Origin of the sequence: Streptomyces sp. FXJ1.172 (assembly GCF_001636945.3) — a bacterium.
GTDB lineage: Bacteria > Actinomycetota > Actinomycetes > Streptomycetales > Streptomycetaceae > Streptomyces.
On sequence record NZ_CP119133.2, the window covers coordinates 7,846,155 to 7,902,276 of the forward strand.

Annotated in this window: 53 protein-coding genes and 3 pseudogenes (2 of these 56 only partly in view); 34 read left to right on the forward strand and 22 right to left on the reverse strand. The window is 71.4% G+C overall.

Translation table 11 applies throughout. The features are described 5' to 3' along the window. From A6P39_RS35400 to A6P39_RS35430, 6 genes and pseudogenes are all read left to right on the forward strand, one after another. On the forward strand, positions 1–940 hold the 3' portion of the coding sequence (locus tag A6P39_RS35400) for a sensor histidine kinase (RefSeq protein WP_199840945.1). 1,646 nt of this gene lie to the left of the window's left edge; the window shows 940 of its 2,586 coding nt (coding positions 1,647–2,586); its start codon lies off the left edge, out of view; its stop codon occupies positions 938–940. After that, positions 937–1,374, forward strand: coding sequence for a roadblock/LC7 domain-containing protein (locus A6P39_RS35405; protein WP_067052461.1), 438 nt, complete (start codon positions 937–939; stop codon positions 1,372–1,374). Before A6P39_RS35400 ends, A6P39_RS35405 begins: the two co-directional genes overlap by 4 nt. A gap of 19 nt (positions 1,375–1,393) precedes the next feature. Beyond that, entirely contained in the window at positions 1,394–1,807 is a 414-nt protein-coding gene (locus A6P39_RS35410; RefSeq protein WP_067052462.1) for a DUF742 domain-containing protein, read from the forward strand. A 200-nt stretch (positions 1,808–2,007) separates the two neighbouring features. Then, positions 2,008–2,610, forward strand: coding sequence for a GTP-binding protein (locus A6P39_RS35415; RefSeq protein WP_067052648.1), 603 nt, complete (start codon positions 2,008–2,010; stop codon positions 2,608–2,610). A gap of 276 nt (positions 2,611–2,886) precedes the next feature. Beyond that, a complete protein-coding gene (locus A6P39_RS35425) occupies positions 2,887–3,300 on the forward strand; it encodes a roadblock/LC7 domain-containing protein (RefSeq protein WP_067052463.1) in 414 nt (137 codons plus the stop codon). Positions 3,301–3,426: 126 nt separating this feature from the next. Next, positions 3,427–4,263: pseudogene (locus tag A6P39_RS35430) on the forward strand (DUF6397 family protein); the annotation flags it as partial. A 488-nt stretch (positions 4,264–4,751) separates the two neighbouring features. Here A6P39_RS35430 and A6P39_RS35435 read toward each other — a convergent pair. Both A6P39_RS35435 and A6P39_RS35440 read right to left on the reverse strand, forming a co-directional pair. Further along, positions 4,752–5,618 carry an acyl-CoA thioesterase gene (locus A6P39_RS35435; RefSeq protein WP_067052465.1) on the reverse strand — a complete coding sequence of 289 codons (867 nt, stop codon included), beginning with the start codon at positions 5,616–5,618 and terminating at the stop codon, positions 4,752–4,754. Between the two features lie 61 nt (positions 5,619–5,679). After that, positions 5,680–8,193 (reverse strand): DEAD/DEAH box helicase, encoded by a 2,514-nt coding sequence (locus A6P39_RS35440; RefSeq protein WP_067052467.1) that lies wholly within the window; start codon positions 8,191–8,193, stop codon positions 5,680–5,682. A 145-nt stretch (positions 8,194–8,338) separates the two neighbouring features. On the opposite strand from A6P39_RS35440, the gene A6P39_RS35445 reads away from it, so the two are divergent. After that, entirely contained in the window at positions 8,339–9,133 is a 795-nt protein-coding gene (locus tag A6P39_RS35445) for a metal-dependent hydrolase (protein ID WP_067052469.1), read from the forward strand. A gap of 80 nt (positions 9,134–9,213) precedes the next feature. On the opposite strand, the gene A6P39_RS35450 is transcribed toward A6P39_RS35445, so the two are convergent. The 4 genes from A6P39_RS35450 to A6P39_RS35465 all read right to left on the reverse strand — a co-directional run bounded on the left by A6P39_RS35450 (position 9,214) and on the right by A6P39_RS35465 (position 14,189). Continuing rightward, positions 9,214–9,477 (reverse strand): type B 50S ribosomal protein L31, encoded by a 264-nt coding sequence (locus tag A6P39_RS35450; RefSeq protein WP_067052472.1) that lies wholly within the window; start codon positions 9,475–9,477, stop codon positions 9,214–9,216. Positions 9,478–9,519: 42 nt separating this feature from the next. Next, entirely contained in the window at positions 9,520–9,987 is a 468-nt protein-coding gene (locus A6P39_RS35455; RefSeq protein WP_067052474.1) for a DUF5709 domain-containing protein, read from the reverse strand. A gap of 618 nt (positions 9,988–10,605) precedes the next feature. Beyond that, on the reverse strand, positions 10,606–12,387 hold the full coding sequence (locus A6P39_RS35460; RefSeq protein WP_067052476.1) for an ABC transporter ATP-binding protein: 1,782 nt from the start codon (positions 12,385–12,387) through the stop codon (positions 10,606–10,608). Continuing rightward, complete coding sequence (locus A6P39_RS35465) at positions 12,384–14,189, reverse strand: ABC transporter ATP-binding protein (protein ID WP_067052477.1); 1,806 nt, start codon at positions 14,187–14,189, stop codon at positions 12,384–12,386. The genes A6P39_RS35460 and A6P39_RS35465 overlap by 4 nt, the downstream gene beginning before the upstream one ends. Positions 14,190–14,520: 331 nt before the next feature. Here A6P39_RS35465 and A6P39_RS35470 point away from each other — a divergent pair, with 331 nt between their 5' ends. Next, positions 14,521–15,240 (forward strand): hypothetical protein, encoded by a 720-nt coding sequence (locus A6P39_RS35470; protein WP_067052652.1) that lies wholly within the window; start codon positions 14,521–14,523, stop codon positions 15,238–15,240. Positions 15,241–15,292: 52 nt separating this feature from the next. Then, complete coding sequence (locus tag A6P39_RS35475) at positions 15,293–16,903, forward strand: peptide-N4-asparagine amidase (protein ID WP_199840940.1); 1,611 nt, start codon at positions 15,293–15,295, stop codon at positions 16,901–16,903. Between the two features lie 171 nt (positions 16,904–17,074). On the opposite strand, the gene A6P39_RS35480 is transcribed toward A6P39_RS35475, so the two are convergent. Continuing rightward, positions 17,075–17,548 (reverse strand): MarR family winged helix-turn-helix transcriptional regulator, encoded by a 474-nt coding sequence (locus A6P39_RS35480; RefSeq protein ID WP_067052481.1) that lies wholly within the window; start codon positions 17,546–17,548, stop codon positions 17,075–17,077. 113 nt (positions 17,549–17,661) lie between these two features. On the opposite strand from A6P39_RS35480, the gene A6P39_RS35485 reads away from it, so the two are divergent. Further along, positions 17,662–19,470: an ABC transporter ATP-binding protein gene (locus A6P39_RS35485; RefSeq protein ID WP_067052483.1), complete on the forward strand. Its 1,809-nt coding sequence runs from the start codon at positions 17,662–17,664 to the stop codon at positions 19,468–19,470. A 96-nt stretch (positions 19,471–19,566) separates the two neighbouring features. After that, positions 19,567–20,457: an endolytic transglycosylase MltG gene (gene mltG, locus A6P39_RS35490; protein WP_067052485.1), complete on the forward strand. Its 891-nt coding sequence runs from the start codon at positions 19,567–19,569 to the stop codon at positions 20,455–20,457. Between the two features lie 12 nt (positions 20,458–20,469). On the opposite strand, the gene A6P39_RS35495 is transcribed toward mltG, so the two are convergent. Next, on the reverse strand, positions 20,470–21,549 hold the full coding sequence (locus A6P39_RS35495) for an NAD(P)-binding domain-containing protein (RefSeq protein WP_067052487.1): 1,080 nt from the start codon (positions 21,547–21,549) through the stop codon (positions 20,470–20,472). Positions 21,550–21,698: 149 nt separating this feature from the next. Next, entirely contained in the window at positions 21,699–22,589 is an 891-nt protein-coding gene (locus A6P39_RS35500; RefSeq protein WP_067052489.1) for a helix-turn-helix transcriptional regulator, read from the reverse strand. Between the two features lie 269 nt (positions 22,590–22,858). Between A6P39_RS35500 and A6P39_RS35505 the strand changes: the two genes are divergently transcribed. After that, the gene (locus tag A6P39_RS35505) at positions 22,859–23,875 is read left to right on the forward strand and encodes a zinc-dependent alcohol dehydrogenase family protein (RefSeq protein ID WP_067052491.1); all 1,017 of its coding nucleotides are present in this window, start codon (positions 22,859–22,861) and stop codon (positions 23,873–23,875) included. A 186-nt stretch (positions 23,876–24,061) separates the two neighbouring features. Here the strand turns inward: A6P39_RS35505 and A6P39_RS35510 are convergent, their stop codons facing one another. From A6P39_RS35510 to A6P39_RS45625, 4 genes are all read right to left on the reverse strand, one after another. Next, entirely contained in the window at positions 24,062–25,075 is a 1,014-nt protein-coding gene (locus A6P39_RS35510) for an ABC transporter substrate-binding protein (RefSeq protein ID WP_199840941.1), read from the reverse strand. Positions 25,076–25,183: 108 nt separating this feature from the next. Then, positions 25,184–25,963: an ABC transporter ATP-binding protein gene (locus tag A6P39_RS35515; protein ID WP_067052495.1), complete on the reverse strand. Its 780-nt coding sequence runs from the start codon at positions 25,961–25,963 to the stop codon at positions 25,184–25,186. Continuing rightward, positions 25,936–26,835, reverse strand: a complete 900-nt coding sequence (locus A6P39_RS35520; protein WP_067052497.1) for an ABC transporter permease — start codon at positions 26,833–26,835, stop codon at positions 25,936–25,938. The genes A6P39_RS35515 and A6P39_RS35520 overlap by 28 nt, the downstream gene beginning before the upstream one ends. Before the next feature lie 244 nt (positions 26,836–27,079). Continuing rightward, the gene (locus A6P39_RS45625; RefSeq protein WP_349817350.1) at positions 27,080–27,163 is read right to left on the reverse strand and encodes a putative leader peptide; all 84 of its coding nucleotides are present in this window, start codon (positions 27,161–27,163) and stop codon (positions 27,080–27,082) included. Positions 27,164–27,284: 121 nt separating this feature from the next. On the opposite strand from A6P39_RS45625, the gene A6P39_RS35525 reads away from it, so the two are divergent. The 8 genes from A6P39_RS35525 to A6P39_RS35560 all read left to right on the forward strand — a co-directional run bounded on the left by A6P39_RS35525 (position 27,285) and on the right by A6P39_RS35560 (position 35,997). Next, positions 27,285–27,707: a secondary thiamine-phosphate synthase enzyme YjbQ gene (locus A6P39_RS35525; RefSeq protein ID WP_067052499.1), complete on the forward strand. Its 423-nt coding sequence runs from the start codon at positions 27,285–27,287 to the stop codon at positions 27,705–27,707. Positions 27,708–27,956: 249 nt separating this feature from the next. After that, positions 27,957–29,663 carry an ABC transporter substrate-binding protein gene (locus A6P39_RS35530; protein WP_159396156.1) on the forward strand — a complete coding sequence of 569 codons (1,707 nt, stop codon included), beginning with the start codon at positions 27,957–27,959 and terminating at the stop codon, positions 29,661–29,663. Beyond that, entirely contained in the window at positions 29,660–30,604 is a 945-nt protein-coding gene (locus A6P39_RS35535) for an ABC transporter permease (RefSeq protein WP_079133665.1), read from the forward strand. Before A6P39_RS35530 ends, A6P39_RS35535 begins: the two co-directional genes overlap by 4 nt. Beyond that, positions 30,601–31,593: an ABC transporter permease gene (locus A6P39_RS35540; RefSeq protein ID WP_067052503.1), complete on the forward strand. Its 993-nt coding sequence runs from the start codon at positions 30,601–30,603 to the stop codon at positions 31,591–31,593. Before A6P39_RS35535 ends, A6P39_RS35540 begins: the two co-directional genes overlap by 4 nt. Beyond that, positions 31,590–32,411, forward strand: a complete 822-nt coding sequence (locus A6P39_RS35545) for an ABC transporter ATP-binding protein (RefSeq protein WP_067052505.1) — start codon at positions 31,590–31,592, stop codon at positions 32,409–32,411. The genes A6P39_RS35540 and A6P39_RS35545 overlap by 4 nt, the downstream gene beginning before the upstream one ends. Then, entirely contained in the window at positions 32,408–33,433 is a 1,026-nt protein-coding gene (locus A6P39_RS35550) for an ABC transporter ATP-binding protein (RefSeq protein WP_067052507.1), read from the forward strand. The genes A6P39_RS35545 and A6P39_RS35550 overlap by 4 nt, the downstream gene beginning before the upstream one ends. Beyond that, entirely contained in the window at positions 33,430–34,710 is a 1,281-nt protein-coding gene (locus tag A6P39_RS35555) for an alpha/beta fold hydrolase (RefSeq protein WP_067052509.1), read from the forward strand. The genes A6P39_RS35550 and A6P39_RS35555 overlap by 4 nt, the downstream gene beginning before the upstream one ends. An 84-nt stretch (positions 34,711–34,794) precedes the next feature. Beyond that, on the forward strand, positions 34,795–35,997 hold the full coding sequence (locus tag A6P39_RS35560; RefSeq protein WP_067052511.1) for a M6 family metalloprotease domain-containing protein: 1,203 nt from the start codon (positions 34,795–34,797) through the stop codon (positions 35,995–35,997). On the opposite strand, the gene A6P39_RS35565 is transcribed toward A6P39_RS35560, so the two are convergent. Continuing rightward, a complete protein-coding gene (locus tag A6P39_RS35565) occupies positions 35,902–36,984 on the reverse strand; it encodes a LysR family transcriptional regulator (protein WP_079133666.1) in 1,083 nt (360 codons plus the stop codon). The genes A6P39_RS35560 and A6P39_RS35565 overlap by 96 nt on opposite strands. 138 nt (positions 36,985–37,122) lie before the next feature. Here A6P39_RS35565 and A6P39_RS35570 point away from each other — a divergent pair, with 138 nt between their 5' ends. The 7 genes from A6P39_RS35570 to A6P39_RS35600 all read left to right on the forward strand — a co-directional run bounded on the left by A6P39_RS35570 (position 37,123) and on the right by A6P39_RS35600 (position 44,366). Then, entirely contained in the window at positions 37,123–38,271 is a 1,149-nt protein-coding gene (locus A6P39_RS35570) for an NAD(P)/FAD-dependent oxidoreductase (protein WP_067052513.1), read from the forward strand. Between the two features lie 27 nt (positions 38,272–38,298). Then, entirely contained in the window at positions 38,299–38,613 is a 315-nt protein-coding gene (locus A6P39_RS35575; protein WP_067052519.1) for a (2Fe-2S)-binding protein, read from the forward strand. Then, on the forward strand, positions 38,594–40,072 hold the full coding sequence (locus A6P39_RS35580) for an FAD/NAD(P)-dependent oxidoreductase (RefSeq protein WP_067052521.1): 1,479 nt from the start codon (positions 38,594–38,596) through the stop codon (positions 40,070–40,072). The genes A6P39_RS35575 and A6P39_RS35580 overlap by 20 nt, the downstream gene beginning before the upstream one ends. Positions 40,073–40,147: 75 nt before the next feature. Then, a complete protein-coding gene (locus tag A6P39_RS35585) occupies positions 40,148–41,056 on the forward strand; it encodes a dihydrodipicolinate synthase family protein (RefSeq protein ID WP_067052523.1) in 909 nt (302 codons plus the stop codon). Between the two features lie 20 nt (positions 41,057–41,076). Further along, complete coding sequence (locus A6P39_RS35590; RefSeq protein WP_067052524.1) at positions 41,077–42,081, forward strand: proline racemase family protein; 1,005 nt, start codon at positions 41,077–41,079, stop codon at positions 42,079–42,081. A 152-nt stretch (positions 42,082–42,233) separates the two neighbouring features. Next, complete coding sequence (locus A6P39_RS35595) at positions 42,234–42,920, forward strand: GntR family transcriptional regulator (RefSeq protein ID WP_067052527.1); 687 nt, start codon at positions 42,234–42,236, stop codon at positions 42,918–42,920. A 258-nt stretch (positions 42,921–43,178) separates the two neighbouring features. After that, entirely contained in the window at positions 43,179–44,366 is a 1,188-nt protein-coding gene (locus A6P39_RS35600) for a GH25 family lysozyme (protein ID WP_079133667.1), read from the forward strand. A 143-nt stretch (positions 44,367–44,509) separates the two neighbouring features. Here the strand turns inward: A6P39_RS35600 and A6P39_RS35605 are convergent. Then, positions 44,510–45,115: pseudogene (locus tag A6P39_RS35605) on the reverse strand (DUF4132 domain-containing protein); the annotation flags it as partial. 127 nt (positions 45,116–45,242) lie between these two features. Beyond that, complete coding sequence (locus tag A6P39_RS35610) at positions 45,243–45,671, reverse strand: DUF5997 family protein (protein ID WP_067052529.1); 429 nt, start codon at positions 45,669–45,671, stop codon at positions 45,243–45,245. A 58-nt stretch (positions 45,672–45,729) separates the two neighbouring features. On the opposite strand from A6P39_RS35610, the gene A6P39_RS35615 reads away from it, so the two are divergent. Beyond that, on the forward strand, positions 45,730–46,503 hold the full coding sequence (locus A6P39_RS35615) for a LysR family substrate-binding domain-containing protein (RefSeq protein WP_107304462.1): 774 nt from the start codon (positions 45,730–45,732) through the stop codon (positions 46,501–46,503). Positions 46,504–46,637: 134 nt separating this feature from the next. Here A6P39_RS35615 and A6P39_RS35620 read toward each other — a convergent pair whose 3' ends face one another. The 3 genes from A6P39_RS35620 to A6P39_RS35630 all read right to left on the reverse strand — a co-directional run bounded on the left by A6P39_RS35620 (position 46,638) and on the right by A6P39_RS35630 (position 49,438). Continuing rightward, complete coding sequence (locus tag A6P39_RS35620; protein WP_067052534.1) at positions 46,638–48,101, reverse strand: MFS transporter; 1,464 nt, start codon at positions 48,099–48,101, stop codon at positions 46,638–46,640. A gap of 141 nt (positions 48,102–48,242) precedes the next feature. Beyond that, complete coding sequence (locus A6P39_RS35625; RefSeq protein ID WP_067052656.1) at positions 48,243–48,941, reverse strand: HAD family hydrolase; 699 nt, start codon at positions 48,939–48,941, stop codon at positions 48,243–48,245. Positions 48,942–48,961: 20 nt separating this feature from the next. Further along, positions 48,962–49,438, reverse strand: a complete 477-nt coding sequence (locus A6P39_RS35630; protein WP_067052536.1) for an Lrp/AsnC family transcriptional regulator — start codon at positions 49,436–49,438, stop codon at positions 48,962–48,964. Positions 49,439–50,028: 590 nt separating this feature from the next. Between A6P39_RS35630 and A6P39_RS35635 the strand changes: the two genes are divergently transcribed. Then, positions 50,029–50,754 (forward strand): peptidylprolyl isomerase, encoded by a 726-nt coding sequence (locus A6P39_RS35635; protein WP_067052538.1) that lies wholly within the window; start codon positions 50,029–50,031, stop codon positions 50,752–50,754. An 86-nt stretch (positions 50,755–50,840) separates the two neighbouring features. Here the strand turns inward: A6P39_RS35635 and A6P39_RS35640 are convergent, their stop codons facing one another. Then, positions 50,841–52,211, reverse strand: a complete 1,371-nt coding sequence (locus A6P39_RS35640; RefSeq protein ID WP_079133669.1) for a YibE/F family protein — start codon at positions 52,209–52,211, stop codon at positions 50,841–50,843. 327 nt (positions 52,212–52,538) lie between these two features. Between A6P39_RS35640 and A6P39_RS35645 the strand changes: the two are divergent. After that, a pseudogene (locus A6P39_RS35645) lies at positions 52,539–53,664 on the forward strand (S53 family peptidase); the annotation flags it as partial. Between the two features lie 168 nt (positions 53,665–53,832). Here the strand turns inward: A6P39_RS35645 and rpsN are convergent. Together rpsN and rpmB are read right to left on the reverse strand one after the other, a co-directional pair. Then, on the reverse strand, positions 53,833–54,138 hold the full coding sequence (gene rpsN / locus A6P39_RS35655) for a 30S ribosomal protein S14 (RefSeq protein ID WP_067052659.1): 306 nt from the start codon (positions 54,136–54,138) through the stop codon (positions 53,833–53,835). Further along, positions 54,138–54,374: a 50S ribosomal protein L28 gene (gene rpmB, locus A6P39_RS35660; protein ID WP_020937821.1), complete on the reverse strand. Its 237-nt coding sequence runs from the start codon at positions 54,372–54,374 to the stop codon at positions 54,138–54,140. The genes rpsN and rpmB overlap by 1 nt, the downstream gene beginning before the upstream one ends. 81 nt (positions 54,375–54,455) lie before the next feature. On the opposite strand from rpmB, the gene rpmG reads away from it, so the two are divergent. The 4 genes in view from rpmG to rpsR are tightly spaced (at most 20 nt apart) and all read left to right on the forward strand, a layout consistent with a single transcriptional unit that may run on beyond the window. Continuing rightward, entirely contained in the window at positions 54,456–54,620 is a 165-nt protein-coding gene (rpmG, locus tag A6P39_RS35665; protein ID WP_014150502.1) for a 50S ribosomal protein L33, read from the forward strand. 18 nt (positions 54,621–54,638) lie between these two features. Next, entirely contained in the window at positions 54,639–54,884 is a 246-nt protein-coding gene (locus A6P39_RS35670) for a type B 50S ribosomal protein L31 (RefSeq protein WP_079133685.1), read from the forward strand. Beyond that, positions 54,881–56,050: a CobW family GTP-binding protein gene (locus A6P39_RS35675; RefSeq protein ID WP_067052540.1), complete on the forward strand. Its 1,170-nt coding sequence runs from the start codon at positions 54,881–54,883 to the stop codon at positions 56,048–56,050. The genes A6P39_RS35670 and A6P39_RS35675 overlap by 4 nt, the downstream gene beginning before the upstream one ends. Before the next feature lie 20 nt (positions 56,051–56,070). Then, positions 56,071–56,122 carry the beginning of a 30S ribosomal protein S18 gene (gene rpsR, locus A6P39_RS35680; RefSeq protein WP_067052542.1) on the forward strand. The gene runs 191 nt beyond the window's last position, so only the first 52 of its 243 coding nucleotides appear in the window; its start codon is at positions 56,071–56,073; its stop codon lies beyond the right edge, outside the window.

The following is a 56,122-nucleotide window of genomic DNA, read 5'->3' on the forward strand; positions in this document are numbered from 1 at the left end:
CGCGCGCGTGGAGGTGCGCCAGCTCCCCGAGGCGCACGTCATCGGCGCCGCCGTCGCCGACCTCACCCACCTGCTCGCCGAACTCGTCGAGAACGCGGCGCAGTTCTCACCACCGCACACGCGCGTACGCATCACCGGCGAACCCGTCGGCAACGGCTATGCCCTGGAGATCGAAGACCGGGGACTCGGCATGGGCACCGAGACCCTCGCGGAGGCCAACCGGCGCATCGAACAGTCCGAGGCCCTCGACCTGTTCGACAGCGACCGCCTCGGACTCTTCGTGGTCAGCCGGCTCGCCTCCCGGCACGATGTCAAGGTGCACCTGCGGACGTCTCCGTATGGCGGCACGACCGGCGTCGTACTGCTGCCCACGGCCCTGCTCCACAGCGGATCGACGGAACCCGCTGTGCACCAGGCCGTACAGGACCGCCACGCGCAGGAACGCGCGTACGCGCACGTGCCCGGCACGAGTCGGCACCAGGAGCCCGTCGTCGCGCTGCCGGACCGCCCCGCCCTCGCGGCCACCGCTCCCGGCCAGCACGGCACGGCCGACGTGCCGCCTCACGGCATGGTCACCGAGCCGCCTCGCGAGGGCATGGTCGGCGAGCAGGGCCAGCACGGCATCACCGGCGAAAGCCCACCTCCCGGAGTCACCGCATTGAGGCCACACCGCCCGCCGAACGACTCCGAGCCCTCCGACGGCCTTCCGCGCCGCGTACGCCAGGCGAGCCTCGCCCCGCAGCTCCGGCATCAGCGTGCTCCGGAGCAGGCGCCGCAACGCGCGGGGCACGGCGACGAACTGCGCACCCCCGACCTCGTGCGGGAGCGCATGACGGCCTACCGCGACGGCTGGGCGCGCGGTGGCGGCAGGCCCCCCGGCCGCCCCACCGCCCCGGAAACCGACACGGCCAATGACAGCAGCGAAGGAGACCCGGCATGATCCAGGACCCCAACACGAGGACCGGTCGGCTATCCGGCGAACTGGACTGGCTGCTGGACGACCTGGTGATGCGCGTGAGCGAGGTACGGCACGCCGTCGTGCTCTCCAACGACGGGCTGGCCGTGGGCGCGTCCACCGGCCTCGTACGTGAGGACGCCGAGCATCTCGCCGCCGTCGCCTCCGGTTTCCACAGCCTCGCCAAGGGTACGGGACGGCACTTCGGAGCGGGTGGCGTGCGGCAGACCATGGTCGAGATGGACGACGCGTTCCTCTTCGTGGCCGCAGCGGGCGACGGGTCCTGCCTCGCCGTGCTCACCGCCGTCACCGCCGACATCGGACTCGTCGCCTACGAAATGGCACGTCTGGTCAAGCGGGTCGGCGAACACCTCTACACACCACCGCGCGCCGCAGTACAGCCTCCCGCCGCCGGATGAACCGGAAAAGGCGGCACCGATGACTGAGAACCCGATGAACGGCCCACAGGAGCCGGGCAGTCAGTGGTACGACGGCGAGGCCGGGCCCCTGGTCCGCCCGTACGCCATGACGGGCGGACGCACCCAGCCGGGTCCCACCGGGGTGCGCTTCGACCTGATCGCCCTCGTCACGCTCGACCCCGCGGCCCCGGCACTCGCCGGTGACACCGCCCTCGGCCCCGAACACCGCACGCTCGTGCGGCTGTGCCGGGCCGAGACGCAGTCCGTCGCCGAACTCGCGGCGGACGCCGATCTCCCCGTCGGTGTGGTCAGGGTGCTCCTCGGGGACCTCCTCGAACTCGGCTGTGTGGCCATCAGCCGTCCCGTGCCGCCGGCGCACCTGCCCGACGAGCGGATCCTGCGCGAGGTCATCGAGGGATTGCGGGCGCTGTAGATGGCCACGTGGAAGACGCAGTACACCCCCGGCCGCACACACCATCCGGACGCGTTGTGCCCCCGACCGGGCGCAAGTTGCTCACATCAGGCGCACTTCGGTCCAATCGCCCGAAGCTGCGACCCAGTTGTCATGATGCTGGCTTCGCGCCCGAAGCGCGCGGACGCCGACCGCGACCGGTACTCCCGAGAGAAGTGATCATGGTATCCGAGCACTCCGACGCCGCCGGCGACACCGCTGCCCTGGCGCTGAAGATACTGGTGGCCGGCGGGTTCGGCGTCGGCAAGACGACCCTGGTCGGGGCCGTCAGCGAGATCCGGCCGCTGCGCACCGAGGAACTGCTCAGCGAGGCGGGGCAGTTGGTGGACGACATCGACGGCGTGGACCGGAAGGTCACCACCACCGTCGCCATGGACTTCGGGCGCATCACCATCCGCTCCGGCCTGTCTCTCTACCTCTTCGGCACCCCGGGGCAGGACCGCTTCTGGTTCCTCTGGGACGAGTTGTCCCAGGGAGCCCTGGGCGCCGTCGTCCTCGCGGACACCCGGCGCCTGGAGGACTGCTTCCCCGCTGTCGACTACTTCGAGCACCGTCGCATCCCGTTCGTGGTGGCCGTCAACTGCTTCGCGGGCGCCCGCAGCTACGGCGCCGACGACGTCTCCCGCGCTCTCGACCTCGACCAGGGGACTCCCGTGGTGCTGTGCGACGCGCGCGACCGGGACTCCGGCAAGGAGGTCCTGATCCGGCTCGTCGATCACGCGGGGCGGATGTACACCGCCCGGCTCTTGGACTCGGTCGGCTGAGCCCACCGGATTGCGCCGCTTGCCGCGTTCTTACCTGTGCCGAAGGCCGATTCAGCTCCGCTCGGCAGGAGCCTGTTCGGAGCCGCATCAGGCCTCCCATCGGCGCGAACGGTGAACAGGCGGCCCGTGCATGCGCCGTTCGGGACGAACGCCCGACATTGCCCATCGGTCATCTTCTGTGCCATGTGCCCATCCGGCTTGCCCGGACGCCGGTGGTGGTGAAGGCTGGCGGAGAGTTCCTCCAGCCAGGGGGAGACATCGCACGGGGAGACGGAGATGGCACAGAACCAGGGACTCGGCTGGCTCCTGGACGATCTGACCGAGCGGGTGGACCACGTGCGGCACGCACTGGTCCTGTCGAACGACGGACTGGTCACGGGGGCGAGCACGGGCCTGCGCCGGGAGGACGCCGAGCATCTGGCCGCCGTGGCATCCGGGCTGCACAGCCTCGCCAAGGGTTCGGGCCGCCACTTCGGCGCGGGCAGGGTACGTCAGACCATGATCGAGTACGACGACGCCGTGCTGTTCGTGACCGCGGCAGGCAGCGGCAGCTGTCTGTGCGTGCTCAGTGGGGCCGAGGCCGACATCGGCCAGATCGCCTACGAGATGACCCTGCTCGTCAACCGCGTCGGCGAGCACCTGGGCGTCGACGCCAGGCAGCCTGGGCGAGCCCCCAACGCAGACCTCTGACCTGCAATTTCCTCTGCTCCCGGAGAGTTATCCACAGGCCCGTCACGAGATGCGCCGCACCGGCTACGGTGTGTACACGCCTCGCGCACAGGGCGTGAGCCACGACTCCGACGGGGGAGTACGACCATGTCGGCAAGCATCTTCAGTCCCTCCCGGCCCGATACCTGCACCCCGGGCCGCGCTGCTCGGGAACTGGGCCTCAAACGCAGCGAGTTCGACCTCGCCGTGCATCTCGGACGCATCCGGACCGTGCCCGACGAGGCCGGTGGGGGAGTCCGGCGGGTGGAGCGCGCGGAGATCGACCGTCTTCAGGCACAGGACGATTTCCCGGAGGCCCTGCGCGGGCGCGTGCAGGTGGTGGGTACCGCGGAGGGCGCAGCGCTCATGGAGATCCCGGCCGGCCGCTTCACCCGCCTCGGCCGCCTGGGACTGCTCGTGCCCGTGCGCTGGTATTTGAATCGCTACCGCGTCGTGGTCTGGCTCTATCTGGCGGAAGACCTGCGGGACTTCACTGCGGCACCGGAGAACGCGCACCTGCTCAAGGGGCGCACGCCCGAGAGCCTGCGCGGCCAACTGGAGGAGGGAGTGGACCTGCGCGCCCGCAACTGGCGCGGACGCCACCTCGGATTCCTGCTGCGGCAGGCCGAGGACCCCTGGATCCGAGCCGGTGCTCTTGCCGCCTTCCTCGCGCCCGTCGAGATCGCCGCCGTCGTCAAGGACCCTTACGACCGTTCCTACTTGAACCGGTTCCGGCCCGTGCCGCCCGGCCAGGGCACCCCGGGATCGCCCGCAGCTCACCTCGCCGAGCGGATCACGACCGCGCAGGACCCGGACGAGATCGACTGGCTGCGCAGTGAGCTGGCCCATGCGGTCGAGGACGCCCGCACCGATTCGCCTGCTCCCCGCCCGGCCGCCCGTCGCACCGCGTCGGCGGTGCGCGCGGACGCACGGCCCATCCCGCCCCTGGCACGGACGGTCACGCGGCCCACGGAACCCCAGGAACGGGCGTTGACGAAGCGGGAGGAATCGCAGTTCGTACGAACGTCGGAGTCGCAGAGTGAGCCCCTGGCCAGGGCGCCCGAGCCGATCGGTGAGCTGCTGGTCGGCGCGCCGGGGCCGAGGGGCCGGCTGGCGGCTGCCGTTCCCGCGCCGAGCGGCGAGCAGGTGGCTTCGGCGGCCGAGATGAACGATGGGCCGGCGGCCGGGACGACCGAGGCGAACGAAGGTCCGGTGTTCGGGGCGCCCTGGCCGGATCACGGGCCGGCGGCCCGAAGGGCCGAGGGGCACCGCACGTCGCCGGCACGCCCGACCAGGCCGCCCGCGCGCCGGGACCGCCGGCACGAGCGGGAACCGGCACCGTCCCACCGCGGCCTGCGCGGCTGGTTGCGGCGCAGAAGCCCACGGCCCACGCGGGTCTGAACCCGCCCGGCCGCAGATCCGGCGCCGGTCCGTTACAGAGACCTGAACAGGCCCTCCTGGACGACCGAGACGAGCAGTCGCCCCTGCAGGTCATAGATGCGGCCGCGGGCCAGACCGCGCCCGCCGATCGCTATCGGCGACTCCTGGTCGTACAGGAACCACTCGTCCGCGCGGAACGGCCGGTGGAACCACATGGCGTGGTCCAGCGACGCCAGGTCGAAGTTCCGCGGACCCCAAAGGGGTTCGACCGGGATGCGGACCGCGTCCAGGAGGGTCATGTCGCTGGCGTAGGTCAGCGCGCACGTGTGGACCAGTGGGTCGTCACCCAGCGGTCCGACCGCGCGCATCCACACGGCGCTGCGCGGCTCGGCCCCTTGGATCTCCTCGGTGTGCCAGCGCAGCCGGTCGACGTAGCGGATGTCGAAGGGCTGGCGGCGCGCCATCCGCTCCAACTGCTCGGGCAGCGCGCCCAGGTGCTTGCGGATCTCCTCGGAGACCGTCGGCAGCGACTCCGGGTGCGGCACCTCGCGGGCCGGCGGCAGCTGGTGCTCGAACGGTCCTTCCTCAGGCTTGTGAAAGGAGGCGGTCAGATTGAAGATCGTGCGGCCCTGCTGCACGGCCGTGACCCGGCGCGTAGTGAACGACCTGCCGTCGCGGACCCGCTCCACCTGGTACACGATCGGCACACCGGGGCGGCCCGGGCGCAGGAAGTACGCGTGCAGCGAGTGCACCGGGCGGTCGGCGTCCGTGGTGCGGCCGGCCGCGACCAGCGCCTGGCCCGCCACCTGGCCGCCGAAGACCCGCTGCAGGGACTCCTGCGGGCTGCGGCCACGGAAGATGTTGACCTCGATCTGCTCCAGGTCGAGGAGGTCGACCAGTCTCTCGGCCGGGTTCGTCATCAGTGGGATTCTCCTTGGCTCACAACTGGTCGAGGAAGGCTCACGACCGGTCGGCGACCACTCACAGCTGGCCGACATCGGTGACGCGGACGACCGCACGGCCCTCGGCGTCCGAGGCCGCGAGGTCGATCTCCGCGCTGATGCCCCAGTCGTGGTCGCCGTTCGGGTCGTCGAAGATCTGGCGGACGCGCCAGAGACCGTTCTCCGGCTCCTCCTTGATCACCAGCAGCTTGGGGCCGCGGGCGTCGGGGCCGGTGCCGAGGTCCTCGTACTCGTCCCAGTACTTGTCCATCGCCTCGCCCCATGCATCGGCGTCCCAGCCGGCCTCGGTGTCCAGCTCGCCCAGCTCCTCGACCTGGTCGAGAGCAGCCAGCTCCACGCGGCGGAACATGGCGTTGCGGACCAGCACCCGGAAGGCGCGCGCGTTGGCGGTGACCGGCTTGACCTCGTCGGCCTTCTCCTGGGCCTCCTCGGCGGTCATCTCCTCCGGGTTGGCCAGCTGCTCCCACTCGTCCAGCAGGCTCGAGTCCACCTGGCGCACCATCTCGCCCAGCCACTCGATGAGGTCCTGCAGGTCCTCGGACTTCAGGTCGTCCGGGATGGTGTGGTCGAGGGTCTTGTAGGCGCTGGCCAGGTAGCGAAGGACGATGCCCTCGGTGCGGGCCAGTTCGTAGAAGGACACCAACTCCGTGAAGGACAGCGCGCGTTCGTACATGTCGCGGATCACGGACTTGGGCGACAGCGGGTGGTCGCCGACCCACGGGTGGCTCTTGCGGTAGGTGTTGTAGGCGTGGAAGAGCAGCTCTTCCAGCGGCTTGGGGTAGGTGATGTCCTGGAGGCGCTCCATGCGCTCCTCGTACTCGACACCGTCCGCCTTCATTGCGGCAACGGCCTCACCGCGCGCCTTGTTCTGCTGGGCGACGAGGATCTGCCGCGGGTCGTCCAGGGTGGACTCCACGACGGAGACCATGTCGAGCGCGTAGGACGGCGACTCGGGGTCGAGCAGCTCGAACGCGGCGAGCGCGAACGTGGACAGCGGCTGATTGAGCGCGAAGTCCTGCTGGAGGTCCACCGTGAGCCGGACGATACGGCCCTCGGCATCCGGAGTGTCGAGCCTCTCCACGATCCCGCCGTCGAGCAGCGAGCGGTAGATCGCAATGGCCCGGCGGATGTGCCTGAGCTGCTGCCTGCGCGGCTCGTGGTTGTCCTCCAGCAGGTGACGCATCGCCTCGAAGGCGTTGCCCGGTCGGGCGATCACCGACAACAGCATGGTGTGTGTCACCCGGAAACGGGACGTCAGCGGCTCCGGCTCCGACTCGATCAGCTTCTGGAAGGTGTTCTCCGTCCAGCCGACAAAGCCTTCCGGCGCCTTCTTGCGCACCACCTTGCGCCGCTTCTTCGGGTCGTCGCCCGCCTTCGCCAGAGCCTTCTCGTTCTCGATGACGTGCTCGGGCGCCTGCGCGACCACGAGCCCGGCCGTGTCGAACCCGGCCCGGCCGGCCCGGCCCGCGATCTGGTGGAACTCGCGGGCACGCAGGGTGCGCACGCGGCTGCCGTCGTACTTGGTCAGCGCCGTGAACAGCACCGTGCGAATGGGCACGTTGACGCCCACTCCGAGCGTGTCCGTGCCGCAGATGACCTTCAGCAGACCGGCCTGGGCGAGCTTCTCCACCAGGCGGCGGTACTTGGGCAGCATGCCGGCGTGGTGGACACCGATGCCGTGGCGGACGTAACGGGAGAGGTTGCGGCCGAACTTGGTGGTGAAGCGGAAGTTGCCGATCAGCTCGGCGATCTGGTCCTTCTCCTCGCGCGAGCACATGTTGATGCTCATCAGCGCCTGAGCCCGCTCCACGGCCTGCGCCTGGGTGAAGTGCACGATGTACACCGGTGCCTGCTTGGTCTCCAGCAGGTCGGTGAGGGTCTCGGTGAGCGGTGTGAGCTTGTACTCGTAGGAGAGGGGCACCGGACGGGTCGCCGAGCGGACCACCGAGGTGGGGCGGCCGGTGCGACGGGCGAGGTCCTTCTCAAAGAAGGACACGTCACCCAAAGTTGCCGACATCAGGATGAACTGGGCCTGGGGAAGTTCCAGCAGCGGAATCTGCCACGCCCAGCCGCGGTCGCCCTCGGCGTAGAAGTGGAACTCGTCCATGACGACCTGGCCGACGTCCGCGTTCTTGCCGTCGCGCAGCGCGATCGACGCCAGCACCTCGGCGGTGCAGCAGATCACGGGAGCGTCGGCGTTCACGGAGGCGTCGCCGGTGAGCATGCCGACGTTCTCGGTGCCGAAGAGCTTGCACAGCTCGAAGAACTTCTCCGACACCAGCGCCTTGATCGGGGCCGTGTAGAAGGTGACCTCGTCCCGGGCCAGCGCGGCGAAGTGCGCGCCCGCGGCGATCATGCTCTTGCCGGAGCCGGTGGGCGTCGAGACGATCACGTTCGCCCCGGAGACCACCTCGATCAGCGCCTCCTCCTGGTGGGGATAGAGGGTGAGACCGCGCTCCTGTGCCCACGACTCGAAGGCTTCGTACAGGGCGTCGGGGTCGGCGGTCGGCGGCAGCTGATCGATGAGGGTCACGCCCCCATCTTGCCTGGCCTTGTCCTCGAGAGGGGAATCGGCTGTGGGTACGAAGATCACGGCAGCTACGCTGTGTCGCCGACGGCGCGTCAGCGCGCCGGGTCAACTGGACAGCGGCACACGAGGAACGGGGCGGGAAGCGGCCATGATGGGACCAGCACATTCACTGTCGGGGGCCGCGGCCTGGCTCGGTGTCGGAGCGGCGGCTGCCGCGGCCGGTCACCCGATGCCCTGGCCGGTTCTCCTTGTCGGTGCCCTGATCTGTGCCGGCGCTGCGCTCGCCCCCGACCTCGACCACAAGGCGGCGACGATCTCGCGCTCCTTCGGGCCGATCTCCCACACGATCTGCGAGATCGTGGACAAGCTGTCCCACGCCGTCTACAAGGCGACCAGGATGAAGGGCGACCCGCGCCGCAACGGCGGTCACCGCACGCTGACGCACACCTGGGTGTGGGCGGTCCTGATCGGCGCCGGCTGTTCGGCTGCGGCGATCACGGGGGGCCGCTGGGCGGTGCTGGCGATCCTGTTCGTGCACATGGTGCTGGCGATCGAGGGTCTGCTGTGGCGGGCTGCCCGGGGCTCCAGCGCCGATGTCCTGGTCTGGCTCCTGGCGGCGACCAGCGCGTGGATCCTCGCGGGGATCCTGGACAAGCCCGGCAACGGCTCCGACTGGTTGCTCACCGCGCCCGGCCAGCAGTACCTGTGGCTGGGACTGCCGGTCGTACTGGGTGCGCTGGTGCACGACATCGGGGACGCGCTGACCGTGTCCGGCTGCCCGATCCTGTGGCCCATTCCGGTGGGCCGCAAGCGCTGGTATCCGCTGGGGCCCCCGAAGGCGATGCGGTTCCGGGCCGGCAGCTGGGTGGAGCTGAAGGTGCTGATGCCCGCGTTCATGCTGCTGGGCGGCGTGGGCTGCGCGGCCGCGCTCAATGTGATCTGACTCGCGGGCCCCGGCCGCGGGGCGGTCACTGTGGCCTGTCCCTGCGCTGCGGCCCGGAGGGGCAAAGTGCCCGCCCCCGGTCAGCCGGCCTCGCCCGGCTCCGCCCCGCCGTACCGGCGCTCGAAGCGGGCGATGCGGCCCTCGGTGTCGACCGTACGGGCCTTGCCCGTGTAGAAGGGGTGGCTCTCCGAGGAGATCTCCACGTCGATCACCGGGTAGCTCTCTCCGTCGTCCCACTCGATGGTCTGCTCACTCTGCGCGGTCGAGCGGGTCAGGAACGCGTATCCGGCGGCACGGTCACGGAAGACCACGGGGTGGTAGTCGGGGTGCTTGTCCTGCGGCATGGCGGCTCCTCGTACGGGGCGGGCAGGCAGGGGGCGGGCGGGTCAGCCGGACAGGGAGTCCTCGTCGACGATGTGCATCGCGGCCTCCTCGGCGGAGGCGGCGGCGCCGTCGATTCCGACGTCGGTGGCGACCAGAGCGGCCTCGTCGTCCTCGTGCGCCCCCTCGTCGGGGGCCACCAGCCGGCCGGAGCGGAGGTTGCCGACCTCGTTGTCCAGAAGTTCCCCGTCGGCGTCGCAGTCACCGATGTCGTCGCCGTCGGGCGTGACGAGGTCGGGCTGCTCCTCGGCCAGTCGCTGGTCCAGGGTCTCGCCCGCCTGGCGCTCGGCAGCCGTCACACCGGTGTGTTCCACCGCCCACGGCCGCTCGGGAGGGGACCAGCCGCGGTCGAGCGGGTCGTCGACGCCGTCGAAATCCAGTGTGTCCTCGACGTCGAGCACCCCCGAGTCCTCCCGGATCTCCGAGGAATCGGGCTGGTAGACGTCGTCCCCCCAGCCGTCGGCGCTGTCCACGAGTACCTCCAGGTGGTGAGGACGGCCGCATACCGCCGCAGCGGATGGCGGGCCGCCGGCATGCGCGGCGCGGATGTCACACGCCGCGAACGAGGTGGTTCGCCGGCGCTTCCCGAACCGGTGCCGCTCTCCAGCCTTCCACCCCGGCTCGGCACCGCGCAACGGCACGGCACCCGGCCAGGGCCCGGGACCGCACACCAGAGCCCGACAGCGCCCGAAGCCTGCCGCTCACCCGAGGGCCGGGCGTCAGATGCTCGGGCTCCGGCAGGGCCCGTCGCGCCCCTGTCGGCCGGGGCGCGGCTGCCCCGCGGGCGCCGGCCTCCCGGCGTCCGGCGGCCGCTCGTCCCAGTCACGGCAGAGCCCGCCGGGCCCCGGCCGACCAGGGCCCGGCGGGTACACGCTCCGGATTCGGAAGAAGCCGCCGCGCGCCGGTCCGCCGAAGCCCGGTGGCCCCGCGCCCCCGTCGTCGAAGCCGCGCCGGCGCCAGGGATCCCGTGCGGTCAAGGCACCGTGACCCCGGTGCCCACTGCCACCAGCACGGCCACCCTGGCCGCGGTGACCGGGCCGCCCGGTGGAATCTCCGCCGTGATCCCGGTCACCGGTGGTACCCGTGGAGCCTCACCCGTGCCAGGACCGCCACAGGGCCGCGTACGCGCCGTTCGCCGTGACCAGTTCGTCATGGCTGCCCAGCTCGCTGATCCGGCCGCTCTCCACGACGGCGATCACGTCGGCGTCGTGGGCCGTGTGCAGACGGTGGGCGATGGCGACCACCGTGCGGCCGTCCAGGACGCGGGCCAGGGAGCGTTCCAGGTGGCGTGCCGCGCGCGGATCGAGCAGCGACGTCGCCTCGTCCAGTACCAGCGTGTGCGGATCGGCGAGCACCAGCCGGGCCAGCGCGATCTGCTGGGCCTGCGCCGGGGTGAGCGCCAGGCCGCCGGAGCCGACCTCGGTGTCCAGACCGTCGTCCAGGGCCCGTGCCCAGCCGTGCGCGTCGACCGCGCCCAGGGCTGCCCACAGCTCGGCGTCGGTGGCACCGGTGCGGGCCAGCAGAAGGTTGTCGCGCAGGGAGCCGACGAAGACGTGGTGTTCCTGGTTCACCAGGGCGACGTGCGAGCGGACGCGTTCGGCCGGCATCCGGGACAGCTCCGCGCCGCCCAGGGTGATCCTGCCGCCTCGGGGTGCGTAGATCCCTGCGAGCAGCCTGCCCAGCGTGGACTTGCCCGCCCCCGAGGGACCGACCAGGGCCAGCCGGGTGCCCGGCGCGACCTCCAGCGAGACCTTGCGGAGCACGTCGACGCCCTCGCGGTAACCGAAGTGCACCTGGTCCGCGTGTACGTCTCGTCCGTCCGGAGCCAGCGCAGCGTCCCCGGCTTCCGGTTCGATGTCCCGCACACCGACCAGGCGGGCCAGCGACACCTGGGCGACCTGCACCTCGTCGTACCAGCGCAGGATCAGGTTCACCGGGTCGACGAGCATCTGCGCGATCAGGGCGCCGGTGGTCAGCTGGCCCACCCCGATCCAGCCGCGCAGGACGAAGACACCGCCGATCATCAGGACCGAGCCGAGCACGATGACGTGGACGGCGTTGATGACGGGGAAGAGCACGGACCGCAGCCACAGGGTGTAGCGCTCCCAGGACGTCCACTCCTTGATCCGCCGCTCCGACAGGGCGACGCGGCGGGCGCCCAGGCGGTGGGCCTCGATGGTGTGGCCCGCGTCCACGGTTTCGGCGAGGGCGGCGGCGACGGCGGCGTACCCGGCGGCCTCGGAGCGGTAGCCGGAGGGCGCCCGCTTGAAGTACCAGCGGCAGCCGGCCAGCAGTACCGGCACGGCGAGCAGCACGGCGGGCGCGAGGGGCGGGGCCGTCACGACGAGCCCGCCGAGCAGCAGCAGCGCCCACACGGCACCGATCGCCAGCTGCGGCACGGCTTCGCGCATCGCGTTGGCCAGGCGATCGATGTCGGTGGTGATGCGGGAGAGCAGGTCACCGGTGCCCGCCCGTTCGAGCACGCCCGGCGGCAGCCCGACGGACCGGACGAGGAAGTCCTCGCGCAGGTCGGCCAGCATCCGCTCGCCGAGCATGGCACCCCGCAGCCGCACCTGCCGTACGAACACGGCCTGTACGGCCAGCGCGAGCACGAACACCGCGGCGGTCGGCCCCAGTTGAACGTCCCCCGAGCGGTCGGACACCCGCTGGACCAGGCCGCCGAGCAGGTACGGGCCCACCATGGAGGCGATCACGGCCGCCGTGTTGACGGCGATGAGCAGCAGGAAGGACCGGCGGTGCCGGCGGAACAGCTCGGCGACGTAGGCGCGCACGGTGGTGGCCGCGCCGACGGGCAGGGTGGTGGCGGTCGTCGGGGCCGCCGGGTCGTACGCCGGTGGCGCAACGCCGATCATGCTCTCTCCTCGATCTCTTCCAGTTCCTGGCGGGCGCCGACCAGGGCGCCCTCGTCGGCCGTGGCCGGCTCTTCGTCCGTTTCGCGCGTCACCACGGCCCGGTATCGCGGTTCGCTGTCGACCAGTTCGCGGTGCACGCCGATCGCGACGACCTCGCCCTCGTGGACCAGGGCGACCCGGTCCGCGCGGTCGAGCAGCAGCGGGGAGGAGGTGAACACCACCGTCGTGCGGCCCGAGCGCAGCCGGCGCAGCCCGTCCGCGATCCGTGCCTCGGTGTGCGAGTCGACCGCGGAGGTCGGCTCGTCCAGCACCAGCACCTCGGGGTCGGTCACCAGCGACCGGGCCAGCGCGAGCCGCTGGCGCTGGCCGCCGGACAGGGAGCGGCCGCGCTCGGTGATCCGGGCATCCATCGGGTCGGCGGCGCCCAACGACCCCTGCACCAGCGCGTCGAGCACGTCCTCGCACTGCGCCGCGGCCAGGGCGTCCTTGGCCGGTACGGCGCCGGAGGCGGGCACGTCGAGCAGTTCGCGCAGGGTGCCGGACAGCAGGACCGGGTCCTTGTCCTGGACGAGGACGGCGGTTCGTGCGCTGTCCAGCGGGAGTTCGTCCAAGGCGACTCCGTCGAGCAGCACCGAGGAGCCCGGTTCGGCGGGGTGGCCGCCCAGCCGCTCCGCCAGGCGCCCCGCCGCGTCGGGGTCGCCGCAGACCACAGCGGTGAGACGGCCGGCGGGAGCGAGCAGACCGGTGTCGGGGTCGTACAGATCTCCGGTGGGCACCTCGGCCGCGCGGCTGCCGTCGGTGTCCGTGGCGCGCTCCAGCGACAGTACGCGGGCCGCCCGTTTGGCCGACGGACGGGAGAAGGAGTACGCCATGGCGATCTCTTCGAAGTGCCGCAGCGGGTAGTTGAGGATCATGACCGCGCTGTAGACGGTGACGAGTTCACCGACCGTGATCCGGCCCTGGCGGGCCAGGTGGACGCCGTGCCAGACGACGACGATGAGCAGCAGTCCGGGCAGCAGCACCTGGATGGCGGAGATCAGCGACCACATCCGGGCGCTGCGCACCGCGGCGTGCCGTACCTCCTGCGAGGCCCGGCGGTAGCGGTCGAGGAACAGCTCCTCGCCGCCGATGCCGCGCAGCACGCGCAGCCCGGCGACCGTGTCCGAGGCCAGCTCGGTGGCCCGGCCCGCCTTCTCGCGCTGCACATCGGCGCGGCGTGTGGCCCGGGGCAGCAGTGGCAGGACCGCGAGCGCCACGACGGGCAGCCCGACCGCGACGACCACGCCCAGGGCGGGCTGGTAGAGGAGGAGACCGGCACCGACCACGACGACCGTGAGCGCGGCCGCGGTGAACCGGGAGACCGCCTCGACGAACCAGCCGATCTTCTCGACGTCGCCGGTGGACACGGCCACCACCTCGCCGGCCGCGACCCGCCGGGTCAGGGCGGAGCCGAGCTGGGAGGCCTTGCGGGCCAGCAGTTGCTGGACCCGGGCGGCGGCCGTGATCCAGTTGGTGACGGCGGTTCGGTGCAGGAAGGTGTCGCCGACGGCGATGCCCGTGCCGCACAGCAGCATCAGACCGCCTGTCAGAGCGAGCCGGGTGCCGGAGCGGTCGACGACCGCCTGCACGGCGAGGCCGACGCAGAACGGCAGGGCGGAGACGGAGACGAAGTGCAACAGGCCCCAGGCGAGCGACTTCAGCTGCCCGCCGAGCTGGTTGCGCCAGAGCCACCACAGGAATCGGGGGCCCGAACGTGCGTCCGGGACCCCCGGATCGGAATACGGAAGGTCTTGAATCTGCATGACGTCCCAGTGGCTCGTGTCAGGGAGGGGGAGACGGTGAGATGTGCCAACAAGCCGTGAAAGGTTCGCTTCGCAGAGTGGTGAATTTCAAACGGTTTTCCCGACGGGGCCGACGAATCCACCGGCTTCCGGCCAGCGGGCCCCTCGATGCCGGGGCGAGGCGGAGACCCGCGCCAGGACACCGTCGGCGTCGGCGGCCGGGTGATCCGACTCCCCCCCCAGGTCACCCCGCGATGCTGTCAGCCAATCCGGTGAAATGCCCGGAATAATCACATTATCGATCGCTGTGTGATGCCACCATGGTCGTGTGCAGATCTACAGCGTGCGGCTCATGACGGCCGCGGTGACGGCGTTCGGGGCTCTCCTGGCGGCCCTGTCCGGGTGCGGCAGCGACAGATCCGGTCCTGTCGACGCCGGCGGTGCGCAAGGTCCCCGCCATCCGGTCGTCTCGGCCCTGCCCGCGACCGACCCGACCCGTATCCCGGGCGTCGGTGACCGGCTGCAGCGGCGGATCCCCAGCGACTCCGGTCAGGTCCTGGCGGTGTACGGCAGGGGCGAGGATTCACCCGACTCCACGGTCGTGCTGTACACGAAGGAAGGTCCGGAGTGGCGGCCGGTGGCCCGTTGGGACGCACACAATGGCCGGAACGGCTGGACCACGGACCACCATTCGGGCGACGACCGCAGTCCCGTGGGCGTGTTCGGCCTCTCGTACGCGGGCGGCGTGCTCGACGACCCCGGCAGCAGGCTCCCGTACGATCAGGACGCGTACGCCTACGCGCCGACGATCCAGGGCGAGGCGTACGAGCACGTCTTCGACTACGTCATCGCCATCGACTACAACCGCCGGCCGGGCACGGTGCCGCACGACCCCGTCCGCCCCCTGGGTGACGACAAGGGCGGCGGCATCTGGCTGCACCTCGACCACGGCGACGGCACGTCCGCCTGTGTCAGCGTCCCCGAGGACGCGATGAGGTTCCTGCTGCGCACGCTGGACCCGGACATGCACCCGGTCATGGTGATGGGGGACGAGAAGGAGTTGAGCGCCTGACGCGACGAGGCGTCATTGCGGGGCGGGGCCGACTGCCCGTAGAACACGGGCCATGAGAAGACGGATAGTCATGTCCATGCTCGCCGGGGCGACCCTCATGGCGAGCGCGCTCTTCGGCACCGGGGCCGCCACCGCCCAAGCGGCCGATGTCCCGGCCGAGTTCGGCACGGACTGGCACGACCCGGTCACCGCGGCACCGCCGGTCGACCGGCCGCAGACCACATCGTGCCAAGTCGACCTGGCCGACGCGCAGTTCCGCGACTTCACGCCCTATCGCGGGACGTACACCCCGCCCCAGGGCTGCGGCGACCACTGGAGCAAAGTCGTCCTGCGGCTCGACGGCAAGGTGAAGGGCCGCCAGTACGACCGGCTCGGCTATGTGCACGTCGGCGGGGTCGAGATCCTGCGCACCTCCACCCCGGAGCCCTCGCCCGACGGCATCGAGTGGCACGTCGAGAAGGACGTCACGCGCTACAGCGACACCTTCCGCAGCGCTCAGGACGTCGAGATGCTGATCGGCAACGTCGTGGACGACACGTACACCGGCGTCCTCGACGTGCACGTCACGCTGACCTTCTACGCGGGCCGCCCCGCCGAGCGGACCCCCGACCGCGTCCTGACCCTCGCCGACACACCCGGCGGTACGACCCTGACCGCTCCGCGCAACAGCGAGCGCATCGTCGCCGAGGTCTACGCGACCGGTTCGGGCGGCGGCTGCGAGGAGTTCTGGTACCTCACCGTGGCCGACCCGGCGTCGTACTCCTGCAAGGCCGATCACGGCCCCTACCGTGAGGTGCAGATCAAGGTCGACGGCCAACTCGCAGGAATCGCTTCGCCGTTCCCGAACGTCTGGACCGGCGGCTGGTCCGACCCCTTCCTCTGGTACGTCATCCCCGCGCCGGGTGCCTTCGACGTACGGCCCGTCCAGTACGACCTCACGCCGTTCGCGGGCCTCCTCGACGACGGCCGTCCGCACCGCGTCGAGGTCTCCGTCGTCGGCGTGCCCGCGGGGCAGCAGGGCTGGAGCACACCGGTGAACGTGCTGGTCTGGCAGGACGCGCACCGCGCCCGCCTCACCGGCGCGCTCACCGCGGACCGGGCGACGGACATCGCCAACTCGTCCGTCTACACACCTGGTCCGGAGAACCGGGTGAACACCGAGGCCGGACACCGCCTCACCGTCTCCGGGTACCTGGACACCTCGCACGGCCGCGTGACGACGACCGTCACCCGCGCGCTGGCCAACACCTCCGTGCACCGCTGGACCGACGGTGAGAACACGGACGCACTGGACGCGACCTGGACCGACGACGAGACGGTCACCACTGGCGGACACGGCCCTGCACGCACGACGCACACGCACCGGACGTACAGCCTGAACGGCACGACGACCATCGGCGCGGACAACAGGCTGCGCACGGTGCTGACGCTCGGCGACCGCGCGTCGGTGACGGAGCGACGGGACGGCCGGCGCACCGCGTGGTCGTGGCTGGATGACACCTACGGCGGTGACGCGGCGTACACGATCAACGTCCCGCGCGACCAGCGGCACGCGGTGGGCACGTCGAGCGAGCGCTATCGGCTCCACGGCTCCGGTGGCTGCTACGACCGTTCGTTGGCCACGTCTCAGGGGGTGCTGACGGAGGACCGCGAGCGCTGCTGAGCGCGGCGGTGCGGGAAGAGTTCGGAGAGCCGGCAGGTCGAATCCGTGGTGCCGGTCCGGCCGTCCGCGAAGGAGCCGGCTGCGGAGGCCGGCTGACGCCCTTGTCCGAAGCGCAGGCCCCCTCCGCCCACCGGTGGAGCGGGGCCACGGTGCTGTCGTGGAGTGTGCCGGTCAGCAGCTCTTGGCCGTTTCCCCGCCGAAGTCCTTGGACGTCTCCCCGTCGATCAGCGTGTCCAGCAGCACGCCCAGCACCTCGCGCTCCTTCCCGGTCAGCGGAGCGAGTATCTCCTCGGCCGCGGACCGGCGGGCGCCGCGCAGCTCGCGCAGGGTCGCCCGCCCCTCGTCGGTCAGCTCGATCCGGGTCACGCGCCGGTTCGCCGGATCCGCCGCCCGCCGGACCTTCCCGCTCGCCTCCAGCCCGTCGACCAGCGTCGTCACCGCGCGCGGCACCACCTCCAGACTCTCGGCGAGGTCGGCCATGCGCGGGGGCGAGGGGTAGTGCGCGAGGGTGCGCAGCAGCCGGGACTGGGCCGGGGTGACGCCCAGATCGCGCTGTTCCAGATGGCGCTTCTGGATGCGGTGCACCCGGCGGGTGAGTCGCAGCAGCTGCTCGGCGAGCAGGCCGGCGGAATCGGGGGTGCTCATGCGGGAACAATATCAGGATGCCGTTCATTGTGAGTATAGGTAACAATGAGCTATGATCCATCAGTCATCGTCGGCCGACCCTTGACCGGCGCAGTTCACCTCCGTAGGAGCCCATGCACCCCGACCGTGAACCATCCTGGACCCCGCCTGCCGAAGCCAAGGAACAGCCCCGGCAGGTGCGCCGCATCCTGAAGCTCTTCCGCCCCTACCGTGGGCGGCTCGCGATCGTCGGCCTGCTGGTCGGCGCCTCCTCGCTGGTCTCGGTGGCCACGCCGTTCCTGCTGAAGGAGATCCTCGACGTCGCGATCCCCCGGGGCCGCACCGGCCTGCTGAGCCTGCTCGCGCTCGGCATGATCCTCAGCGCGGTCCTCTCCAGCGTCTTCGGCGTGCTGCAGACGCTGATCTCGACCACCGTCGGCCAGCGCGTCATGCACGATCTGCGCACCGCCGTCTACGGCCGGCTGCAGCGCATGTCGCTCGCCTTCTTCACCCGCACCCGCACCGGCGAGGTGCAGTCCCGCATAGCCAATGACATCGGCGGCATGCAGGCCACCGTCACTTCCACGGCCACCTCTCTGGTCTCCAATGTCACCAGCGTGGTCGCCACGGTCGTCGCGATGGTCGCCCTCGACTGGCGGCTCACGGTCGTCTCGCTGCTTCTGCTGCCGGTGTTCGTGTGGATCAGCCGCCGTGTGGGCAACGAACGCAAGAAGATCACCACCCAGCGACAGAAGCAGATGGCCGCCATGGCCGCCACGGTCACCGAGTCGCTCTCGGTCAGCGGCATCCTGCTCGGCCGCACCATGGGCCGTTCGGACTCGCTGACCGCGTCCTTCGCCGAGGAGTCCGAGCGCCTGGTCGACCTCGAGGTGCGGTCGAACATGGCCGGGCGCTGGCGCATGGCCGTGATCACGATCGTCATGGCCGCGATGCCGGCCGTCATCTACTGGACGGCAGGCCTGGCCCTGCAGTTCGGCGGCCCGAAGGTCTCGCTCGGCACCATCGTGGCCTTCGTCTCGCTCCAGCAGGGACTGTTCCGCCCGGCCGTGGGGCTGCTCGCGACCGGCGTCCAGATCCAGACCTCCCTCGCGCTCTTCCAGCGCATCTTCGAGTACCTCGACCTGCCGATCGACATCACCGAGCGAGAGCGGCCCGTCCACCTCGACCAGATCAAGGGTGAAGTCCGCCTGGAGGACGTCGAGTTCCGCTACGACAAGGACGACAAGGGCCGCCCGGTCCTCGACGGCATCGACGTCACGGTCCCGGCCGGCGCCAGCCTCGCCGTCGTCGGCCCCACCGGCGCCGGCAAGTCCACGCTCGGCTATCTGGTGCCCCGGCTCTACGACGTCACCGGCGGTCGCGTCACCCTGGACGGCTTCGACGTCCGTGACCTCGACTTCGACACCCTCGCGCGCGCGGTCGGCGTGGTCTCGCAGGAGACGTACCTCTTCCACGCCTCCGTCGCGGAGAACCTGCGCTTCGCCAAGCCGGACGCCACCGACGAAGAGCTGCACGCGGCGGCCAGGGCCGCGCAGATCCACGACCACATAGCCGCGCTCCCCGATGGCTATGACACGGTCGTCGGCGAACGCGGTCACCGCTTCTCCGGCGGCGAGAAGCAACGTCTCGCCATAGCCCGCACCATCCTGCGCGATCCGCCGGTCCTCATCCTCGACGAGGCGACCAGCGCGCTCGACACCCGCACGGAAGCCGCGGTCCAGGAGGCCATCGACGCCCTGTCGGCCGACCGGACGACGATCACCATCGCCCACCGCCTGTCCACGATCCGCGGCTCCGACCAGATCGTGGTGCTGGACTCCGGCCATGTCGCCGAGCGCGGTACGCACGAGGAACTGCTGGAGCTGGACGGGCGGTACGCCGCGCTGGTGCGCCGGGACGCACAGCTGGAACCGGCCGGTTGAACCCGCTGTATCCGCGGGCATTCGGCCGGCCGACGCTGTGACCGACAAGCCGAACATGTGCCGGATTTGGCGGGATATGCGTATTAACGTTCCTGTATGCAGACGAAGATTCCGCCGCGGAGCACGATCCGACTGACACGCCGGGGCCGGATCGTCCTCGCCGTGGCCGGCGCCGTCGTGGCCGCTGCCGTCGTGGCGGTGCCGCTGCTCATGCCGGACGGCGGCCCAGGGGAGGCCGGACCCGCTGCGCTGGTCATCCCGGAGGGCTGGCGCGCGAGCCAGGTGTACGACGCCATCGACAAGGCCCTCAGGCTGCCTTCGGGCAGCGCCCGCAAGTCCCTCGGAAAGGCGGGCCTGAGCCTGCCGGGCGACGCCGGGGGCAACCCGGAGGGGTATCTCTTCCCGGCGGCGTACCCGTTGCGGCAGGGAGCGACGCCCGAATCCCTGCTGCGCTCCATGGTCGACACCGCGAACAGCAGGTTCAGCGCGCCGCCGATCGCCGCCGGGGCGCAGCGCAACGCGCTGAGCATCTACCAGACCGTCACCATCGCCAGCATCGTCCAGGCCGAGGCCGCGACGAATGCGGACATGGGCAAGGTCGCCCGGGTGATCTTCAACCGGCTGGAGCGCGGGAGGCCGTTGCAGATGGACTCCACGCTCAACTACGCACTCCACCGCAACACCGTCCGTACCAGCGAGGACGACACCCGCATCGAGAGCCCGTACAACTCCTACGAGCGCATGGGCCTGCCGCCGACGCCGATCGACAACCCCGGCGAGCAGGCGATGCGCGCCGTACTCAACCCGACGCCGGGCCGCTGGCTGTACTTCGTCACGGTCAAGCCGGGGGACACCCGCTTCTCCGTCGACTACGCGACGCACTTGCGCAATGTGGCGGAGTTCAACGCCCTCCAGCAGGGCGCGGGGCAGGCGCACGGCCGCAGCCCTGACGGGTCGTCGGGCTCGGCCCGGCCGTCGGTCCGCTGAGCCGGCGCAGCGTCACGCGGCGGCCGGCTCCTCCTCGGCCAGCAGCCGCCTGATGTCCCGGACGGCCGCGCGTCCGGCCCGGTTTGCGCCGATCGTGCTGGCGGAGGGGCCGTAGCCGACGAGATGGACACGGGGATCGGCCAAGGCCCGCGTGCCCTCGACACGGATCCCGCCACCCGGCTCGCGCAGCCGCAGCGGGGTGAGGTGGTCCAGCACGGCGCGGAACCCGGTGGCCCAAAGGATCACATCGGCCTCGACACGGCGCCCGTCGTTCCACTCCACGCCGTCCGGCGTGATCCGGTCGAACATCGGCTGCCGGTCCAGGACCCCGTCCGCGAGACCCTGCCGGATGACGTCGTTGAGGGGTAGCCCGGTGACCGAGACCACACTGCGCGGGGGCAGCCCCTGCCGCACGCGCTCCTCGACCAGCGCGACCGCCGAACGGCCCGCCTCCTGGTCGAACGGCCCCTCGCGGAACACCGGAGGCCGACGGGTGACCCAGGTAGTCGCGGCCGCGTAGGGGGCCAGTTCCAGCAGGTGCTGGGTGCCCGAGGCGCCGCCGCCCACGACCACGACCCGCTGCCCGGCGAACTCCTCGGGGCCGGCGTACTGCGCGGTGTGCAACTGCCGCCCGCGGAAGGTCTCCTGGCCGGGATAGCGGGGCCAGAACGGCCGGTCCCAGGTGCCGGTCGCGTTGATCAGCGTCCGCGTGGACCAGGTGCCCGCCGAGGTCTGCACGGACAGCCTGCCGCCCTCGCCCTCCCGGACGGCCCGTACGTCGACGGGCCGCCGCACCCGCAGGTCGAAGGCGCGCTCGTACCGGTCGAAGTACGCGCCGATGACCTCCGCCGAAGGCCGCGCCGGATCGGCGTCCGTCAACTCCATGCCGGGCAGCGCGTGCATCCCGTGCACCTTGCCGTACGTCAGCGAGGGCCACCGGAACTGCCAGGCACCGCCGGGCGCGGGGGAGTGGTCGAGCACCACGAAGTCACGGTCCGGTTCGAAACCGGTGCGTCGCAGGTGGTATGCGCTGGAAAGACCTGCCTGACCAGCGCCGATGACGACAACCTCGACCTCGCGCGATTCGTTCACGCTTCTACTAACCGGGGCGCGGGCACGGATCTTCCCGGAGCCGGCTGTCCGGCTCGACGTGGAGCAGCCGGAGAGGCGTGGTGGTGGCGCTTGGTGCCGTGGGCGCGCCGGAAGACGTCGTGGCGCACGGCTTGCGCGTATCAGTGCACTCAGCCGGTGGGGCGCTGTGCTGCCGGGTTCGCGTCTTCGGTGGCGGCCAGGGAGGCGAGCAGGCGTAGTCCCTCTTCCGAGGGGGAGCCGGGTTCGGCGGTGTAGATGGTCATGTTGAGCCCGGGTTCGGCGGCCAGGTCGAGGGACTCGTAGGCAAGGGTGAGGTCGCCGACCTCGGGGTGACGGAAGCGTTTGGTGCCGGTGCCGTGGCGGCGGACGTCGTGGGCGCCCCAGCGGGTGCGGAAGTCCTTGCTGCGGGTGGACAGCTCTCCGACGAGGTCGTGCAGGCCCTTGTCGTGGGGGTCCCGGCCGGCCTCGCGGCGCAGGATGGCCACCGCCATGCCGGCGAACAGGTCCCAGTCGGGGTAGAACCGGCGGGAGGCCGGGTCGAGGAACTGGAAGCGCCCCAGGTTCTGCCGGTTGTCGGGGTTCGCGAAGAGGTCGGTGTAGAAGGCGCGGGCGAGCCGGTTGGCGGCCAGGATGTCCATGCGGCCGTTGCCCACGACGGCGGGCCCCGCTGTGATCGCGTCGAGGGTCCATTGCAGGCTGCGGTGCGGGGTCCACTGCCGGGTGGTGGTGCGGCGCCGGGGGCGGGTGAGGGCGTCGGAGCCGTCGGCGGCCTGGGCCAGGTACAGGAGGTGGGCGCGTTCGACGTCGTCCAGCTGCAGCGCCCGGGCGACGGCTTCGAGCACGGCCGGGGAGACGCCGGCCAGGTTGCCCCGTTCGAGTTTCGCGTAGTACTCGACGCTCATGTCGGCCAGCGCGGCGACCTCGCTCCTGCGCAGGCCGGGCACGCGCCGCCGGGAACCGGCAGGCAGACCGGCCTGCTCCGGGGTGATCTTCGCTCGCCGCGAGGTGAGGAACTCGCGGACCTCCTCACGGTTGTCCATGTCTTCGACCGTACGGCCTGCCCGCCCCGGGAGGGATGTACTGCCAGTACACCTTTCGCTGGTAACTCGCTAACCGTCGGAATGAGCGGTTACCTGGAGCAGAGGTACTCCACGAGCGGGGCCTGCGCCTCGACGGGTACCCGGCCGGGCAGCGTGCGAAGGACAACGGCGCCCTCGACACGTCCCCGCCTCAAACCAGCACACGGCGACAGCGGCCGGCGGGCCGACCCGCGGGCCACGCCCCTCCAGCGAACGTAAGGACTTCCCCCATGCGCGGAGCAGTGATCCATGCCCCCGGCGATGTGCGCTTCGAGACCCTGCACGACCCGAAGATCCTGAAGCCGACCGATGCCATCATCCGCACGGCCGTCACCTGCGTGTGCGGCTCCGACCTGTGGCCCTGGCGCGGCCTGGACGCGACCGACGAGGCCCACCCCATGGGTCACGAGTACGTCGGCTTCGTCGAGGAGGTCGGAGCCGAGGTCACCGCCGTCAGGCCCGGCCAGTTCGTCGTCGGCTCGTTCGCGACCTCGGACAACACCTGCGCCAACTGTCGCAACGGCTGGCAGTCCAACTGCCTGAACCGCGAGTTCATGAGCACCTGCCAGGCCGACTACGTACGTATCCCCAACGCCCAGGGCACCCTGGTCGCCACCGACGAGGTGCCGGGCGAGGAGTTCTGGCCCGGCCTGCTGGCCGTCTCCGACGTGATGGGCACCGGCTGGTGGGCCGCCGAGGCCGCCGAGGTCAGGCCCGGCTCCACCGCGGTGGTCGTCGGTGACGGAGCGGTCGGCCTGTGCGCGGTGATCGCCGCGAAGGAGATGGGCGCGGAGCGGATCATCGCGATGAGCCGTCATGAGTCCCGCCAGAAGCTCGCCCGGGAGTTCGGCGCCACCGACATCGTCACCGAGCGCGGCGACGAGGGCGTCGCCCGGATCAAGGAGATGACCGGCGGCATCGGTGCCGATTCGGTCCTGGAGTGCGTCGGCACCGCTCAGGCCATGCAGCAGGCCCTGCACTCCGCGCGTCCCGGCGGCAACGTCGGCTTCGTCGGCGTCCCCCATGAGGTCGCCGTCGACGGCCAGGAACTGTTCTTCTCCCACGTCGGGCTGCGCGGCGGCCCCGCGCCCGTGCGCCGCTACCTGCCCGACCTGATCGACCGCGTCCTGTCGGGACGGATCAACCCGGGCAAGGTCTTCGACCTCACCCTGCCCCTGGAGCAGGTCGCCGAGGGCTACAAGGCGATGGACGAGCGCCGCGCCATCAAGGCCCTCCTCAAGCCCTGACCAACCCCTGACCCAAGCTCTGACCCCCGTCACCGACGAGGAGTACGCCGCCGCCCCGGCCACCGACCGACCCCCGGCCGCACCCCGGCCACCGCCCCCTGGCCGAGGAACATCTCCCGCATGCGCCTCGACGCCTACGCCGCACCCGCCGCCGCCGTACCCGTCGGCACGTTCGCCCGGGCCACGTCAGCCCCTGGCCGGGGTCGTCGACGGCGGCAGGCTGCCGTTGAACCTGGTGTCCACGAAGTCGCCGAAGTCCACCTTCTGCGGGATCAGCTTCAACTCGGTGAAGGCGTCGGCGATCTGTTGCTCGGAGGCGACGAGGGGTTTGTCGACGGCCACCGCGACGCGTGTGGAGTTGGTCCGCCGCACGGAGTCCAGCGCCACGTCGTACGGCAGACCGGTGTCCTTGGACCACACCTTGGCCCACTCGTCCTGATGGCCGTAGACCCAGGCCGTCGCCCGCCGCAGCCGGGTCAGGTAGTCCTTGATGACGGCGGCCTTCTTCGGGTCCTTCAGCGCGGAGGGCGCGGCCACCTGGAAGGTGAGCCCGTTGGTGACGCCCTCGCCGGTGGTCAGCACGCGGCCCCGCTTTGCCCGGAGGATCTGGGAGGTGTACGGGTCCCAGACCGCCCATGCGTCGACCTTGCCGGAGGTGAACGCGGCGAGCGCGTCGGCGGGCTGGAGGTACTTGACCTTGACGTCGGCGAGGCTGAGCCCGGCCGCCTTGAGCGAGGCGACGAGCTGGTAGTGCGCGGAGGAGCCCTGTGCGACGGCGACGGACTTGCCCTTGAGCTGCTGGGGTCCGGTCAGCCTGGAGCCGTTGGGCACGAGGATCGTGTCGCCCTTGGAGGTGCCGTGCCAGGCGGCCACGACGGAGATCTTCGAGCCGGCGCCGGCCGCGAAGACGGGCGGGGTGTTGCCGACACCGCCGATGTCGACGGCCCCCGCGTTCACGGCCTCCAGCAGCGGCGGACCGGAGGTGAAGGTGGACCACTTGATCTTGTAGTCCAGGTTCTTCAGCTCTCCCGCGGCACGCAGGATGGCCTCCGAACCGCCCTTCTGGTCACCGACGTTCAGTGTGACGGAGCCCTGGCCGTCGGTGACGGTGCCGGTGCTCGCGGACGAGTTCCCGCCGCAGGCGGTGAGCAGGAGCGCGAAGGGGAGGAGGGCTGCGGCGGGGGCGAGGCGTCGTCGCATGACGGTTCCGTTCATGTGCGAGGGATCGGGCGCAGGGGGATCGAGTAAGGCGGTATGGACTGCAGGGGGTGTCGAGCGCGGAGGATCCGGGCGCAGGGTTTCGAGGGGTCAGGCGGCTTCGGCTTCGGTGTCGGTGTGGACGCCGAGGCGTTCCAGCAAGCCGGCGCGGAGTGCGGCGAAGCGGGGGTCGGTGATCTCGCGCGGACGGCCGAGGTCGATGCGCTGCTCGTGGGCGATGCGGCCGCCGTCCATCACCAGGACGCGGTCGGCGAGCAGTACGGCCTCCTCGACGTCGTGCGTGACCAGCAGCACCGCGCAGCCCCGCTGCCGCCACAACTCCCCGACCAGCCGCTGGGCCCTGAGCCGGGTGAGCGCGTCGAGGGCGCCGAACGGCTCGTCGAGCAGCAGCAGATCGGGTTCGCGCACCAGGGCACGGGCGAGGGAGGCGCGCTGGGCCTCACCGCCGGACAGCGTCCTCGGCCAGGCGTTGGCCCGATGGCCGAGTCCGACCTCGTCCAACGCCCGCTCGGCGGCGGCGCGTTCGGGCTTTCCGGGCAGGCCGAGCAGGACGTTGCGCCAGACCCTCTTCCAGGGCATGAGCCGAGGTGCCTGGAAGGCGACGGCCCTGCGGCGCGGGACCAGTGCGGTGCCCCGGATGTCGCGGTCGAGGCCGGCGAGGATGCGCAGCAGCGTCGACTTGCCGCAGCCGCTGCGGCCGAGCAGGGCGACGAACTCGCCCGGCGCGATGTCGAGGTGCAGATCGTCGATGACGGTACGGCCGTCGAAGGAGCGGGTCAGCCCCTCGACGTGCACGGCCGTGGACACACCGGAAACACCGGACACCGCGGACTCCGTGGGGCTCACCGGCCGGTGAACGTCGGTCGCCATTGCAGCAGCAGCCTTTCGAGGGAACGGACGACGAAGTCGGCGAGCAGGCCGAGGAAGGCGTAGACGATCAGGCAGACCACGATCACGTCGGTCTGCAGGAAGTCCCGCGCCTGGACCATCAGGAAGCCGATCCCGGCGTCGGCGTTGACCTGCTCGGCGAAGACGAGCGCGAGCCAGGCGACACCGAGCGAGTACCGCAGCCCGGTCAGCGCGCCGGGCAGCGCACCCGGCAGGACGACATGCCGCACCAGCCCCCACCGGGACAGCCCCAACGACTCGCCCGCCTCGATGAGTTGGGCGTCCACGCCGCGGATCCCGGCGTAGACGTTGAGGTAGAGCGGGAAGGTGACGCCGAGCGTGATGATGGCGATCTTCGGGGCCTCGCCGATGCCGAACCAGATGATGAGCAGCGGAATGAGGCCCACGAACGGCACCGTCCGCAGCATCTGCACCGGCGCGTCCACCAGGTCCTCGCCGATCCTGAACAGCCCGGAGACCAGGGCGAGTCCGGTGCCCGTCAGGGTCCCGAAGAGCAGCCCGAGCGCCACGCGCTGCAAAGAGGTACCCATGGCCGACGGCAGTGAGCCGTCGCTGGTCAGATCCCAGCCGACCTGTGCGATCCGGCCCGGCGAGGCCAGTACGTCGGCCGTCAACACCCCGGTCGCGCTGAGGAGTTGCCACAGGGCCAGCAGCAGGATCGGGCCCGCGGTGCGGCGCAGCCAGCGGGGGATGCGGAGGGAGCGGGAGGAGGCGGGGACGACGGGCTGGAGATCGAGGGCGGGGCCGGCGATCTCCGTTCCGGAATCCTTTGATGCGGATATACCGGAAATGTCGGGTCCTGTAGAGCTGGGTGGGGCATGGCTGATGCTCATGGATGCTCCGCGAGGAGAGGGCGAGCGTGAGTAGGACCGAAAGGGGGCGCCGACGCGGGAGGCTGTCGTCTCAAGCGCGTCGAGACGGCTGTCCCGGCTGCCCCGACTGTCCCAGCTGTCCCGGGGGTACGGGGTGCAGGGGATTCAGCTGGTCACGGGTGAGCGGGAGCGGCGACAGAGTGTGCCGGAAGCCGGGACCAAAGCCGGAAACCGAAAGCCGGAAGGGTGAGGTGGGAGAAGGGCGTCAGCAGCCGCGGCGACACGCGGCGGAAGCCACCCGTAGCAGGTCGATGTGACCGCGCGTGGTGAGCAGGGCTGAACGCAACATGCGGCAGAACGTAGCCAGATGGGCGTGCCACGGTCAATGGTGTCTCGCCTTGTGGACCTCGCGTACCAGAAAGCGGTCGCGCCACAGAGGGGGAATCCGGCGTATGGGTCAGGATGGGGGCATGCCAGATGCCTTCACCACCCGAGTTCTGCACGTCGCCACCGGCTCCCGGGAGCGGGTCGTCGACCTCACCTCCGACTGCGACGACTTCCTGCGCGAGGCGGCGGCCGGGCGTGACGGTCTGCTCAGCCTCTTCGTCCCGCACGCCACCGCGGGGATCGCCGTCATCGAGACGGGCTCCGGCAGCGACGACGACCTCCTCGCCACCCTGCACACCCTCCTCCCCGCCGACGACCGCTGGCAGCACCGTCATGGCAGCCCCGGTCACGGCCGTGACCACGTCCTGCCGGCCCTCGTCCCGCCGCACGCGACCCTCCCGGTCATCGGCGGCCGCCTGGAGCTGGGTACCTGGCAGTCGGTGTGCCTGGTGGACACCAACCGCGACAATCCCGAGCGCAAGGTCCGGCTGAGCTTCCTCGGCTGACGTCGCGTGCCGGATCCGTAGCGTCGCCAGGCCGGTGCAGCGGGCGGTGCGTGTGACGACCTCGGGCGTTCACGGCGACGGCGATGACCACTTCTTCCGTGCCCCGACGCCGCTGAACGGCTCCCCATAACGCGATGTTGTGGGGATCCGGGAGCTGGCCGTGAGGGGCGACCGGCTCCACCCTTGGCGCAAGCCGCTGTGAAATGTCACATCGCATAGGGCGTCACGGAAGATCGCAGGGGAGTCATCGTGAGAGCACGACGTTCGGGGATGGTCATGGCCGCTGCCCTGGGACTCGTCGCCGTCGCCGGCTGCGGGGGAGCCGGCGACGGCGACGGGCAGGGCGGATCCGCGAGCAAGGGGGGCACGCTGCACGTGCTCTCCAGCCTCGACCTGGAGCACCTCGACCCGGCCCGCAACTACGTCACCTCGTCCGAGGACTTGGGCCGCCTCGTCTACCGGACGCTGACGACGTACGCGGCGGCACCCGGGCCGGCCGGAGGCAGGATCGTGCCGGATCTGGCGACGGACACCGGCCGCCCGAGCGACGGGGCCCGCACCTGGACCTTCACGCTCAAGGCCGGGGTGAAGTTCGAGGACGGGCGTCCGATCACCAGCCGGGACATCAAGTACGGGGTCGAGCGGTCCTTCGCCGCGGAACTCCCCGAAGGTCCGCCGTACGCGCGCATGTGGCTTGCGGGAGGCCGGAGTTACCAGGGCCCCTACAAAGACAAGGGCAAGGACAAGGGCACGGGCAAGGGCGGGCTCGCCTCGATCGGGACCCCCGACGACCGGACGATCGTCTTCAAGCTCAACCGCCCGGTGGCCGACTTCGGTTCCGCCGTGTCGCTGCCGGTCTTCGCACCGGTTCCGCAGGACAAGGACACCGGCGTCCGGTACGACAGCAGACCCTTCTCCTCGGGCCCGTACAAGATCGGGGCGTTCGAGCCCAAGAAGAGGCTCACGCTGGTCCGCAACACCTACTGGAGTCCGGCCACCGACACGGTGCGCAAGGGCCTGCCGGACAAGATCGTGGTCGATCTCGACCTCGACCCGGCCGTGGTCGACCAGCGGCTGATCGCCGCTCAGGGACAGGACATGGACGCGGTCGCCTTCGAGCCGCTCGGCCCGGCATCGGTCGGGCCGGTGATGGCCAACCCCGCCGTGCACAAGAGGCTGGTCGTCAGCGAGTCCATCAACACGCGGTACCTGAGCATCAACACCCGGCACAAGCCCCTCGACGACGTCCGGGTGCGGCAGGCGATCGCCTACGCGCTGGACAAGGACGCCCTGCGCACGGCCCGGGGCGGCCCGATCGCCGGCCGGCTGGCCACCACCCTGCTGCCGCCGTCGCTGCCGGGCGCCGTGCCCGACGACCCCTTCCCGAGCCCGGGTGGCAAGGGTGATCCGGCCAGGGCCAAGGCGCTGCTGGCGCAGGCGGGCCATCCCTCGGGCCTGACCCTCACGCTCGACACCCCGGCCACCGCCGGCGGCCAGGCGCAGGGCGAGGCGGTGCAGGCGTCCCTGGCCAAGGCCGGGATCAAGGTGAAGATCAACGCGATCAGCTCGTCGGCGTTCTACAGCACGGTGGGCAACACCGCCCAGGAACACGACCTGGTGATCGACGGCTGGACACCCGACTGGCCCGGCGCCTCCACCTACCTGCCGCTCGTGTTCGACGGCCGTCTGATCACCCCCGAGGGCAACAACGACCACGCCCAGTACGACTCGGCCAAGGTCGACGCCCGCCTCGACGCGATCGCCGGGATGAAGGACCCGGCTGCCGCCGCGACCGCGTACGGCCGACTGTCCCAGCAGATCATGGCGGACGCTCCGGTCGTACCGTTCCTGTGGGACAAGGCGGCCGTCCTGACCGGCCCTCATGTCACCGGCGCCTACGGGCACATCGCCTACGTCGGACGACTGGATCTGGTCTCCCTGGGGCTGCGCAAGTGACCGCCACGCTGCCCGCCCCGGTGCCGTCGGATGCGCCGCCCCGCGTCGGTCCGCACGAGCCGTCCCTGCTGCACCGGCTGCTCGCACAGCGCTCCGCCACCATCGCGCTGACGGTGGTCGTCCTCCTGGTGCTGATCGCCCTCGCGGCCCCGCTGATCACCTGGGCCGCCGGCACGTCACCGACCGAGTTCCACTCGGGCGCGGTCGATCCGGCGCTCGGCGGACTGCCGCGCGGTAGCGGAGGCGGGATCAGCGCCGAGCACTGGCTGGGCGTCGAGCCCGGCAGCGGCCGGGACATCCTCGCCCGTGTCGTCTACGGCGCCCGGGTCTCGCTGCTGATCGCCCTGCTCGCCACCGTCCTGTCGGTGTCGCTCGGCACGGCGCTCGGGCTGACCGCCGGGTTCTTCGGCGGCTGGACCGACACCGTCGTCGGCAGGCTGATGGACCTGCTGATGTCCTTCCCCGCCCTGATCTTCATGATCGCGCTGATCTCCGCGGCCCCGGGCGTGAACCGGCAGCTCCTGCTGGTCGTCGTGCTCGGCCTCTTCGGCTGGCCGTACGTCGGACGGATCGTGCGCGGGCAGGCGATGGTGCTCGCCCGCGGGGAGTTCGTGGCGGCGGCCTGGGTGCTGGGCGCCTCCCGGCGGGCCCTGCTGGTGCGGGAGGTCCTGCCCAATCTGAGCGGGCCGATCCTGGTGGTGGCGACCATGTCGATCCCCGGCTACGTCGCCACCGAGGCGGGCCTGTCCTTCCTCGGCATCGGGGTACGCCCGCCGACCCCCTCGTGGGGCCAGATGATCGCCTCCGCGGTGCCCTGGTACGCCGCCGACCCCGTCTACTTCCTCGTCCCGGGCGCCTTCCTGTTCGTCACCGTGCTCGCCTTCAACGTGCTGGGCGACGCGGTACGGGACGCGCTCGACCCCCGGAGCCGCCGACGATGATCCTCTATGTCCTGCGCAGGCTGGCCGCGACGGCGGCGATCCTGCTGGTGGTCTGCGCGGCCACCTTCGCGATCTTCTACCTGATGCCCGCCGACCCGGCCCAGGGCGCCTGTGGCAAGGCGTGCAGCCCGCAGCGGATCGCCGAGATCCGCACCACGCTCGGCCTGAACCACTCGGTGTTCGTGCAGTTCCGTGACTATCTCGTCGGCATCGTGTCGGGCCGCACGTACGGCACGGGCGCACAGGCCGTGCACTGCCCCGCTCCGTGCCTCGGATTCAGCTTCCAGACCGATCAGCCGGTGTGGCGGATGCTCACGGACCGGCTGCCGGTGAGCGTCTCCATCGCCGTGGGCGCCGCGGTGCTGTGGCTGATCGTCGGCGTCGGCGCCGGGGTGATCTCCGCGCTGCGCCGGGGCAGCCTGTGGGACCGGGCGGCGATGACGGCCGCACTGGGCGGGGTCTCGCTGCCGGTCTACTTCACCGCTCTGGTGCTGCAGTACCTCCTCGTCGTCAAGCTCGGTCTGCTGCCCTATCCGCAGGCGATCGCGCTCACCGCGGATCCGGCCGGCTGGGCGCAGTCCATGGTCATGCCGTGGATCACCCTGGCGATGCTCTACGCCGGGATCTACGCACGGATCACCCGCGGCGAGATGCTCGACAGCCTCGGCCAGAACTACGTCCGTACCGCCCGCGCCAAGGGCCTGCCCGAGCCGACCGTGCTGCGCCGGCACGCACTGCGGCCGGCGCTGATGCCCATCGTGACGATCTTCGGCATGGACCTCGGCGCGCTGCTCGGCGGCGCCCTCATCACCGAGTCGGTCTTCGGCCTGCCCGGGGTGGGAAAGCTCGCGGCCGACGCGATCAACAGCGCCGACCAGCCGGTGATCCTCGGCGTGACGCTGTTCGCCGCGGGATTCGTCGTGCTCGCCAACGTCGCCGTGGACCTGGTCTACGCGCTCCTGGACCCGAGAGTGAGGGCCGTGGGATGACCCTGCTGACCGTGCGCGACCTGACCGTGGACTTCGCGGGCGGCGTACGCGCCGTCGACGGCCTCGATCTGGACCTGGCCGCCGGGGCGGTGCTCGGCGTGGTCGGCGAGTCGGGCAGCGGCAAGTCCGTCACCAGCCTGGCCGTCATGGGCCTGCTGCCCGATGCCCGGACCACCGGTGAAGTCCGCTTCGAGGGACGGGAGTTGACCGGCCTGGGCCGGCGGTCACTGCGCCGGCTGCGCGGCGACCGCATCGCGATGATCTTCCAGGATCCGCTGTCCTGTCTGAACCCCTACTACCCCGTGGGCTTCCAGATCGCCGAGGCCTATCGTGCACACCGCCGGGCCGGGCGCCGTGCGGCGCACCGGGTCGCGGTGCGCATGCTGGACCGGGTCGGCATCCCCGAGCCCGAGCGGCGCGCCCGCGCGTATCCGCACGAGTTCTCCGGCGGCATGCGCCAGCGCGTGATGATCGCGATGGCCCTGTGCCTGGAGCCCGACCTGCTGATCGCCGACGAACCGACCACCGCGCTCGACGTGACCGTGCAGGCCCAGATCCTGGATCTGCTGCGCGAGCTGAGGGAGCGCTCCGGTACCGCCATCATGCTCATCACCCACGACATGGGTGTGGTCGCCGGGCTGGCCGACGAGGTGGTCGTGATGTACGGCGGCCGCGCGGTCGAACGGGGCACGGTCCGCGAGGTGTTCTACCGGCCGCGCGAGGCCTACACCAAGGGCCTGCTGGCCTGCGTACCCCGCGTCGACGGGCCGTTGCCCGACCGGCTGCCCACCTTGCCGGCACCGGAGGTGACCGCGTGAACGGCCCGAACGCACCCCTGCTGGAAGCACGCGACCTGGTCAAGCGGTTCCCCGTGCGACACGGCCTGACCCGGCGGCTCGCCGGACACGTCACAGCGGTCGACGGAGTGTCCCTGCGGGTGGACGCGGGGGAGACGCTGGGCCTGGTCGGCGAGTCCGGCTGTGGCAAGTCCACGGTCGCCCGGATGCTGACCCGGCTCATCGAGCCCACCTCGGGCACGGTCCGCGTGGCCGGTAGTGAACTGGCCACGCTGGACGAGCAGTCGATGCGGCGGGTGCGCCGGGACCTGCAGATGATCTTCCAGGATCCGTTCTCCTCGCTCAACCCCCGGCAGACCGTCCGGCAGATCCTCACGGCCCCGTACCGCTACCAACAGCTGACCCCCGGCGAACCGGTGGAACGACTGCTGGAGCGGGTGGGCCTGCGGCCGGAGCACGCCACCCGCTACCCCCACGAGTTCTCCGGCGGCCAGGCGCAGCGCATCGGGATCGCCCGGGCACTGGCGCTGCGGCCGAAACTGGTGGTGTGCGACGAGCCCGTCTCGGCGCTCGACGTATCGGTGCAGGCGCAGATCCTCAACCTGCTCAAGGACCTTCAGCGGGAGTACGGGCTCGGCTACGTGTTCATCGCGCACGACCTCGGCGCGGTCCGCCAGATCAGCACGCGCGTCGCCGTGATGTACCTGGGCACGGTCGTGGAGACGGCCGACCGGGACACCCTCTACGGCAGCGCCGCGCACCCCTACACCCACGCCCTGCTCTCCGCCGTACCGCTGCCGGACCCGGACGCCGAACGGGCCCGCGAGCGGATCGTCCTGAGCGGCGATCCGCCCAGCCCGCTCGATCCGCCGAGTGGTTGTCCGTTCCGCACCCGTTGCCCGAGAGCGGCCGACCGCTGCGCCGCCGAGCGGCCCGTGCTGCGCGCGCTCGCTCCGGGGCACGAGGCCGCCTGCCACTACCCCGAGCCTCTGCCGCAGCCGCAGCCGCAGTCCGCCTCGTTCACCGAGAAGAGGACCTCATGAGCCGCAGCTACCGCCTGCCCGGCCTCGCCGTGACCGACCACACCTTCACCGTGCCGCTCGACCACGCCACCCCGGCGGGCCCCTCGATCAGGGTGTTCGCCCGGGAACTGCGCGACCCGGGCCGCACCGGCGAGCGACTGCCCTGGCTGCTGTATCTGCAGGGCGGGCCCGGAGGCAAGTCGCCCCGCCCGCTGAACGCCGCCACCGGGTGGCTCGCCCGCGCCCTCAGGACCCACCGGGTGCTGCTGCTGGACCAACGCGGCACCGGCCGCAGCACCCCGGTCACGGCCCGGTCGGCCGGGCGGTTCTCCCACGCCCGGGAGCTGGCCGGCCATCTCGCCCTCTTCCGCGCGGACTCGATCGTCGCCGACGCGGAGCTGATACGGCATCAGCTGTGCGGCGACGAGCCATGGGAGACCCTCGGCCAGAGCTACGGCGGCTTCCTCACCCTCACCTACCTCTCCCGGGCCCCCGAAGGACTCCGCGCCTGCTACATCACCGGGGGCCTGCCCGGCCTGGAGGCCACCGCCGACGACGTCTACGCGGCCACGTATCCCCGGGTCGAGGAGAAGGTGACCGCCTTCTACGCCCGTTACCCCGGTGACCGTGACCTGGTCCGGCGGATCGCCGGTCTGCTGGACCCGCGGACGGTGCGACTGCCCGACGGGGACCGGCTCACCGTCCGGCGGCTGCGCACGCTCGGCCTGATGCTGGGCATGGGGGACGGAGCCGAGCGCCTGCACTGGCTGCTGGACGAAGCACTCGGCGCCGACGGCGAACTCTCGGCGACCTTCCTGCACCAGGTGATGCATCTGACCGGGCTCGTCGACAACCCGCTGTTCGCCGTGCTCCAGGAGGCCTGCTTCGCCCAGGGGGGCAAGCCCACCGACTGGGCCGCGGCCCGCGCGATCGCCGAGCGCCCGGAGTTCGCGGAGGACGCCGACCCGCTGTTGTTCACCGGTGAGATGTTCTATCCCTGGATGTTCGAGGAGATCGCCGGGCTGCGGCCGTTCCGCGACACCGTCCGGCTGCTGGCCGAGCGGACCGACTGGCCCGAGCTGTACTCCCCGTCGCGGCTGGCGGCGAACCGGGTGCCGGTGGCCGCCGCTGTCTACCACGACGACATGTATGTGCCCACCGAACTGTCCCTGCCGACCGCGCGCTCGGTCGGCGCGCTGCGCGCCTGGGTCACCAACGAGTGGGAGCACGACGGGGTGAGCGCCTCCGGCGAAGGCGTGCTGTCCCGTCTGATGGACATGGCCGCCGGACGCGCCTGACCGTCCCGCACCCACCCGGACCCGACGACCCGCACCCACCCGGACCCGACGACCCGCACCCACCCGAAGGAGAGACGAGGAGACATGCCCGCATCCACCCGCAGGTTCAAGGCCCTTGCCGCGGGCGCCCTGGCGACGGCGTTCCTGTCGCTCGGAGCCGTCGCCCCGACCGCGCACGCGGCGCCCGAACCGGCGCACGCCACCACTGCGGCCACCGACTGCGCCCTTCCCGGCAGAACCGGCTGGACGGACGAGGGCCACGACACCGACCACACCCAGTTCCAGCGGCCGCTCGGCACCAGACACGTGCTCATGCTGTTCGTCGACTTCCCCGACGCCCAGGCATCGGGCGCCACGGCCGGCTACTACCGGCAACTCGCCCCGGCCGCCCAGTGGATGAACCGCGACTCCTACGGACGGACCACGCTCGACATCACCCCGCTGGACCGGTGGGTACGCATGCCACAGGATTCCACCAGCTACGGCTTCCAGCGCGGGATCACCTTCGAGCAGCACGAGGCGTACGTCCGCCAGGCGGTGGCAGCCGCCGACCCGTACGCCGACTTCTCCCGGTACGACATGGTCTACGTCGTCCCGGCGAGGTCCGCCTCCGCGATCAGCTTCTCGCCGACGTACCTCTTCGACCCCACCACCGCGGGCGTCACCGCCGACGGCAGGCGCGTCAAGTGGGCGGTGACGTTCGGGCAGGACATGTGGCACTGGGGCTTCGAGGTCGCCGACCACGAGACCAGCCACACCTTCGGCCTGCCCGATCTCTACGCGTTCACCGGCGCCGACCACCACCGCTTCGTCGGCGGCTGGGACCTGATGGGCGACATCGCCGGCGCCTCCCCGCAGCACCTCGGATGGGAACGGTGGAAGTTCGGCTGGATCGACGACCGCCAGGTCGCCTGCCTCGCCTCGGCCGGACGCCGCACCGTCCGCCTGACGGCGGTCGAGCGCCCCGGCGGAACGAAGATCGCGGTGATCCGTACGAGCGGGACCACGGCCTACGTCGCCGAGTCCCGCAGGGCCGTCGGCGCCGACAGCCACGCCTGTTCCACCGGCGTGCTCGTCTACAAGCTGGACACCGCCACCCAGACCGGCTACGGCCCGGTCCAGATCGTGAACGGCAATCCCGGCGCCGCCCCGCCCCCGGGCTGCCGGGCCCTGGACATGGCCGCACTGCGCTCAGGCCAGACCTTCACCGATCCCGCCACGGGTGTCCGGATCGATGTCGGCAACAGCAGCCCTCTCCAGGACGAGATTTCGATCAGCAAGCGGTGAGAGCGGATCGCCGTCACCGGCTCGCCCGGCCGGACACGGCGACTTCGCACGGCGCCTGCGCCACCGTGCGTAAGCCGGTGCGGTGGCACAGGTGGCGAGGTAGCCCTCGGCCACCCGGTGGACGATCTGGTCGCCGCAGGCCGCCAGAGGTCCGTCGCGGCGCCAGCCGAGGACGTGGCGGTACCAGAGCGGATCGCCGGCGAGAGGACGCACCACGATGCCGGGCACCTCGAGGAAGGTCGCCTGGCAGAGGCTCACGGCCAGGCCCGCCCGGACGATGTCGATCAGCTGCCGGCCCTCCGCCTCGTAAGGGGTGTGCGGCTGACGGCCCGTCCGGGAGAAGACGGACGCCCAGTACTCCCTGGTGCGGTCACTGTCCGGATGGGGCATGGCCCACTCGTCCTCGATGAGTTCCGTCAGACCCACCTCCTCGCGGCCGGCCAGCGGATGGGTGGACGCAAGCAGGGCGAAGACGGGCTCGGTGACGACCGGACGCAGGACGACTCCCTCGCGCGGCGGGAGTTCGTGGCCGGGGTTGTCGCCGAGCACCGCCGCCTCCAGACGGCCCGCCGCGAGGTCGTCCAGCAGCGGCGACGGAGAGTACTGGCATCGGGTCGTCACTTCGGAGCCGAGGACCAACTCCCTTGTCGCCACGATGAGATCGGCCAGCAGCGGCGCGCCCACCGAGCCGAGACGGACGCGGCCGGGGGAGGTTGCGCAGCGGGCGGCGCGGGCGGTGTCGGAGAGCAGGCCGTCGATGCCCGGCAGGATCGCCCGCGCCCGTGGCAGCACCAGCTCGCCCAGGGCGGTGGGCACGGCGCCGGTCTGCCCGCGGTCGAAGATCGGTCCGCCCAGCATGGCTTCGATGCGCCGTAGTTGGGCGCTGAGACCCGGTTGGGTCATACACAACGACGCGGCGGCCCGGGTCAGACTTCCGGCCTCCGCGATCGCGCAGATCACGCGCAAGTGCCGTACCTCCAGATCCATGGCGCGGATGGTATGGAGCGGCGGGGGCATTCCGGCAGAGTCGGGGCGCCACAAGTCCCATATGAAATGTCACACGTGACGTGAGTGTTATGGGGTCGGGGTCTTGGCAAGGCCAGTGCAATGTGAAATGGTACTGAAGTGCCCACGAGCAACTCGTCAGACGTCATCGTCGTCGGAGCGGGAATGGTCGGCGCGGCCTGCGCCTACTACGCCACCCGCGCCGGTCTCTCGGTCACCGTGGTGGACCGCGGCGCCGTCGCCGGTGGGACCACCGGCGCAGGGGAGGGAAACCTCCTGGTCTCCGACAAGGAACCCGGCCCCGAACTCGAACTCGCGCTGCTGTCCGCGCGGTTGTGGCGGGAGCTGGCGCATTCCCTCCCACCGCAGATCGAGTACGAGGCCAAGGGCGGACTGGTCGTCGCCTCCGACCCGGCGGGGGCGGACGCCTTGCGGAAGTTCACGGCCGGTCAGCGGGGCGCCGGCGTCCAGGCGGAGGAGATTCCCGCCGACCGGCTCACCGACCTCGAGCCGCACCTCGCCGCCGGACTGGCGGGCGGCTTCCACTACCCCCAGGACGCTCAGGTCCAGCCCGCCCTCGCCGCGGCCCACCTGCTGCGTGCCTCGAACGCGCGGACCCGTCTCGGTGAGGAGGTCACGAGTCTCCTCACCGGCGCGGACGGCGAGGTGACCGGTGTGCGGACGCCGGCCGGCACCCTCCGCGCCCCGTACGTGGTGAACGCGGCCGGCGCCTGGGGCGGCGAACTGGCCCGGCGCGCGGGTGTGGACCTGCCCGTCCTGCCGCGCCGCGGCTTCGTCCTCGTCACCGAACCGCTGCCGCGCGTGGTGCGGCACAAGGTGTACGCGGCGGACTACGTCGCCGACGTGGCGAGCGGCTCGGCCGCGCTCCAGACCTCGGCCGTGGTCGAGGGGACCCCGGCGGGTCCGGTGCTGATCGGCGCCAGCCGTGAGCGGGTGGGCTTCGACCGCACGCTGTCGGCCGAGGTGCTGCGCCGCCTCGCCGCCCAGGCCACCGCCCTGTTCCCGGTACTGGCCAAAGTACGGGCCATGCGGACCTACGCGGGATTCCGCCCCTATCTTCCCGACCACCTGCCGGCGATCGGCCCCGATCCACGCGTGCCGGGACTGCTGCACGCCTGCGGCCACGAAGGCGCGGGGATCGGCCTTGCACCCGCCACCGGCCTGCTCATCGCCCAGTTCCTGGCCGGGGAGCAACCTTCCGTGGACACCGGCCCGTTCGGCCCCGGTCGCTTCACGTCCGTCTCCTGACCATCCGCTCGTAGAAAGGAGGCCACAGTGGCCCGCACCCCCGGTGAACTGGTCGGGGCATGCCCCGGCCCGCCGTTCGAGATCACCGTCGACGGCCGCGCCGTCACCGCGCTGCCCGGCCAGTCCATCGCCGCCGCCCTGTGGGCGGCCGGCATCCTCGCCTGGCGCACCACGCGGAACACCGGCCGGCCGCGCGGCGCCTTCTGCGGCATCGGACAGTGCTACGACTGCCTGGCCACCGTCAACGGCGAACCCAACCGGCGGGCCTGCCTGCTTCCCGCGCGTCCCGGCGACGCGATCACCACCCAGGAAGGACACGGCCATGCCGAGTTCGCCGTCTGAGCCGTACGACCTCGTGGTGATCGGTGCGGGCGGCGCCGGACTCGCCGGTGCCGTCACCGCAGCGGAACTGGGCCTGTCCGTCGCCCTGTTGGACGCCGCAGCCCAGATCGGCGGCCAGTTCTACCGGCATCCCGCCCCGGCCCTCGGCGCCGTACGGCCACAGGCCCTGCACCACGACTGGGCCGCCTTCGACGCCCTGCGCACACGTCTGGCGGCGACCGGCGCCGAACAGTTCCTCGGACATCACGTGTGGAGCGGGGTGCGGGAGAGCGAGGAGCTGTGGGCCGTGCACGCCGTCACCGGCGCCGACGGCGAAGGGAAGCGCGCGGTGCGGGTGCGGGCCCGCGCGCTGCTGCTCGCGACCGGCGCGTACGAGCGCCAACTGCCCTTTCCCGGCTGGACGCTGCCCGGGGTCGTGGGTGCCGGAGGCGCCCAGGCGATGCTCAAGTCCGGGCTCGCGCTGCCGGGCAGGCGCATTGTCGTCGCCGGCAGCGGACCGCTGCTGCTCGCCGTCGCCTCCTCGCTGACCGCGGCCGGGGCGCGCGTCCCCGCCGTCGTGGAGGCGTCCGGCTACCTCGGGTACGCCCGCCACCCGGGTGCCCTCGCCGCCAACCCCGGCAAGCTCGCCGAGGCCGCGGTCCACGGATCGGCCCTGCTGCGCCACCGCGTCCGGCTGCGCACCCACAGCGCGGTCACCGCGGTGCACGGCACCGACCGGGTGGAGGCCGTGACCGTCTCCCGGCTCGACGCGCGGTGGCGGCCGGTACCGGGAACGGGACGGCGCATCGCGTGCGACGCGCTGGCCGTGGGGCACGGACTGGTCCCGCAGATCGACCTGGCCACGAGCCTCGGCTGCGCGACCCGGCGCACCCCCGACGCGACCTCGGCCCTCGTCCTGGACGACCTGCAGGAGACCTCGGTCCCCGGCATCTGGGCGGCCGGGGAGACCGGCGGCGTCGGAGGTGCACAACTCGCCCGTGTGGAAGGTGAGTTGTCGGCTCTCGCGGTAGCTGCCCGGCTGCACGGCAAGCCGTTTCCCGCCGGGAGCTGGCGGGTGCGCGAACTGCGCCGCCGCCGGGACCGGATGCGTGCCTTCGCCGACGCCATGGCGCTCGCGCACACCCCCGGCCCCGGCTGGACCGAGTGGCTGACGGACGACACGGAGGTGTGCCGCTGCGAGGAGGTGACGGCCGGCCGCATCCGCGAGGCGATCACCAGCCTCGGTGCCCGCGACGCCCGTACGGCGAAGCTCCTCACCCGAGCGGGCATGGGCTGGTGCCAGGGCCGCATGTGCACCGCAGCCGTGGCCTGTCTCGCCGAGCGCGGCGGCGACGGGACCGTACCGCCGTCCGCCGAGCGCCGTCCGCTCGCCGTGCCGGTACCGCTCAAGGTCCTCGCCTCACTCGACGAGCCCTACGAGCCTTACGAGTTCGCCGAGTCCGACGAGCCGGACGGCTGATGTCGCACGGCACCGCAAGCGGCACGTGCGCCTAACAATAAAATGTCACACGCTACAGAAGGGTCGCTCACCCACATGACCTCCACCTCCTGGAACCCCGACCGCCCCTGGCGCGGCATCATGGTCGCCACCGCCCTCCCCTTGCGTCCGGACCTCTCCGTCGACTACGACGCCTACGCCCAGCACGTCCGCCGGCTGATCGACAACGGCTGCGACGGCGTCGTCCCCAACGGCTCGCTCGGCGAGTACCAGACACTCACCGCCGAGGAGCGCGCCCGCGTCGTGCGCACCGCCGTCGAAGCCGCGGGCGACGGCGCCCGGGTGATGCCCGGGGTCGCCGCCTACGGCAGCGGCGAGGCCCGCCGCTGGGCCGAGCAGGCGGCCGAGGCGGGCTGCGGATCCGTGCTGCTCCTGCCCCCGAACGCCTACCGCGCCGACGAACACGCCGTACGCGCCCACTACGCCGAGGTCGCCGGCGCGGGGCTGCCGGTCGTCGCGTACAACAACCCGATCGACACCAAGGTGGACCTGACCCCGGCGCTGCTCGCCCGGCTCCACGGCGACGGCAGTGTGGTCGCGGTCAAGGAGTTCACCGGCGATGTGCGCAGGGCGTACGAGATCGCAGAACTGGCCCCCGGGCTCGATCTGCTGGTCGGGGCGGACGATGTCCTGCTGGAGCTGGCGATCGCCGGCGCCGTCGGCTGGATCGCGGGGTACCCGAACGCCTTCCCCGCCACCTGCGCCCAGCTCTACCACGCCGCCGTCGCGGGCGACCTGGAGACGGCACTGCCGCTCTACCGGTCGCTGCACCCGCTGCTTCGCTGGGACTCCCGGACCGAGTTCGTGCAGTCGATCAAGCTTTCCATGGACATCGCCGGCCACCACGGCGGCCCCACCCGCCCGCCGCGCTCACCGCTCACCGGCGAGGTCGAGGCCGGCGTGCGTGCGGCCACCGAGAAGGCCATCGCCCAGGGGCACCACTGACCGGAAAGGAACGGACCTCCATGCGTACGCGTCACGTCTTCCACGCCGTCGACTCGCACACCGAGGGCATGCCCACGCGCGTCATCACGGGTGGCGTCGGGGTGATCCCCGGCGCCACCATGGCCGAGCGCAGGCTTCACTTCATCGAGCACCTGGACCACATCCGCACGCTCCTGATGTACGAGCCGCGCGGCCACGCCGCCATGAGCGGCGCGATCCTGCAACCCCCGACCCGCCCCGACGCCGACTACGGGGTCCTGTTCATCGAGGTTTCCGGCCTGCTGCCGATGTGCGGGCACGGCACCATCGGGGTGGCGACCGTGCTGGTCGAGACCGGGATGGTGCCGGTCGGCGAGCCGCTCACCACGGTACGGCTGGACACCCCGGCCGGCCTGGTCTGCGTCGACGTGCACGTCGAGGACGGCCGGGCGAGGGCGGTCACGTTCACCAACGTGCCTGCGTTCTGCGTGGGCCTGGCACGCAAGATCGACGTCCCCGGGTACGGCACGGTGACGTACGACCTCGCCTTCGGCGGCAACTTCTACGCCTTCGTCGAACTCGAGGCACTGGGGCTGCCCTTCGACCGGGCCCGCAAGGACGACCTCCTCGCCGCCGGTCTCGCCGTCATGGACGCGATCAACGCCTCACCCGACCGGCCCGTCCACCCGGAACAACCGGAGATCGCCGGCGTCAAGCACGTCTATCTCGCCGCGCCGGGCTCCGACGCGCACCGCTCACGGCACGCCATGGCCATCCACCCCGGCTGGTTCGACCGTTCGCCGTGCGGCACCGGAACGTCCGCCCGCATGGCCCAGCTCCACGCCCGCGGTGAACTCCCGCTCCACCGCGACTTCGTCAACGAGTCCTTCATCGGCACCCGGTTCACCGGACGCCTGGTGGACGAGACCCGGGTCGGCGCGGTGCCGGCCGTCGTTCCCACCGTCACCGGCCGCGCGTGGATCACCGGCACAGCCCAGTACTTCCTCGACCCGGACGACCCCTTCCCCGGAGGCTTCCTCCTATGACTCGTGTGACTCGTATGACTCCTGGGGCCGAGGCGCGCAGAGCGGCGCTGGACTTCCACAGCACGAGCCGCACCCACACCCTCGCACCCGCGAAAACAACGTGACATTGCACGTGTACTCTGGGCTTCGGGTCAGGGCACGGAGGAAACAGCATGGGGCATCTGAAGGCAAGCAACCTCATCACCGCCCGGGAACGCCTGCGCGACCAGGTCGCCCACGCCCTGCGCGCCGCCCTCATCTCCGGTGAACTGCGCCCCGGCCAGGTCTACTCGGCCCCGACGCTCGCCGAGGACTTCGGCATCTCCGCGACGCCCGTCCGCGAGGCGATGCTCGACCTGGCCCGCGAGGGCCTGGTCGAGCCCCTGCGCAACAAGGGCTTCCGGGTCACCGAGGTCAACGAGCGCGACCTCGACCAGTACACCGAGATCCGCACCCTGATCGAGGTCCCCATGGTCGGCCGGATCACGCGGACCGCAGCCGAGGAGGACCTGGAAGCGCTGCGCCCGACCGCCGAGGAGATCGTGCGCGCCGCGCGTGACCACGACCTCATCGGCTACCTGGAGGCCGACCGCAGGTTCCACCTCTCGCTGCTGGCGCTCTCCGGCAACGACCGCCTCGTCGAAACCGTCGGCGACCTGCGCAAGCGCTCCCGCCTGTACGGCCTGACCGCCCTGGACCGGCGCGGCGAACTGATCCCCTCGGCCGAGGAACACCTGGAACTCTTGGACCTCATGCTCTCCGGAGACGCCGAAGCCGCCGAGCGGTGCATGACCCGGCACCTGGGACATGTGCGCTCACTGTGGGCCGAGGGCGAGACCGTCACCGAGCCGGCCGGCTGAGGTCCCGGGCGTCCCGGTCCGCCGCTCCCCGGCCACCGGTGTCCGCACCCGCTGCAGGGCCGAACTCGCCACTGTGAGTGGGGAGTTGCCCGCACATGTGGAAGAGGTGTGGAGACCGCCCGGGTCGGCGGATGAAAACCGATGAAAGTCCTGAGGGCCGCGTGACGTGGTACTCCGGGGGCGGCTTTACTGGGAGTTACCCATGGACCATCGCTGGGACCGGGCGTGGCGGGGATCAGGGTAACGGGAGGACTGTCGATGGCTTACGCCAAGGGATACGACGTGTCCGACTTCCAGTCGGGCATACCGGGGGACGCAGGCTTCGTCTTCATCAAGGCGACCGAGGGGGCGCACACCGAACAGACCGGCTACAGGGCGAAGCTGGCCGAGGCCCGGCGCCGCAAACTGGTGGTCGGGCACTACCACTTCCTGCACGCGGAGAACGCGGTGGCGGACGAGGTGGACCACTTCTGCCGGGTGGTCGGCCATGTGCCGCAGGGCGAGCTGCTGGTGCTGGACTTCGAGCCGTACGGCCAGAACGTGAGTGACGCGCACGCGACCCAGGTGAAGAACCAGTGGCTGGCCGCGGTGAAGCGGCGCTACCCGGACAACCGGGTCGGCCTCTACGTCGACCGCGACTACTGGTTCCGGACCGACGACAACGCGGGTGACTTCCTCTGGATAGCGGACTACGTCACGCCGGGCGGGCCCAGGATCCGGGCCCCGTGGAAGTTCCACCAGTACACCGACCGGCCGATGGACATCGACGTATACCACGGCACGATGCAGGAGCTGAGGCAGTGGGCGGGCGCCGCGGCGGGGAAGCCGGCCCCCGCGCCACAGCCGCACCCCCAGCCCACGCCGCACCCGCAACCTACACCGCCACTTCAACACCCCTGGCAGGGGCTGCAGTTGGTGTCCCGCGCCGAATGGGGCGCCCGTCCCTGGCGGGAGCCGAACGGCTCGATCCCGTACCACGAGCCGCGCAAGGGCGTGAAGATCCACTACCTGGGCACGCCCTACACCTTCGGTCCGCACTCCTCCTGTGCGGCCTATGTGCGCCGTATCCAGGCCGGGCACATGGACTTCGACGGGTGGTCCGACATCGGCTACAGCTTCGTGGTCTGTGAGCACGGCGTGGTGTTCGAGGGCCGCGGGCTGAAGCGACGCAACAGCGCCAACGGGAACGTTCCGCTCAACGAGGCGCACTACGCGGTCTGCGCACTGGTCGGTGCCTCCGGGTCCACCACCCCCACCTGGGACCAGCTCAACGGCCTGCGGGACGCCATCGAGTACTGCCAGAAGCACGGCCCGGCCGGCCCGGAGATCAAGGGGCACCGGGACGGGTACGCCACCGCCTGCCCCGGGCCGGTGCTCTACGCGTGGGTGCGCAAGGGAGCGCCGCGGCCGTCGGGCTCGGGCACCACCCCGAATCCCGAACCGTAGCCCCAGCCCAGCCAGCCGACGCACCGTCAAGTCACCCTCGGTGGCCTGCGCTACGGCTTCGGCGCCAAGGGCATGCACGTCACCGCGGTCGGCCGGGCGCTGGCCGGCGCCGGGTTCGGCAAGCACTACCGCGCGGGCCCCGGGCCGGAGTGGACGGACGCCGACACGCTCGTGGCCCTGCCGTGCAGGAAACGCAGCTCCTTGAAGGAGCCTCCGGCGTACTCCTCGACCTCGGTCGCCTCGGCGTCGAGCGCGGCCGGGCGGTGCCAGACCTCGCGGAAGAGCTGCTGCGCACGCTGCTCCACGCCCAGCTCGACGGCGAACTCCCGCAGCTCCTCGAGGTCTTCGAGCAGCACCGGGTGCGGGATGCGGACGAGGCCGGGGCGGACGCGGACGGTGTCGCCGTCGAGGTCGACCAGGCTCAGGCCGCGCTCGGCGTCGGCGTCCCGCAGGAATCCGGCGACCTGCCCGTCGGTACCCGTGACGACGAGGTCGCGCAGCGCCGCCCGCCAGGCGGGGTCGGGCCACACCCGCGTGAGCACGGCGAGCGGCACCGGCAGGGAGCGCACCATCCACCGCTCGGCATCGGCCAGACACTGCCGCTCGTGCCGCTCCACGAGCTGCCTGAGGCCCACGATCGCCGGATCGTCCGCGATCTTCGGCGGAACCGCCTTCAGCAGCCGCCCGGACGCGTTGCGGCACACCACCTTCCCGCCGTCGAGGGCGACTTCGTAGTCGCCGGCCGACACTCACCCCATACGTGCCTCCCGCACCCGTGCTGATCAAGTGACGGGAACTGTAGGGCAGTGCACTGACAACGCCCTCCGGAGGCCGGAGGGCGTTGTGGAGAAACGGTTCTGGAGGAAGCGGGGAGGATCAGTCGCGCCCGGTGGCGCGGGCCTCCTTCTCCTTCTTCTCGTCCTTCTCCGCCTTCTCCTTCTTCAGCTTCTTGATCCGCGCGGTCTCCTTGCGGACCTCGGCCTGGGTGGCGCGCTCCTTCTCCAGCCACTCGGGCTGCTCCTGCTTGAGCGCCTCGATCTGCTCGGTGGTCAGCGCCTCGGTGACCCCGCCGCGCGCGAGACCGGCGATGGACACGCCGAGCTTCGCGGCGACCACCGGACGCGGGTGCGGGCCGTTGCGTCGCAGCTCGCTCAGCCACTGCGGCGGGTTCGCCTGCAGCTCGTTCAGCTCGGCGCGCGTGACGACGCCCTCCTGGAACGAGGCGGGGGTGGCGGGGAGGTACACACCCAGCTTCTTCGCCGCGGTCGCGGGCTTCATCGTCTGGGTGCTCTGCTGCGAACTCATGAGGCCAAGGGTATCGGCCGCGTGCCGGGGCGCCGACCACGGCCGGTAACCTGGCCTGGTGACAGGCTCGCAGGAATCACCGTCGTTCCGGCTCGCGTACGTCCCCGGAGTGACGCCCGCCAAATGGGTGAAGACCTGGAACGAGCGCCTGCCGGACATCCCGCTCACCCTCGTCCAGGTCCCGGCCGCCGAGGCGCCCGAGGTGCTGCGCGCGGGCGAGGCCGACGCGGGCCTCGTACGTCTCCCCGTCGACCGCGCGTTCTTCAGCGCGATCCCCCTCTACACCGAGACCACGGTGGTCGTCGTACCCAAGGACCACCTGATCACCGCCGTGGAGGAGGTCACCCTCGCCGATCTCGCCGACGAGGTGCTCTTCCACCCCCTGGACGACGTCTTCGACTGGGACGCCCCGCCCGGCGAGCCCGCCTTCGAGCGGCCCGCGACGACACCGGACGCGATCGAGCTGGTCGCCGCGAACGTCGGCCTGCTGGTCGTCCCGCAGTCCCTGGCCCGCCTGTACCACCGCAAGGACGTCACCTACCGCCCGGTAACCGACGCCCCCCAGTCGAGCGTCGCCCTGTCCTGGCCGGAGGAGGCCACCACCGACCTGGTGGAGGACTTCATCGGCATCGTCCGCGGCCGCACCGTCAACAGCACCCGGGGCCGCGCCAAGCCCCCGGCCACCCCTGCGGCAGACCAGAAGCACAAGCGCTCCGAGGGCGCGGGCACCCGCCAGAAGCAGCCCGCGAAGCCGGCGGGCCGCACCCCACGCGCCCGCACGGCGGGGGGCAAGCCGACGCCCAAGCGGGGCAAGCCCCGTCGGAAGTCGTAAGAGCGGCGGCGTTCGGGGGCCCGCAGGACCCCCGCCTTCGGCTGCGCGCGCTGCGCCCCTGCGACTCCCGCTACGCCCCTGCCCCTCCTGTTACGACCCTGGACGGCTCCTGCTGCGACCCCTGACAGCTTCTGCTACGACCCCTGCCGAGCCGCCTCGGGCGTCCTCTCGCCCTCCGGATGGACACGCCGTTCCCGCAGGTCGGCACAGGCCAGCAGCAGGGCCAGCAGGATGATGCCGATGGAGGTGAGCAGGCCGAGCTGGAGGGCGGTGGCGGCGCTGCCGCGGCGGGCCAGGTACGCGAAGTACACCGAGCCCACGACCGCGATACCGGCCGCCGAACCGATCCGCTGGCCGGTCTGGAGCACTCCGCCCGCCGCCCCGCCCCGCCCCACGGGGACGCGGGACAGGGTGAGCGTGGTGTTCGGGGAGATGGTCAGGCCCGAGCCGAAGCCCGCGACGAGCAGCGGAACGCCGACTCCCCAGGCCACGGCCCGCCCCGGCACGAACTGCACGGCAGCGATGACACCGAGCATCCCCACCGCCACCGTGCTCAGCCCCGCGACGACCGTCCGGCGCCCGAACCGCAGCACCAGCCGGCCCCCGGCGGCCGCGCCCACCGCCGCCCCCAGCGCGAACGGCATGGACGACAGGCCCGCCTCGAGCGCGCTGTACCTCATGCTGTTCTGGAGGAACAGCGTGTAGACGAAGAACAGCGTCGTGAAACCGGCGAAGTACACGAGGCTCAGCAGTGCGCCGAGCGTGAAGGACCGCAGCCTGAACAGCCCCAGGTCGACCAGCGGGGCCCGGCCGCGCCGGCCCTGGTGCCGCTCCCACGACCAGAACGCGGCCAGCAGGCCGGCGCCGGCCGGGAGCAGCGCCCACTTCAGCCGCCCGTGCCACTGCTGGTTCTGCACCAGGGGCAGCATGAGGGCGAGCACTCCCGACCCGAGCAGCAGGACGCCCGGCAGGTCGAAGCACTCGCGCCTGCCCGGCGAGCCGGGGGAGCGGGGCAGCAGCCGCAGTGCCGCGCAGAAGACGGCCACGCCGATGGGCAGGTTGACGTAGAAGACCGAGCGCCAGCCGTCGGCGCCGCCGGACGCCTGGATCAGCAGGCCGCCCGCGAGCGGGCCGACCGCCGTGGAGATCCCGATGGTGCTGCCCATCATGCCGAACGCGCGGGCACGCTCCGGGCCCTGGAACATCTGCTGGATCAGCGCCGAGGTCTGCGGCGCGATCAGGCCCGCCGACGCGCCCTGGACCAGACGGAACAGCACCAGCCAGGCAGCGCCGGAGGACAGCCCGCAGGCGGCCGAGGCCAGCGTGAACAGGGCGAGTCCCGTGAGGAAGGTCTGGCGCCGCCCGCGCATGTCCCCGAGCCGCCCGGCCGGAACGAGGGAGAGACCGAAGGTGAGCGCGTAGCCGGACATCACCCACGACAGGGCGGCCTCGTCGGCGTGCAGCCCGCGCTCCACCGAGGGCAGGGCGACGTTGACGATCGACGTGTCCAGCAGTGTCATGAAGGCCGCGGTCAGACAGACGGCGAGCGCCTTCCACCGGCGGTCGCCGGGGACCGGTCCGGCCTGGTGTGTGGTCATGTGATCACGCTATGCAGTCGCAGCCCCGCACGCACGACGGGAACTTCCTCGCGAGCGGCGCGGAGGTGCGGGCGGGCCGCGGGAAGAGCGGCGCGAACGGCCGTGACGCAAGCGCCTTCCGGACTGGCCCGTACGGGGTGCTCAGCGCGAGCGGGCCGCCGTGTCCCGGAGCCAGGCGTACACCGCCTGCGCCGTGAACTCCCGTTGCCCGCCCCGTAGCAGCAGGTCCGCCGTGGCGAAGCCGGGTGCGTCGGCCTGGGCCGCCACGTAGGGGATCGCGATGCACCGCATCCCGGCCGCGTGGGCGGCGGCCGCGCCCGGTGCCGCGTCCTCCAGGACCACACAGTCGGCGGGGGCCGCGCCGAGCCGCCGGGCCGCCTCCAGGAAGACGTCGGGGGCGGGCTTGCCGTGCGGCACCTCCTCGGAGGACACCGTCGTGCGCAGGTACCTGCCCAGGCCCGTGCCCTCGAGGATCGCCTCCATCGCCTCCGGGGAGGATCCCGACGCGACCGCCATCGGCACCCCGTCGGCGGCCAGCAGCTCCACGAACTTGCGCATCTGCGGATACACGGGCGTCCGGGCGCGGGCGAGTTCCAGGTAGCGCGGGTTCAGTTCGGCGAGCAGTTCCCGCGCCGGAACGCTCAGCCCGTAGCGTTCCCGCCAGCGGGCCGCCGTCTCCAGGGTGCTGACACCGACGTAGCTCTTGTGGTCCGCCCAGGAGAAGTGCGCGACGCCGTGCTCGGCCAGGGTCCGCCGGCTCGCCTCGTAGTAGTTCGGCTCGCTGTCCACCAGCGTTCCGTCGAGATCGAATATGATCGAGAGGGCGCCGAGATCGCTCATGCGGTCCAGCATGCCAAGGGTCAGGCGCGGGCCGCCCGGCCCACCGACTCCACCAGCGGCAGCAGCCGGTGGGGGACGCGCTCGCGCAGCGCCACCTCGGTACGGGTGCGCACCACGCCCGGGAGGCTGATCAGCTTCTGGATGACGTCCTCCAGGTGGGCGTTGTCCCGGCCCACCACCCGCGCGAGCAGATCCCCGCCGCCGGTGATGGAGAACGCCTCCACGATCTCCGGCACGGCGGCCAGCGCGTCCCCCACGTCGTCCAGGTGGCCCTGGGTGACCTCGATGTGCACGAACGCCAGCACCGGATGGCCGAGGGCGGCGGGGGAGAGAGACGGGCCCGTGCCGGTGATCACACCGTCCCGTTCCATACGGTCCAGCCGGGCCTGCAGCGTGCCGCGGGCGACACCGAGGACGCGGGCGTACTCGCGCACGCTGGTGCGCGGCTGCTCCAGGAGCAGCCGCAGGATGCGGGTGTCGAGTTCGTCCACGGCCATCAAGGACGACTGTACCAATGGCACAGACACCGGCAGGCCGCCAGTGCCGTCCGACCTGGTCCGTTGGTGTTCCGGTGGGCCGGAGCGGGTGGCACTCGGCGGGCCGATGGCCCAGTGATTCGGGCATCACCTGAGCCAGTGACCTCCGTGAGGCTCTCATGGACACGTCGATGGCGCTGCGGACCTCCGGGGCGCCTTTTCTGTGCCGGTGTTCCATGGGGAGGGCAGCGGTGCTGAAGAGGGTGTTCGTGGCGCCGGACCCGGGACGGGCGCGGTTGTGCTTCGCCGCGCGGGCCTTCCTCGGCATCGGACCGGCGGTCACGCCACCCCGGACAAGCTGCCCGAGCTGTACGCCGCCGTCCTGCTGTCCGTGGCCGGCGCCGCCGTGGTGCGGTTCGGGGAGCATCCATCGTGCACCGGGTGGACCGCCCTGATCGGCTGGCCGACGCTGTGCCGCACCGAACGAAGTGGCCTGCGGCCGGGCCGAAGGCTGGGAGTGGATGTGGCTTGCGGAGCGGTACTCGCCCGCCGGGCCGCGCTTTAGACTGCGACCGCTCCGAAATCTGACGATCTTTTGGAGGGTGTGCAGGATGAACCGAGCTCTCATGACCGCATGGGCGGCAGCAGCGCTGGTCGTGTCCGGGGGCAGCACCACCGCCTCCGCTTCCGATGCCCCGCCGCGAACCACGCACGGTCCCTGCCAGTACACCCAGACGCCGAACGAGCCGGCGGCGCGGCCGGTTCCCCTGCCGCCCGACCCGCGGCACACCCCCAGTCACGGCACGGCCGATATGGCTGTCCCGACCAGCCAGGGCCCGCTCCCGCTGCGTCTGGACCGGGCGAAGGCGCCGTGCACGGTCCAGAGCTTCGTGCACCTGGCGCGGCACCGGTTCTACGACCGTACGGTGTGCCATCGGCTGACGGCGTATCCGACGCTGAAGGTCCTGCAGTGTGGCGACCCGACCGGCACTGGCGAGGGCGGCCCGGGCTACGAGTACAAGGACGAGCTGCCGGTGGACCTGCCGCCCGCACCGAGCGATCCGACCGGAGTCCGTCGCCTTTACGGGCGTGGTCTGCTGGCGATGGCCAACGCCGGGCCGAACACGAACGGTTCGCAGTTCTTCGTCGTCTACGGCGACTCCGCGTTGCGACCGAACTACACGGTGTTCGGCACGGTCGGTGCCGCCGGCCTCAAGACGCTCGACAAGATCGCTGCTGGCGGAATCGAGCCAACTTCGCAGGACCCGGCGCCCGTCGACGGCACGCCCGTACTGCGGACCGAGCTGCTCAGCGTCCGGCCGTCCTGCCGGCCCTGATGAACAGATCTCCCGCAGACCGCGGGGGTGCACTGCTGACCAGGTGAGGGCCTGCGCGGTCCGCCCTCACTTTGAAGAGATCGATCTCAACGCTTCCGTCGACGCCCGCCTCGGCCCGCTGCCGCTCCCGCGGTTGTCGTTTCCCTCTCCGGGCCGGGGCGATCGGCTGCGACCACCAGGGCCGCCAATAGCGTCGTGACCGGTACGGAGGCGACCAGACCGATCGAGCCCACCAGCGTGCGCACGATCTCCTCGGCCACCAGCTCGCTGTTGGCTACCGTGCTCACGCCGCTCTGGGCGATGGAGAAGAGGAGCAGCAGGGGCAGGGCGGCGCCGGCGTAGGCGAGGACGAGGGTGTTGACCACGGAGGCGATGTGGTCGCGGCCGATGCGGATGCCGGCCCGGTACAGTCCGCGCCAGCCCATGGTCGGGTTGGCTTCGTGCAGTTCCCAGACGGCCGATGTCTGGGTCACGGTGACGTCGTCGAGGACGCCGAGGGAGCCGATGATGACGCCGGCGAGCAGCAGGCCGCTCATGTCGAGCTTCGGATAGAGGCCGTGGATAAGGCCGGTTTGGTCGTCGGTGTTGCCGGTCAGGGCGGACCAGTCGATGAACTGTGAGCCGAGGATGCCGATGAGCGCCAGTGAGAGCAGGGTGCCGAGCACCGCCACCGAGGTGCGGGCGGACAGACCGTGGCACATGTACAGGGCGATCAGCATGATGGCGCTCGATCCGACCACCGCCACGAGCAGCGGGTTCGAGCCCTGGAGGACGGCTGGCAGGATGAAGAAGTCCAGCACCAGGAAGCTGATGGCCAGGGCGACCAGCGCCATCACGCCACGCAGCCGGCCCACCACCACGACGGCGAGGGCGAAGACGCCGGCGAGCAGGCCCATGGGAAAACGGCGGTTGACGTCGGTGACCGAGTACTGCAGGTCCTTGGGCGCGGAGGGTTCGTAGGCGGTGACGACCTTCTCGCCCTGGTGCAGCTGCCGAGGCTGGTCGGGCTGCACGATCTCGGTGAAGGTGCGTCCCTCGTCCTTGCCGGTGTCGATCCGGATCGTGGCCTTGTGGCAGGTGCCGTCCGCCTCTTGCTGCGCCGAGTTGCCCTCGGCGGTGGAGGTGTCGCCGGTGGAGGTGTCGCCGGAGGCGTTCACCGACTTGCAGCTCACCTCGAGGACCTTGGTGACCGTGGCCTGCTGGGTCTGCTGGTCGAAGCCGACACCGGTGCGTTTGTGCGGCGGGGCTCCGCCCGGCCACAGCACGACGAGCCCCGCCACGACGGCGGCGGTGAAGGGGATCAGGATTGCCGCGATGACTTTGCGCAGGTGCCGGGAGACGGGGGCTGCGGGCCCGTGGCTGTGGCTGTGTCCGTGGGTGTGCGCGTGTCCGTGGCCTTCGGCGCTCGCTCCGGGGCCGGGTCCGGCGTCGGCCGCTGGTGCGTGTCCGTGGCCCATCTCTTGAGAGCGGGGGAGGTGGCTCGCGCCGGCATCGGGTCCGTAGCCGGGGTGAGGTATCGACTCGGGAGGATGCCCGTACCCGTAGTGGTGGCCGTACTCGCTCGCACGACCATCTCTGGGGCGGGGCGGGTCGCCGACCCGGTTCCAGTCTCCGGCGCTCTGCCGGTCAGCGGTTCCCATGCCGTCTCCCTCGCGGTTGTCCGTGCCCCCTCCGGAGCCGGTCCTGCGCGGCGGCTCTGAGGAAGAGTACGGGAACGACTGTGGCGTGGACTCAGTCCGAGCATCGCCAGAAGACCGTCGAGGGTGTCGCAGGCGCGGCAGAGAACCACCTGGGCCGGCGAAGAGATGCTCGACATCGACATGGTCAGCGCGGTCTGCCCGAACTGCAACATCATCCTGGTCGAGGCCAACTCCGCGGGCATGGCCGACCTCGGCGCCGCCGAGAACGAGGCGGTCTCGCTGGGCGCCAAGTTCGTCTCCAACAGCTGGGGCGGCTCCGAGGACTCCTCCCAGACCAGTAACGACACCTCGTACTTCAAGCACCCGGGCGTCGCGATCACCGTCTCCTCCGGTGACTCCGCCTACGGCGCCGAGTACCCGGCGACCTCCCAGTACGTGACGGCCGTCGGCGGCACCGCGCTCGCCACCGCCTCCAACTCCCGCGGCTGGAGCGAGTCGGTGTGGAACACCAGCTCCACCGAGGGCACGGGCTCCGGCTGCTCGGCGTACGACCCGAAGCCGAGCTGGCAGACCGACTCCGGCTGCGCCAAGCGCATGGAGGCCGACGTCTCCGCGGTCGCCGACCCGGCCACCGGCGTCGCGGTCTACGACACCTACGGCGGCTCCGGCTGGGCGGTCTACGGCGGCACCAGCGCCAGCTCGCCGATCATCGTTTCGGTCTACGCCCTCGCGGGCACCCCGGGCGCGAGCGACTACCCGGCGAAGTACCCGTACTCCCACACGAGCAACCTGTACGACGTCACCGGCGGCAACAACGGCAGCTGCTCCCCGTCGTACTTCTGCACCGCCGGCACCGGCTACGACGGCCCGACCGGCTGGGGCACCCCGAACGGCACCGCCGCCTTCACCTCCGGTGGCGGCAGCGGCGGCAACACGGTGACGGTCACCAACACCAGGTCACGGTCACCGCGAAGGACTCCACCGGCGCCTCCGGCTCGACGTCCTTCACCTGGACCGTCGGTGGCGGCTGCACGTCCTCCCAGCTGCTAGCCAACCCCGGCTTCGAGCGGGCAGCACCGGCTGGACCGCGACCAGCGGCGTCATCACCAACGACTCCGGTGAAGCGGCGCACGGCGGCTCGTACTACGCCTGGCTCGACGGCTACGGCTCCAGCCACACCGACACGCTGTCCCAGTCGGTGACGATCCCGGCCGGCTGCAAGGCCACGCTCACGTTCTACCGGCACATCGACACCTCGGAGACCACCAGCAAGCCGTCCGCATGCGGAGTACGCCGTACCCACCTGCTCGTGGCAGAACGCCACGAGCAGGTGCCGCCGCCCGCCCGCCGTTCAGAGTGGCGGAAGGCGCGTTCGAAACCGGTCACGGATTCGGGCTGCGTCGCTGGCGCGCCCGTTGTGAGCCCCTGGCGCGCCGGGTCACCAACTGCTTTTGGTCACGCCAGGGAGTTCGCCCGCGTGGGCCATCTCGCGTACGCGGATACGGGACAGGCCGAAGGCGCGCAGGTAGCCGCGGGGGCGGCCGTCCACGGAGTCGCGATTGCGCAGGCGGGTGGCGCTGGCGTCGCGGGGCTGTCGGCGCAGTTCCCGCTGGGCAGCGGCGCGGTCCTCGTCGGAGCTTCCGGGGAACGCGATGATCGCCTTCAACGCGGCGCGGCCCGCGGCGAATCGGGCCACGACGAGGCGCCGCTGCTCGTTCTTGGCGATCTTGCTCTTCTTCGCCATCAGACCTTCCCTCCCCGGGCGCGGATGCGGGCCACCGCGGCCTCGATACCGATCGTGTCGACCGTCTTGATGCCCTTGGCCGAGAGCGTGAGCCGGACGTGGCGGCCTTCGCTCGGCAGCCAGTAGCGCTTGCTCTGGATGTTGGGGTCGAAGCGGCGCTTGCTGCGCCGGTGCGAGTGGGAGATGTGGTGGCCGAAGCCGGGCTGCCGGCCGGTGAGTTGGCAGTGGGCGGACATGGCTGTTCCTCCTTGGGGTGGATGGAACACCACACTAGCGCCAGATGAAAATGAAAACCAATCTCTTGTATGGTGCTGTGCATGGCCCGTAACGAACTGCGCCCGATCATCAAGCTGAGGTCCACCGCCGGCACCGGCTACACCTACGTGACCCGCAAGAATCGCCGTAACAACCCCGACCGGCTCACCCTGCGCAAGTACGACCCTGTCGCCGGCCGCCACGTCGACTTCCGTGAGGAGCGCTGAGAGCCGTGATAGCCCGGAATCCACCCCGAGTACCGCCCGGTCGTCTTCCGTGACCGCGCCGCCGACTACGCCTTCCTGACCCGGTCCACAGCCACCAGCGACAAGAGCATCGAATGGGAGGACGGCAACACCTACCCGGCCATCGACGTCGAGATCTCCTCGGCGAGCCACCCCTTCTACACCGGCACCCAGCGGGTCCTGGACACCGCGGGGCGGGTCGAGCGCTTCGAGCGGCGCTACGGACATGGACGGAGCAACCAGTGAACAGGGGCGAGGCACGGCTGCCGGTCGCGATCGTCGCCGGGTTGCACGCCGACGCCCGCCGGGCCGCCGTAGAGCAGATCCTGCGTACGGTCCCCGGCTCGGTCGCGCTGCACCACGACCTGACGTCCGCCGTCGACAGCGCGGTGCACCGGACGGTGCGTGACGCCCACGGCCTGCTGGGCAGTGGCGACGCACCCCTGGTGAACGACTGCGCGTGCTGCGCGCTGCGCGAGGACCTCGTCCCCGAACTGCTGCGGCTCGCCCAGGAGGGCAGGTACCGGCTGGCCGTCGTGGAACTGTGGGACTCCGTCGAGCCCCAGGCCATGGCCGCAGTCATCGCCGCCGCGGGCGCACCGCTGGCCCTGACCGGGGTCGCCACCGCGGTCGACCCGGCGCTCGTCCTGCCGTACCTGGCCAACGGCGACGACCTGGCCGACGTCGGCCTCGCCGCCGCGCCGACCGACCAGCGCACGGTGGCCGACACCTTCGCCCGGCAGCTGGAGTACCCCACGGTGATCGCCCTCGGCGACGACGATTCTTGCGACGAGGTCGCCGACGACACCGACCACGCACTGCTCGCCCAGCTCACACCAGGCGCACGAAGCGTACGGGTGGAGAGCGACGGTGCCCTGGGAGCAGCGCTGTTGGCGGGCTTCGATGTGGCAGCGGCCGCCGCCCGTGTGCATCCTGCGTGCGCGCTGCTGCCGCAGTCGTGCGACGAGCACGGTGTGGGCACCTTCGTCTGGCGGCGCGAACGGCCCTTCCATCCGCAGCGCCTGTACGCGGCGCTGGAGGACCTGACCTGCGCCGCCGCGCGCAGCCGGGGGCGGTTCTGGCTGGCGGACCGCCCCGACACACTGCTGTCCTGGGACGCAGCCGGCGGCGCGCTGTGCGTGGAGTCGGCCGGCCCCTGGCTGGCAGCTCTGCCCGATGCCGCCTGGGAGATGGTGCCCGCCGAGCGCCGCCTCGCCGCCTCCGTGGACTGGCACCCGGAACACGGCGACCGCTGCCAGTACCTCACCTTCACCTCGCCCGGCCTGGACCGGGACGGCCTACAGGCCCTGCTCGACTCCTGCCTGCTCACCGACGACGAGTACGCGGCGGGCAGCGACCGCTGGAAGCAACTCCCGCACGCCTTTGACGACTTGCTCGACCCCGTGACCTGAAAGAGAGGACCGACCTCCCCATGACCCGACGCACCAACATCCGGCGTCAGACTGCCAAGCGTCAGCGCACCA

Coding starts and splice junctions, on each gene's coding strand:
- A6P39_RS35450 (WP_067052472.1), bottom strand. CDS start 9,477: ATGCCGCAGGACAAGCACCCCGACTACCACCCCGTGGTCTTCCGTGAC.
- A6P39_RS35595 (WP_067052527.1), top strand. CDS start 42,234: ATGGGGCATCTGAAGGCAAGCAACCTCATCACCGCCCGGGAACGCCTG.
- A6P39_RS35640 (WP_079133669.1), bottom strand. CDS start 52,211: ATGGGCCACGGACACGCACCAGCGGCCGACGCCGGACCCGGCCCCGGA.
- A6P39_RS35540 (WP_067052503.1), top strand. CDS start 30,601: ATGATCCTCTATGTCCTGCGCAGGCTGGCCGCGACGGCGGCGATCCTG.
- A6P39_RS35445 (WP_067052469.1), top strand. CDS start 8,339: ATGATGGGACCAGCACATTCACTGTCGGGGGCCGCGGCCTGGCTCGGT.
- A6P39_RS35500 (WP_067052489.1), bottom strand. CDS start 22,589: ATGGACAACCGTGAGGAGGTCCGCGAGTTCCTCACCTCGCGGCGAGCG.
- A6P39_RS35630 (WP_067052536.1), bottom strand. CDS start 49,438: ATGGCCGTGGACGAACTCGACACCCGCATCCTGCGGCTGCTCCTGGAG.
- A6P39_RS35610 (WP_067052529.1), bottom strand. CDS start 45,671: ATGAGTTCGCAGCAGAGCACCCAGACGATGAAGCCCGCGACCGCGGCG.
- A6P39_RS35460 (WP_067052476.1), bottom strand. CDS start 12,387: ATGATCGGCGTTGCGCCACCGGCGTACGACCCGGCGGCCCCGACGACC.
- A6P39_RS35435 (WP_067052465.1), bottom strand. CDS start 5,618: ATGACGAACCCGGCCGAGAGACTGGTCGACCTCCTCGACCTGGAGCAG.
- rpsN (WP_067052659.1), bottom strand. CDS start 54,138: ATGGCGAAGAAGAGCAAGATCGCCAAGAACGAGCAGCGGCGCCTCGTC.
- A6P39_RS35405 (WP_067052461.1), top strand. CDS start 937: ATGATCCAGGACCCCAACACGAGGACCGGTCGGCTATCCGGCGAACTG.
- A6P39_RS35635 (WP_067052538.1), top strand. CDS start 50,029: ATGAACCGAGCTCTCATGACCGCATGGGCGGCAGCAGCGCTGGTCGTG.
- A6P39_RS45625 (WP_349817350.1), bottom strand. CDS start 27,163: ATGTTGCGTTCAGCCCTGCTCACCACGCGCGGTCACATCGACCTGCTA.
- A6P39_RS35600 (WP_079133667.1), top strand. CDS start 43,179: ATGGCTTACGCCAAGGGATACGACGTGTCCGACTTCCAGTCGGGCATA.
- A6P39_RS35505 (WP_067052491.1), top strand. CDS start 22,859: ATGCGCGGAGCAGTGATCCATGCCCCCGGCGATGTGCGCTTCGAGACC.
- A6P39_RS35580 (WP_067052521.1), top strand. CDS start 38,594: ATGCCGAGTTCGCCGTCTGAGCCGTACGACCTCGTGGTGATCGGTGCG.
- A6P39_RS35410 (WP_067052462.1), top strand. CDS start 1,394: ATGACTGAGAACCCGATGAACGGCCCACAGGAGCCGGGCAGTCAGTGG.
- A6P39_RS35565 (WP_079133666.1), bottom strand. CDS start 36,984: ATGGATCTGGAGGTACGGCACTTGCGCGTGATCTGCGCGATCGCGGAG.
- A6P39_RS35590 (WP_067052524.1), top strand. CDS start 41,077: ATGCGTACGCGTCACGTCTTCCACGCCGTCGACTCGCACACCGAGGGC.
- A6P39_RS35425 (WP_067052463.1), top strand. CDS start 2,887: ATGGCACAGAACCAGGGACTCGGCTGGCTCCTGGACGATCTGACCGAG.
- A6P39_RS35480 (WP_067052481.1), bottom strand. CDS start 17,548: ATGAGCACCCCCGATTCCGCCGGCCTGCTCGCCGAGCAGCTGCTGCGA.
- A6P39_RS35545 (WP_067052505.1), top strand. CDS start 31,590: ATGACCCTGCTGACCGTGCGCGACCTGACCGTGGACTTCGCGGGCGGC.
- A6P39_RS35465 (WP_067052477.1), bottom strand. CDS start 14,189: ATGCAGATTCAAGACCTTCCGTATTCCGATCCGGGGGTCCCGGACGCA.
- A6P39_RS35485 (WP_067052483.1), top strand. CDS start 17,662: ATGCACCCCGACCGTGAACCATCCTGGACCCCGCCTGCCGAAGCCAAG.
- A6P39_RS35510 (WP_199840941.1), bottom strand. CDS start 25,075: ATGCGACGACGCCTCGCCCCCGCCGCAGCCCTCCTCCCCTTCGCGCTC.
- A6P39_RS35520 (WP_067052497.1), bottom strand. CDS start 26,835: ATGAGCATCAGCCATGCCCCACCCAGCTCTACAGGACCCGACATTTCC.
- A6P39_RS35555 (WP_067052509.1), top strand. CDS start 33,430: ATGAGCCGCAGCTACCGCCTGCCCGGCCTCGCCGTGACCGACCACACC.
- A6P39_RS35560 (WP_067052511.1), top strand. CDS start 34,795: ATGCCCGCATCCACCCGCAGGTTCAAGGCCCTTGCCGCGGGCGCCCTG.
- A6P39_RS35515 (WP_067052495.1), bottom strand. CDS start 25,963: ATGGCGACCGACGTTCACCGGCCGGTGAGCCCCACGGAGTCCGCGGTG.
- A6P39_RS35475 (WP_199840940.1), top strand. CDS start 15,293: ATGAGAAGACGGATAGTCATGTCCATGCTCGCCGGGGCGACCCTCATG.
- rpmG (WP_014150502.1), top strand. CDS start 54,456: ATGGCCCGTAACGAACTGCGCCCGATCATCAAGCTGAGGTCCACCGCC.
- rpmB (WP_020937821.1), bottom strand. CDS start 54,374: ATGTCCGCCCACTGCCAACTCACCGGCCGGCAGCCCGGCTTCGGCCAC.
- mltG (WP_067052485.1), top strand. CDS start 19,567: ATGCAGACGAAGATTCCGCCGCGGAGCACGATCCGACTGACACGCCGG.
- A6P39_RS35625 (WP_067052656.1), bottom strand. CDS start 48,941: ATGAGCGATCTCGGCGCCCTCTCGATCATATTCGATCTCGACGGAACG.
- A6P39_RS35585 (WP_067052523.1), top strand. CDS start 40,148: ATGACCTCCACCTCCTGGAACCCCGACCGCCCCTGGCGCGGCATCATG.
- A6P39_RS35415 (WP_067052648.1), top strand. CDS start 2,008: ATGGTATCCGAGCACTCCGACGCCGCCGGCGACACCGCTGCCCTGGCG.
- A6P39_RS35620 (WP_067052534.1), bottom strand. CDS start 48,101: ATGACCACACACCAGGCCGGACCGGTCCCCGGCGACCGCCGGTGGAAG.
- A6P39_RS35470 (WP_067052652.1), top strand. CDS start 14,521: ATGACGGCCGCGGTGACGGCGTTCGGGGCTCTCCTGGCGGCCCTGTCC.
- A6P39_RS35525 (WP_067052499.1), top strand. CDS start 27,285: ATGCCAGATGCCTTCACCACCCGAGTTCTGCACGTCGCCACCGGCTCC.